This is a genomic window from Colwellia sp. E2M01 (genome assembly GCF_018860585.1).
In the GTDB taxonomy this organism is placed as follows: Bacteria; Pseudomonadota; Gammaproteobacteria; order Enterobacterales; family Alteromonadaceae; genus Colwellia.
The window spans coordinates 228,352-277,668 of record NZ_JAHKPR010000029.1 but is presented as its reverse complement, the minus strand read 5'-3'; the positions used below and the strand labels follow the sequence as shown (position 1 = coordinate 277,668).

At 37.2% G+C, this 49,317-nt stretch carries 42 protein-coding genes, 1 tRNA gene and 1 riboswitch; of the genes, 6 read left to right on the top strand and 37 right to left on the bottom strand.

What is annotated here, in order from left to right; translation table 11 throughout:
- Positions 1–28: 28 nt before the first annotated feature.
- From KO502_RS06795 to KO502_RS06780, 4 genes are all read right to left on the bottom strand, one after another.
- A complete protein-coding gene (locus KO502_RS06795) occupies positions 29–1,840 on the bottom strand; it encodes a hypothetical protein (RefSeq protein ID WP_216021802.1) in 1,812 nt (603 codons plus the stop codon).
- A gap of 134 nt (positions 1,841–1,974) precedes the next feature.
- On the bottom strand, positions 1,975–2,682 hold the full coding sequence (locus tag KO502_RS06790; protein WP_216021801.1) for a hypothetical protein: 708 nt from the start codon (positions 2,680–2,682) through the stop codon (positions 1,975–1,977).
- Between the two features lie 60 nt (positions 2,683–2,742).
- Positions 2,743–4,377, bottom strand: a complete 1,635-nt coding sequence (locus KO502_RS06785) for a hypothetical protein (protein ID WP_252730581.1) — start codon at positions 4,375–4,377, stop codon at positions 2,743–2,745.
- A 212-nt stretch (positions 4,378–4,589) separates the two neighbouring features.
- Entirely contained in the window at positions 4,590–6,485 is a 1,896-nt protein-coding gene (locus KO502_RS06780; protein WP_216021799.1) for an alkaline phosphatase PhoX, read from the bottom strand.
- Positions 6,486–6,809: 324 nt separating this feature from the next.
- On the opposite strand from KO502_RS06780, the gene KO502_RS06775 reads away from it, so the two are divergent.
- Positions 6,810–7,709, top strand: a complete 900-nt coding sequence (locus KO502_RS06775; RefSeq protein ID WP_216021798.1) for a TIGR01777 family oxidoreductase — start codon at positions 6,810–6,812, stop codon at positions 7,707–7,709.
- 267 nt (positions 7,710–7,976) lie between these two features.
- Here KO502_RS06775 and KO502_RS06770 read toward each other — a convergent pair whose 3' ends face one another.
- From KO502_RS06770 to KO502_RS06750, 5 genes are all read right to left on the bottom strand, one after another.
- Positions 7,977–8,192, bottom strand: coding sequence for a TIGR02450 family Trp-rich protein (locus KO502_RS06770; RefSeq protein ID WP_216021797.1), 216 nt, complete (start codon positions 8,190–8,192; stop codon positions 7,977–7,979).
- Between the two features lie 73 nt (positions 8,193–8,265).
- The gene (locus KO502_RS06765) at positions 8,266–8,775 is read right to left on the bottom strand and encodes a CIA30 family protein (RefSeq protein WP_216021796.1); all 510 of its coding nucleotides are present in this window, start codon (positions 8,773–8,775) and stop codon (positions 8,266–8,268) included.
- A gap of 227 nt (positions 8,776–9,002) precedes the next feature.
- Entirely contained in the window at positions 9,003–9,860 is an 858-nt protein-coding gene (locus KO502_RS06760) for an RNA polymerase factor sigma-32 (RefSeq protein WP_216021795.1), read from the bottom strand.
- Positions 9,861–9,862: 2 nt separating this feature from the next.
- Entirely contained in the window at positions 9,863–10,126 is a 264-nt protein-coding gene (locus tag KO502_RS06755) for a hypothetical protein (RefSeq protein WP_216021794.1), read from the bottom strand.
- A gap of 256 nt (positions 10,127–10,382) precedes the next feature.
- On the bottom strand, positions 10,383–10,868 hold the full coding sequence (locus tag KO502_RS06750; protein ID WP_216021793.1) for an Hsp20 family protein: 486 nt from the start codon (positions 10,866–10,868) through the stop codon (positions 10,383–10,385).
- Positions 10,869–11,324: 456 nt separating this feature from the next.
- Between KO502_RS06750 and KO502_RS06745 the strand changes: the two genes are divergently transcribed.
- Positions 11,325–13,043: a SulP family inorganic anion transporter gene (locus tag KO502_RS06745; protein WP_216021792.1), complete on the top strand. Its 1,719-nt coding sequence runs from the start codon at positions 11,325–11,327 to the stop codon at positions 13,041–13,043.
- 150 nt (positions 13,044–13,193) lie between these two features.
- On the opposite strand, the gene KO502_RS06740 is transcribed toward KO502_RS06745, so the two are convergent.
- A complete protein-coding gene (locus KO502_RS06740; RefSeq protein WP_216021791.1) occupies positions 13,194–14,093 on the bottom strand; it encodes a LysR family transcriptional regulator in 900 nt (299 codons plus the stop codon).
- 124 nt (positions 14,094–14,217) lie between these two features.
- Here KO502_RS06740 and KO502_RS06735 point away from each other — a divergent pair, with 124 nt between their 5' ends.
- Together KO502_RS06735 and KO502_RS06730 are read left to right on the top strand one after the other, a co-directional pair.
- Positions 14,218–14,682, top strand: coding sequence for a DoxX family protein (locus KO502_RS06735; RefSeq protein ID WP_216021790.1), 465 nt, complete (start codon positions 14,218–14,220; stop codon positions 14,680–14,682).
- Positions 14,683–14,806: 124 nt separating this feature from the next.
- Entirely contained in the window at positions 14,807–15,583 is a 777-nt protein-coding gene (locus tag KO502_RS06730; RefSeq protein WP_216021789.1) for a class III extradiol ring-cleavage dioxygenase, read from the top strand.
- A gap of 43 nt (positions 15,584–15,626) precedes the next feature.
- Here the strand turns inward: KO502_RS06730 and KO502_RS06725 are convergent, their stop codons facing one another.
- From KO502_RS06725 to moaA, 21 genes are all read right to left on the bottom strand, one after another.
- Positions 15,627–17,687, bottom strand: coding sequence for a TonB-dependent receptor (locus KO502_RS06725; RefSeq protein ID WP_252730564.1), 2,061 nt, complete (start codon positions 17,685–17,687; stop codon positions 15,627–15,629).
- 255 nt (positions 17,688–17,942) lie between these two features.
- Positions 17,943–18,215, bottom strand: a complete 273-nt coding sequence (locus KO502_RS06720; protein ID WP_216021788.1) for a type II toxin-antitoxin system Phd/YefM family antitoxin — start codon at positions 18,213–18,215, stop codon at positions 17,943–17,945.
- A gap of 173 nt (positions 18,216–18,388) precedes the next feature.
- The gene (locus KO502_RS06715) at positions 18,389–20,506 is read right to left on the bottom strand and encodes an AAA family ATPase (RefSeq protein WP_216021787.1); all 2,118 of its coding nucleotides are present in this window, start codon (positions 20,504–20,506) and stop codon (positions 18,389–18,391) included.
- A 387-nt stretch (positions 20,507–20,893) separates the two neighbouring features.
- A tRNA-His gene (locus KO502_RS06710) sits at positions 20,894–20,969 on the bottom strand.
- Positions 20,970–21,525: 556 nt separating this feature from the next.
- Positions 21,526–23,865, bottom strand: a complete 2,340-nt coding sequence (locus tag KO502_RS06705; protein WP_216021786.1) for a chondroitinase-B domain-containing protein — start codon at positions 23,863–23,865, stop codon at positions 21,526–21,528.
- Positions 23,866–24,075: 210 nt separating this feature from the next.
- Entirely contained in the window at positions 24,076–27,195 is a 3,120-nt protein-coding gene (locus tag KO502_RS06700; protein WP_216021785.1) for an efflux RND transporter permease subunit, read from the bottom strand.
- Complete coding sequence (locus KO502_RS06695; RefSeq protein WP_216021784.1) at positions 27,195–28,538, bottom strand: efflux RND transporter periplasmic adaptor subunit; 1,344 nt, start codon at positions 28,536–28,538, stop codon at positions 27,195–27,197. Before KO502_RS06695 ends, KO502_RS06700 begins: the two co-directional genes overlap by 1 nt.
- A gap of 1 nt (position 28,539) precedes the next feature.
- Positions 28,540–29,934: a TolC family protein gene (locus tag KO502_RS06690; protein WP_216021783.1), complete on the bottom strand. Its 1,395-nt coding sequence runs from the start codon at positions 29,932–29,934 to the stop codon at positions 28,540–28,542.
- Between the two features lie 114 nt (positions 29,935–30,048).
- Complete coding sequence (locus KO502_RS06685; RefSeq protein ID WP_216021782.1) at positions 30,049–30,387, bottom strand: zinc ribbon domain-containing protein YjdM; 339 nt, start codon at positions 30,385–30,387, stop codon at positions 30,049–30,051.
- A 3-nt stretch (positions 30,388–30,390) separates the two neighbouring features.
- On the bottom strand, positions 30,391–32,586 hold the full coding sequence (locus tag KO502_RS06680; protein ID WP_252730562.1) for a S9 family peptidase: 2,196 nt from the start codon (positions 32,584–32,586) through the stop codon (positions 30,391–30,393).
- Positions 32,586–33,038 carry a GNAT family N-acetyltransferase gene (locus KO502_RS06675; protein WP_216021781.1) on the bottom strand — a complete coding sequence of 151 codons (453 nt, stop codon included), beginning with the start codon at positions 33,036–33,038 and terminating at the stop codon, positions 32,586–32,588. The genes KO502_RS06680 and KO502_RS06675 overlap by 1 nt, the downstream gene beginning before the upstream one ends.
- A 28-nt stretch (positions 33,039–33,066) precedes the next feature.
- Positions 33,067–33,831, bottom strand: a complete 765-nt coding sequence (locus KO502_RS06670) for a HesA/MoeB/ThiF family protein (protein ID WP_216021780.1) — start codon at positions 33,829–33,831, stop codon at positions 33,067–33,069.
- Positions 33,832–33,881: 50 nt separating this feature from the next.
- On the bottom strand, positions 33,882–35,000 hold the full coding sequence (gene modC / locus KO502_RS06665) for a molybdenum ABC transporter ATP-binding protein (RefSeq protein WP_216021779.1): 1,119 nt from the start codon (positions 34,998–35,000) through the stop codon (positions 33,882–33,884).
- Positions 35,000–35,689: a molybdate ABC transporter permease subunit gene (gene modB, locus KO502_RS06660; RefSeq protein WP_216021778.1), complete on the bottom strand. Its 690-nt coding sequence runs from the start codon at positions 35,687–35,689 to the stop codon at positions 35,000–35,002. The genes modC and modB overlap by 1 nt, the downstream gene beginning before the upstream one ends.
- Positions 35,686–36,633: a molybdate ABC transporter substrate-binding protein gene (gene modA / locus KO502_RS06655; RefSeq protein ID WP_252730560.1), complete on the bottom strand. Its 948-nt coding sequence runs from the start codon at positions 36,631–36,633 to the stop codon at positions 35,686–35,688. The genes modB and modA overlap by 4 nt, the downstream gene beginning before the upstream one ends.
- On the bottom strand, positions 36,590–37,072 hold the full coding sequence (gene moaE / locus KO502_RS06650; protein WP_216021777.1) for a molybdopterin synthase catalytic subunit MoaE: 483 nt from the start codon (positions 37,070–37,072) through the stop codon (positions 36,590–36,592). Before moaE ends, modA begins: the two co-directional genes overlap by 44 nt.
- A gap of 47 nt (positions 37,073–37,119) precedes the next feature.
- Entirely contained in the window at positions 37,120–37,368 is a 249-nt protein-coding gene (gene moaD / locus KO502_RS06645) for a molybdopterin converting factor subunit 1 (RefSeq protein WP_216021776.1), read from the bottom strand.
- A gap of 98 nt (positions 37,369–37,466) precedes the next feature.
- Positions 37,467–37,976 carry a cyclic pyranopterin monophosphate synthase MoaC gene (gene moaC, locus KO502_RS06640; protein WP_216021775.1) on the bottom strand — a complete coding sequence of 170 codons (510 nt, stop codon included), beginning with the start codon at positions 37,974–37,976 and terminating at the stop codon, positions 37,467–37,469.
- The gene (gene moaB / locus KO502_RS06635; protein ID WP_216021774.1) at positions 37,976–38,518 is read right to left on the bottom strand and encodes a molybdenum cofactor biosynthesis protein B; all 543 of its coding nucleotides are present in this window, start codon (positions 38,516–38,518) and stop codon (positions 37,976–37,978) included. Before moaB ends, moaC begins: the two co-directional genes overlap by 1 nt.
- Before the next feature lie 53 nt (positions 38,519–38,571).
- On the bottom strand, positions 38,572–39,237 hold the full coding sequence (locus KO502_RS06630) for a molybdenum cofactor guanylyltransferase (RefSeq protein ID WP_216021773.1): 666 nt from the start codon (positions 39,235–39,237) through the stop codon (positions 38,572–38,574).
- A gap of 4 nt (positions 39,238–39,241) precedes the next feature.
- The gene (gene moaA, locus KO502_RS06625; protein ID WP_216021772.1) at positions 39,242–40,213 is read right to left on the bottom strand and encodes a GTP 3',8-cyclase MoaA; all 972 of its coding nucleotides are present in this window, start codon (positions 40,211–40,213) and stop codon (positions 39,242–39,244) included.
- A riboswitch (molybdenum cofactor riboswitch) is annotated at positions 40,199–40,385 on the bottom strand. (Overlaps the previous gene by 15 nt.)
- Positions 40,386–40,580: 195 nt before the next feature.
- Between moaA and moeA the strand changes: the two genes are divergently transcribed.
- Positions 40,581–41,813 carry a molybdopterin molybdotransferase MoeA gene (gene moeA / locus KO502_RS06620; protein ID WP_216021771.1) on the top strand — a complete coding sequence of 411 codons (1,233 nt, stop codon included), beginning with the start codon at positions 40,581–40,583 and terminating at the stop codon, positions 41,811–41,813.
- A gap of 136 nt (positions 41,814–41,949) precedes the next feature.
- The gene (locus KO502_RS06615; RefSeq protein WP_216021770.1) at positions 41,950–42,384 is read left to right on the top strand and encodes a hypothetical protein; all 435 of its coding nucleotides are present in this window, start codon (positions 41,950–41,952) and stop codon (positions 42,382–42,384) included.
- Between the two features lie 413 nt (positions 42,385–42,797).
- Here KO502_RS06615 and KO502_RS06610 read toward each other — a convergent pair whose 3' ends face one another.
- The 6 genes from KO502_RS06610 to KO502_RS06585 form a co-directional block, all read right to left on the bottom strand.
- Positions 42,798–43,145: a hypothetical protein gene (locus tag KO502_RS06610; RefSeq protein ID WP_216021769.1), complete on the bottom strand. Its 348-nt coding sequence runs from the start codon at positions 43,143–43,145 to the stop codon at positions 42,798–42,800.
- A gap of 8 nt (positions 43,146–43,153) precedes the next feature.
- The gene (locus KO502_RS06605; protein ID WP_216021768.1) at positions 43,154–44,194 is read right to left on the bottom strand and encodes a hypothetical protein; all 1,041 of its coding nucleotides are present in this window, start codon (positions 44,192–44,194) and stop codon (positions 43,154–43,156) included.
- Between the two features lie 310 nt (positions 44,195–44,504).
- On the bottom strand, positions 44,505–46,145 hold the full coding sequence (gene drt4, locus KO502_RS06600; protein WP_216021767.1) for an antiviral reverse transcriptase Drt4: 1,641 nt from the start codon (positions 46,143–46,145) through the stop codon (positions 44,505–44,507).
- A 140-nt stretch (positions 46,146–46,285) separates the two neighbouring features.
- Positions 46,286–46,492, bottom strand: coding sequence for a hypothetical protein (locus KO502_RS06595; protein ID WP_216021766.1), 207 nt, complete (start codon positions 46,490–46,492; stop codon positions 46,286–46,288).
- A gap of 10 nt (positions 46,493–46,502) precedes the next feature.
- Positions 46,503–46,880: a hypothetical protein gene (locus tag KO502_RS06590; protein WP_216021765.1), complete on the bottom strand. Its 378-nt coding sequence runs from the start codon at positions 46,878–46,880 to the stop codon at positions 46,503–46,505.
- 355 nt (positions 46,881–47,235) lie between these two features.
- Complete coding sequence (locus KO502_RS06585; protein WP_216021764.1) at positions 47,236–49,134, bottom strand: sulfatase-like hydrolase/transferase; 1,899 nt, start codon at positions 49,132–49,134, stop codon at positions 47,236–47,238.
- Between the last annotated feature and the right edge of the window lie 183 nt (positions 49,135–49,317).

The window sequence follows — 49,317 nt, the reverse complement described above, 5'->3', positions numbered from 1 at the left end:
ATAATGAGCCTTTTAGTTTAACTGTTTTTTATCTTTGTTCTACAGAAAAAACTGTACAATGTTTATCAGCAGGAACCGTAATATTATCAGAGTAGTATGTAGTATATGTACCTGAAATTACATTATTCGACATTGAAAAAGTCGTTGAATATTGACAACTAACGGGCTCGAATTTGTCTGTTATCCCTGAAGTAGGAGGGTTAAAGTTTCTTGACCAACCCTCACCGTTTGCAACACCGTCTTTATAAGTTAAAAAATAGGAGGTGCCAATATCAATATTGTTATATTGATAAATGGTTTCAAAAGTACCGTTTAGCACTACTCTATTGGTTCCTAATTCATCGCTAACAACACTAAAGCCGGTATATTTATTATAGGTGGCAGAGAAAACTCCATCTTCATCTCGCTCTTTAAATGAAACAGATATAGGAGAAAAGTTTACCTCTATCGACTTTTCAACGCTTTGGCCTGAAGTAAGCGTTGCTTGATAAGTTACAAGAATATTTTTGCGATAGAAGTCCGCCATTTTATTAGCATGCGAGCCCATTGTGAAAACGATATGCTGTCCATTGTTGCTAATCGAGGCAAGAGCTAGAGCAACAAAGTCGATTTCTTGCGCGGCATCGCTTACCGATACAATATTGTCAAAACTGCTTATATTACTTTCATCTGCTAAAGAAAGAATATTTACCGAGTATTGATAATAGTGTGAGTAGCTGTCTGTTAAAGGAAACTGTTTAATAAAATCAATATTACCGACAACTATAAATTCGCCATCTTTTTGCTCAGGTATTGTTACGGTTGTATCACTATCTTCAGGTGACGGCGTGTTGAATACAAGGTCGACAGACTGTTGAAGGTCTCCATCAACATAAATTGTATTAGTATCAATTGGGCTAAAAGGGTTACCAATATCGTCACGATCATTAAGTAAATTTGTGTATATATCATCAACTTGTGATAGTTTACTTCCTAATTCATCAAAAACATTCGTGATGCTATCAGTTAGTAATTCTACTTCTGCATCAATAACTAACACTGCTTCTGATACAAAACCTGAACTCGCTTCAATATCGTCATTTACTGAAGTTAATTCTTCCTCATTGAACGTTTCTAAATCAGTTTCTTCAATACCTGTTTCGAAGAGGTTGGATAAAGGCAAATACCAAGGTGTTACTAAAACATTGAGAACTTTTTGTCTTAGCTGCAAAATGCGGCTGCTAATACAATTATCAAATTCATCTGTGTTACCCGTTAAACAACCTTCATCTTCTTCTAAAGCCCTGGTGATAGATGCACTTGGCTTGGTTAAATAATTAAGCTGTGTTGGTTGTATTGCTAGTGTTGAGAAAGGAATTTCTATTTTCTTGGCTGCGCTATCACCAAAAATAAGTGAATAGGTATCATGTAGGGTAATTAAATAGTGATCGGATTGTTGTGTAACGGTTGCTTGCTGCCCGAAAGAATAAATACCTATTAATTGTCCGTTATTATCAAAACGGTATTCTGTCTCTTTATCATTGCTATAAATAAATAAACTGTTAGATAGTGCTGATTTAGTGCTAACAAGCTGAGTGTCACTTTCAAATATCGATAATATAGATTGAACAGCTGAACTTTCATGAGTTGAAAATGCAAATATTCTATTAGCAACTTTTTCTGGCTCAGTAACTTCAGGTACAGTAATCTCTGGTTCTGTAATTTCAGGAACTGTTATTTCTGGCTCAGAAGTTTCAGGTGTAGATGTATCTTCAACATTAGTGTTTGCTGGACTATCAGAAGACCCGCCTCCACAACCATAAATCATAATACTTAAAAAAATGATAACTGTTAATTTCATACTAAAGTTCCTTTGAAGTCGAGTAGGGTCGCTAGAAGGCAAGCAATAGTATATTAACCTATTTACATTTAAGACAAAAGTACAATGAATTCACATGGTAAGACCGAGGTACTCCGGCTAACTACTAATGTTTATTAAGCATTAATAGTTTTAAAAGGCCAGTTTTGAACTGTTTTGCTCATTAATATCGCCATAATCGCCGCAGAACATAACAAGGTTTGCCACCAGAAAAACTGTAAACCTAAGGTGTAATTAAATAAGGCTAACAAGCCAAAATAACCTACCACTGTGTACTGTAACCAGTAAATTACCCAGCGCATGTTTTGCTTATGGCTAACTCTGTCTTTAAAGCGTAAGGCAAAATGTAAACTAGTAATTGCTAGCGTTGACACCAGTAAACCAACAACAATAAACGACAACCAAACAAAGAACTCTGGCCAGCCGATAACCTGTGCTGATTTTGCAGGTCCTGACCATAACGCGTCCCAGCTTACCGCTAAAATAAGCCCTAATGTTACTAAAATTTGTCTGTCAGATGAGCTTTCTTCGGGCTTACCGAAGTCAGATAATTCGCCTTTTAAGTAAAAAAAGATAAAAGCAAAAGCGATTAAACCAACTATTGGCTCTATGTTAGGTTGTAGTTGCAAACTAAAATAAGTTAGCAAATATCCCAACATAGGAAATACCGTATGAGTAACCGACACCCCAACAATCCAAATAACTGCAGTACGTATACTTGTTAGCTGATTTGCTCTAGCAAAAGTGGCAATAGCAACATCTGACCCTATGCCGAAACTCATTAGTAAACTAGCCATAATGAAATCAAATAATGCAAATTCCATAATTTTTAATCCTACTTGGTATAATTTAGTTTGGTTTAATAGCGGTTAACTGTATTAATCTTATTGTATTTGCTCTACAACCTTGGCTTGATTTGAACTTAAGCTTTTCGACCAATCTAAGCGTAAGTCCCACTGGTACCTATGCTCAGGTTTTAAAGGGGCTTGGCTTTCATCAACTTGTTCTAATACATTAGTGGCAGAAGTGAAATTAGCATCTCGTCCAAAAATAAAGCTTTGTTCACGCATAATAGTTAAATAAGCTTTGTTCAGCTGTAATGCGCGCTCTGCAGACGGGGTAATAAGTTCATACACACTTTGTGTTTTAGCTACTTTTTGTGTATTGACCGTACCGTTTGCATTAAACCAACGCTTTAGCATTTCTTTGTTTTGGCGAAATTCATCACCACCACCAACGCGCTGGAAATAGGTAAGTATTTCCCCTTGGTCTTCGCCTCTGTTGGGTACATCTTGTTGCGTAGCTAAGTTGATATATCCCCAACCAGCTGCACCTTCAACTTTGCGCGGAAACGAGAAAGTTTGATCTAATGTTGAGCCAATAGTTTTGTGACAACCAGCACAAAATGCTAACTCTTGTGAGTTTTGATGACGTAATTCACCTTGCTCATCTTCAATGTAAGCATTAAGTGTCCAACCCATATTACTGTTTACGCCTTTGTCACCTAATAAATACACTTGCGGTAAATTTTCAAAGTGCTTTTCTTTGGCTTCTAAATAATATTCAGAGGCGAGTTCTGCTTTATTTTTAAAGCTGTGTTTTTTCATGTAACGTACTTCTTTCATACGTTGAGCATTATATATTGAGCCATCGTCATTAATGCCAATGTAGCGCACGGTATGTAAAAACTCAGTGTTTTCTGGGTAGAGTAAATGGTTAACGGCAATATTGTTTGCATCCCCTAAATAATATGCGCGTAAGTTAACTTGGCTAACGTTGGTTATTTGACCATCACCATTAATATCTTCGCCAATAATCTTCTCTGATACTGGGATAACTGACATTTTTTTGCTTTCTTTCATGGTCATTTCTACTAGGGCTAAGTTAGCAAAATAAACATCGGCAGAATATTGACCATTTATTTCTCTAAAAGCTTTAGGTAAGCGGATCATGGCATCGCCAGTTGAACCGTTGGTTGGCCAAAAAGTACTAGGAAAAGGTTTGTAATTAAAAGCAACCCAATGACTACCGTCTTTTGCTAAGCCATTCTCGTCAAAGGCTATGCTTGGTGTTGCTAAATTGGCTATTGGGGTAATTTCACCTTGCCAATTAGGATCATTACTAAATTGTTCTACAAAATCAGTGTAGTTATCTTGTGCTATCCACTGCTTAATTTCTTCATCAGAAATTTTTTCAATCATTTTTGTTCTATCAACAAATAAGTTCTTCCAGTGATTGGTGGTGCCTAAATCTGAAAATTGGTACTCGCCTTGTAAGTCAGCATCATTCATTGTATTTGGGCGATCAGGGTTGTCTTTATAGGTTTGATGACATGCATAACAAGGGTTGTTGTCGCCCTCTGTTTTGGTGTAACACTGCGGTGGAATAACAGACTCGGCATTATATATTTCATCATATGCTATATAAGCGGTTGCAGGTATTGCATCACCCTCAGCATAAGGTGTATTTGCTGGTGTTGTTTGTTCGCTTAAAGCTGCTGCCTTGTTATTTTCATTCATTCCTAAGGTATCAGATACTTGCTCTGAGAAGGCCGACGCGATGAAAAGTGCAGAGAATAATAGTGTTATTTTAGTTAAATATTGCATGTTTTATCATTTATAAAAGGTAAATAATTGTTATGGATTAAAGCGGAACTGTGTCCCGCTTTAGCACTAAATCGTTTAAATTAACACGTTGAAGCTAATAGTTAGCTTCAACGTATCAGTCAAAATTAAAGTGATTTAGGGTCGTACATCCATAATGTGTTGTTTTCTTGGAAACCATCTTCACCAATAATGATACGACCATCGCGCATTACGATAACGTTATCTGGTTGAGATAGTTGGTCAACATCACAACGTAATGCACCTGTTAAGCTAGAGCGGTATGTGCCACCCATTACCACAGGCTCAATGCGGGCTAGGTCATAATTTTCTTCTAGCTTAGCGCGGTAAACACCACCACAGTCTTTAACACGAGACGATAATTGAATATCACCTTCATCATCAATCATGGTGTTGTCTAAATCAGCAATACCCATGTATAAGTAAGCTGCTTTAACATCTTCTTCAGCAATAGACTCAACACCACCAACTGCTTCTAAAGCACGGTCGTGGTTAATGCTAATACCTTCAAGCTTTCTCCACTCAGCAGTAGCACCTTTCATATTCGCTGCTTGACGAGATTCTAAGAACGCCGCTCTGTCATCCATTGGTTGACCAGCTGTTACTGCACTACCGCCATTTTCTACGGTAGGGTAGGTTGCATCGCCGTCAGCCCATGCTTGTACGTCAGCCATTGTCATGTAGCTTGATTTGCCGTCAACGTAATCAGAAGTATCAATACCATCGTATTCTGAAATCCAAGCTGCAATAGTTGCGTTGTTACCTGAAGCTAATTCAACCCAAGTTACATCAAAACCAGTTGTGGCAGGCTCGTTGCTGCCAGCATCTTGTACTAATTTAGCACCGTAAAGTGTACCTGAGCTTAAATCTTCAGGAGCGTCAGCAACAAATTTAAATAATACACCGCCGGTATCATCTTGTGATGAGTAAACTGTTTTACGATCAGGCATTACCGTAGAGTTTTCATGCTCGTAACGACCAATAGTGTAATGTCTAACAGGTACTGGTGCAGCAGATGTTGGGTCAGTAATTTCAATGGTGTAACCGTAACGATATGGGTTAGGGAAGTCTGGCGCAGTTAACGCTTCAATACCGTCGGTATTTGTATTTGCAGGATCATTCCAGCTTGCATGTGTTGTTGAGTTTACCGTTGAGTTAACAATCCATTCTTCTGAAGAAAGTGGTGTACCCCAAGGAGAAACAGAACCAAAACAGTTTGCTGCAGTACCGCCAACACTGTCAAAGTTAACCATCATTGCTTCAGCAACTGACCAATCGCCTTGCTCGCCTTTTTCAATTTTCATACGACTTACGCCGCCTGGGTATGATTCCCAGTTAGTGAATAAGTAACCTTCACCTGCACCTGTTGACACGTAACCGTTGAAATCAGGCGCGTTGTTTTCAATAATTTTATCACCAGAAATAATACCGTAATGTACCCCTAAACCACCCGCTAAACCTTTATCACCAAGCTCTGCAAAAGTATCGTTAGTTTGACCAATAATTTGATACTCACCTAACGCTGAAACAACCACTTGGCGCTCTTCTGCTGTTTCAGGAACAGGAGAGTTAACAATTGTTTTAGGTAAGTTATTAAAGTTAACGCCACGTAAAACACCAATAGTACCTTTGTTGTAAGGTTTATTGTTTACTGAGTCTGTTAGCGTGTTTGCATCTGATGGATGTTGAACATTGAAGAACAAATCACCTTCGTCAGTTAAATAAGCACCAGTAACTTCAGCGCCTGTAGGTACAGTTGCTAAACGGGTTAGTACCGGTGCAGATTGACCGTTCATGCCGTCAGCACCGTCTATACCGTTGGCACCATCAGTACCATCAGCACCGTTAATACCGTCAGTGCCATTTAAACCATCAGTACCTGCAGGACCTTCAATTGAAACACCATCTGCGCCTGCTGCACCATCTGAACCGTTATCGCCATCGCAAGCCGATAACCCGATAATTAAAGATACAGCTATTGCTGATAATTTGAATTTATTCATTGCTCTCATAGACATAATATTTCCAATTTTAAAGTAGTGTGGGTGTTATACATGAACAGACTTCTAATACTTCAGGTAAAAGATGTGCTGAAATTGGAAAGTATTTTGGAGGTGTTCTTTTACAGTTTAGTGATTGAAAGATGAAACTAATAAGTCATCAAAATGACAGTTATATGACTGCTAAGCTTTCTTGCGTATTTGAAAGGTTCACCGATAAACATTGATCTGAATGTGATCTTGTTGCTAATAATTACGTATTTATTTTTAACTAACGAATTAATTAAAAATAAAACATACTACCCTAATAACTTTAATGAGATGTTTATGAATGTTCTTATAACCGGCGGCACAGGGCTAATTGGTAAAAAATTAATTAGCGTCTTAAAGCAACATAAAGCAAATATTACGGTGCTTACTAGAAACATTAAAAAGGCTTCGACTTTAGTAGGAACGGATATTGTTTTTATTGAAAAGCTGTCTGTTGCTAGTATTGAAAATCAAGAGGTTGTCATTAACCTTGCTGGTGAGCCAATAGCAAATAAACCTTGGTCTAATACCCAGAAAAAGAAGATATGTAATAGTCGTTGGAGTACCACAAAACAGTTAACTGAACTCATTAATGCGTCTGCCAACCCTCCTTTTTTATTTATTTCTGGTAGTGCTATTGGTATTTACGGCAGACAGGATAACAGATCAATTGATGAATCTTTTACTCAATACCATCAAGAGTTTACCTGGGAGGTGTGTAAAAAATGGGAAGATATTGCTTTAGAGGTAAACTCTGCACACACCCGTGTTGCCATTTTACGTACCGGTATCGTTCTTGATAGCGAAGCCGGCGCGCTAGCGAAGATGCTGTTACCGTTTAAGCTCGGCTTAGGTGGCAGGGTAGGTACAGGGCAACAGGTTATGTCTTGGATACATATTGACGATATGATTTCTGCCGTTTTGCACATACAAAATACAGCCGAATTAAGCGGCGTTATTAATCTTACCGCTGAATATCCCGTCACTAATACTATTTTTTCTCAGCAACTTGCTGCAACATTAAAGCGACCTTGCTTGTTGCCTATACCAGCCATAGCGTTGAAAATCATCTTGGGTGAAATGGCTGATTTATTATTGTTCGGCCAGAAGGTTTTGCCTAGTAAACTTATCAATAGTGGCTTTCGATTTTCATATCCAACGATTGATAAAGCCCTGAAAAACTTATTCGGTAAATAAATGTTAATTGAACTATCATTTAAAAAATAATTAAGGGGTAGCTGAAGTAACCGAAAGATAATTAAAAGTTATTTTAAAGATAATTAACAGCAATGAATGCTGCATTGATCTCTAATTGACCTTGTTGCCAAACAACTCATTTTAATTGTAGATAATAGCGATATAGACAATCAGTTAAGCTTTGTTGATTGGCAAGGTAAAAGCATCGACTGGTAATTGAGACCGTTTCTTTATACCGTGCCTATTTCTCGATACTCTTTGCAGGTATTATTTCCAGCCGAGAACCCATAAGTCCGTTGACTTAAGATCGCGCCAATTAATACTGTATTCATTTTTAGTCATCACAGCTTCAATGACACAATCAGTAACTTGCTGCTCATCATTGAAGATCACTTTGGTAACAATAAAGTGCTTTTCTTTATTAGTGACTTCAACTTTACTCCATTTACTATTGAGTAACGCTTTAGGGTTAATTTTATTCATAAATTGAGCCTTTATACTTATATTGAGGGGTTAATCAGGCTTTATATTAAGTACTTATACTGAAGGTAGCAGCTTAACTGTTGTTGGTTGACGAGCCTACGTTGAGCTTAAATAACGTTAATGAAAAGGGGGCTGCGGTATTATTTTTTACTAATAGCCCTAATTGCTGTACATCTTCAGGTCTTAATCTAGGAGCATTATCGATTACTCGCCCTCTAAATGAAGGAATGAAATTCTTTAATAACAACTCAAAGTGTTCAGGCTTATCTTTAGATTTCGCCCTTGATGTGGTGAAATGGTGTTTATAGGCGACTCGATAGCCATCAATATAGGTTATTAATCTTAATTGGTAAGTCATGCCATCACCTAATACATGGATAGTAATTTTATCTACTGTTTTAGCAAGCGGTTCAACACTTTTAATAACAGAACTAAAACCACCATTATTTTCTAACGATATCTCACCTGAAAATACACATGAGTTGTCATTAAATTGCATCCGCCCTTGCGAGTTACCACCCATGACACCATCATTGATGGCATGCCATAACTGCGCTTCATTTTTTTGGGTAAAATCTATCATGTATCACTCGTTAAAATATATTAATTTATATTACAGATACGTCCTGCTAGATAATCAAGATCACATACAGCAACGTTTTAGAAGCAGCTGTAAGACAACATAAGAAAGAAAAGATAAAGAAAAGAAAATAAGACGTTATAGTCGTTACACCTCAAAGCATTTAAAAGTCTGCATCTTGAAGTGTAACGCAAGAGTATAGAAGCGAGTTACAGGCTCAGAAAAACTTTCTACTGATTGAGTACCCCTAACTCTTTTCGAAACATCAGTAAGGCCTTTTCTTCAATTTGTCGAATACGCTCATTTGATACCCCATATTTATCGGCAAAAAACTGGTGTGTTTTTTTATCGGAAGATAGCCATCTATTGAGCATAATATCTTTACTGCGCTCATCTAATGTTTCAATAAGCTCTCTAACTTTATACAATGCTTTTCCTTGGAAATCACTTTCAATTACTTGAACTTCAAGTGACTCTGATTTATCGGCTAATAAGCTATCTATTTGGTAGCTTGGGCTTTCTTCGTCGTTATCTACAGAAGAATTAATGAATATGTCTGGTTGAGAAAGCTGTACTTCCATATCATTTAAATCTCCCTCGCTAACACCAAGCTGCTTAACAATGTTGGTTCTTTGCGTATCGGTAAGCCAATCGGTATTAGATTTTAAACGTCTTAAATTAAAAAAGAGTTTGCGCTTGGCTTTTGTTGTGGCTGCTTTAACTAAACGCCAATTGCGAATAATGAACTCTTGAATTTCAGACTTTATATAATGAACCGCAAAGCTAGACAGCCTAACACTATGTTCAAGACTAAATTTTTTAACGGCTTTCATTAAACCAACAGTGCCTTCTTGTACTAAATCGGCAATAGGTAAGCCGTAACCTCGATAGCTTCTTGCTATGTAAGCGACAAAGCGTAAGTGCGATAAAATTATTTTTTGCACCGCATCTAGGTTGTTATCTTCTTGGTATGTTAGAAATAATGCTTTTTCTTCTTGTTCACTAAGCCGTGGTTGACTATTTACATAAGTTAAATAAGATTCAAAGCTACCGATATTTTGTATGCTTGTAGGGAGTTGAATAGTCATTATTACCGTCCCTCCGAGGTTGTATTGTTTATTAATAAGTGGTTTAAAAAGCGTAAATTAAATTGCTTATTTCCAGGTATCAACATACTTAATTCTCTTTCGGTGTTCTTTTCTACTGCAGGTTTAGCAGTTATATTTTGTTGTGTTTTTATGTTTTCGTTCGCTTGGCTTAACGTAATAGCGGAGAATGCTGATAAACCAATACCTATTGAAAGGAACAGTGATACGAGTAACATTTTGTTTAGTGATTTGTTAGTTGAAGTCATGATATATCCTCGTTGTGGCAACATAAAATAATTTCAAGTAAGACGTTTTTACCTATAAATTTATAATAGTAGCGGGGTAAGTTATTCAGTTAAACATAGAAATACTCCTAAAACTCTTGTTATAAAGTTATGGTTTTTTGCTGTTAATCATACTGTATTTGTTAGTCGTTAAATCATAACTAATCAGTAACTAATCAGAAAGTAATTAACAAGTTAAAGAGGGGCAAATTTTGCCCCTCTTTCCGTTAAGCAACGGTTAAGCTGCCTTAGATTTTTTCTCGTCTTTGGGTTCGCTATCGCGCTTATGTTCAATAGTATTAACTTGTTGGTTAATACTGATCGATTTTGGCTTCATCGCCTCGGGTATTTCTTTTTTAAGGTCGATGGTTAACAAGCCATTAGTGAGATCAGCATTAGTCACTTCTACATAATCTGCTAAGTTAAATTTCCGTTCAAAAGTGCGATTGGAAATGCCGTGGTATAAATACTCACGTTCTTTTGAGTTTTTCTTTTCGCCGCGAACAGTTAACACACCGTTTTCTACTTGAATATCGAGATTATCTTGCGCAAAACCTGCAACTGCCAATGTAATGGCATAACGGTTTTCGTCAAGTACTTCAATGTCATAAGGTGGGTAGCTGCTACTTTTAGTATCAGACGTTAAAGCGTTATCAAGTAATGACGCTAAACGATCAAAACCAATACTGCTACGGTAAAGTGGGGTAAAATCAACTGAGTGCATAGTATATCCTCCGATTGAAGCAACATAAAATAAAAACAATTAAGTGCAACTAAACTTCTTTGTAAGACAATTTAATTACAATGTTATAACTAGGGATTTGTATAAAAAATCCAAGTGTTTTTTATATAAAAATTCGTAATACATAAATAACAAAACGGAATAATAAATACACAGATAAAGTTAAGCCGACGCTCAGGTAATACTCTGGTTAAAGACATCATGTTGTGTGACCCATTAAATCAATGCGGCTCGTAAGTTATTTAATAATCTTGCATTTTCTAGGTTTGAAATGACAACTTTTTACTCTATGTTTTACGCTATATTGGAAATAGTCTGGTATTACAATTGTGAAAACAATTATAATTATCATCAGCAGTATAAAAGTAATCATCGTAAGCTCATTTCAGCTGGGCTATTTGCTTTTATTAAAATTGGTATAAGTATGAGGAAGTAAAAATGTTGGGTAATCGTTTCGCTGAAATGAACATTAAAGGTGACTTATTTGGTGGTGTAACAACGGCCATTATCTCATTACCATTAGCGTTAGCTTTTGGTGTTGCTTCAGGTGCTGGTGCCGAAGCGGGTCTTTGGGGCGCAATTATGGTCGGCTTTTTTGCGGCTATTTTGGGTGGTTCAACGAGTTTAATTTCAGAGCCTACTGGGCCGATGACAGTGATCATGACAGCGGTTTTAACCACTATGATGGCTAAATATCCAGAGTCTGGTTTGGCTATCTCATTTACTATTGTAATGATGGCAGGGGCTTTTCAGGTTTTACTTGGCACCTTAAAGCTAGGTAAATACGTTACCTTAATGCCCTACAGTGTTATCTCTGGCTTCATGTCAGGTATTGGTGTAATCCTCATAATATTGCAATTATCACCGCTTTTAGGTCATTCAGCCCCGGCAGGGGGTGTGATGGGCACTTTAAATCAATTACCAGATACCATAGCTAATCTTAAATTTAATGAGTTATTCTTAGGTGCGCTGACTTTAGGTATATTGTTTTATTATCCAGCAAAATACAGAAAAATTGTACCTGCACAGTTAATCGCCCTGGTTGTGGTTACCTTGTTATCTATTATCTTTTTTGATACTGACAGTATCCGTAGAATAGGCGAAATACCTGCGGGCTTACCTTCTTTAGTGCTTCCTCATTTTAATGCCGAAATATTTACTACTATGGTTGTTAATGCCTTAGTGTTAGGCACTTTGGGCTGTATTGATACCTTACTCACCGCAGTTATTGGCGACTCTTTAACCCGTAAAGAACATGATTCTGATAAAGAATTACAAGGCCAAGGTATTGCTAATATGATTGCCGGGTTATTTGGTGCATTACCTGGTGCTGGCGCAACTATGGGTACTGTTACTAATATTCAAGTAGGTGCTCGTTCGCCGTTGTCGGGTATTATACGCGCAGGTGTTCTTGCCTTAGTCGTGCTAGTTGCTGGCGGGTTAACTGAGCCAATCCCTATGGCGGTATTAGCCGGCATCGCTGTGTATGTAGGTTTTAATATTCTTGATTGGAGTTTTATACAGCGCGCTCATAAAGTCAGTATTCAAGGTATGAGTGTCATGTACGCGGTAATGTTACTAACCGTTTTTGTTGATTTAATTGTCGCTGTTGGTTTAGGTGTTTTTATCTCAAATATAATCATCATTGAAAAGCTAAGCAGAGAACAAGTTCGTCAAGTGAAAGCGATAAGTGATGCTGGCGGTGATGATGTTCCTCTCACCGATACGGAGCGTGATTTACTTGATAAAGCTAATGGCAAGTTGTTATTCTTTTATCTCTCTGGCCCTATGATTTTTAGCGTATCAAAAGCAATAGCAAGACAACATACAACGGTTGCCGATTATGATGTTATGGTTTTAGATTTAACCGACGTACCTATGATTGATGTAACTGTTGGCCTAGCGCTAGAGAATGCCATTAAAGATGCGTTAGATGCCAAATGTGAGGTGTTTTTATTGTGTCCGAATATACAAACTCGACAACAGTTAGAAAAACTCAATGTATTGAGTTTGCTCCCAAATAACAATTTATACTCTCACCGTGGCGAAGCATTGCAAGCAGCCTTAAATGTTATTGGTGATAAAAGCCTAGAAACCAATGATTCATTAATCTTGGATGCAAAGACAGATGAGTCAAAAGGTTTGAATGCGAGTTAATTCAAAGGCAGTACTTGTTTGAAATTCATACGATGTTATCGCATGTTACATGTAGCCAGCTACATGTAACATGCTCTATCTTCTTTACTCTTAATCGGTGTTAATTGGTGTTAGTAAATATGCTGATGTTAGAATAAGTTTTAGCGAAAGTTACTTATCCCAATAAGGCACATCACCATAAAACTGGCTGGCAAAATCAATAAAGCTACGTACTTTACCGGCAAGAAACTTCTTATTTGCATAAACCGCATAAAGTGCCAAAGGTGGTGGTTCATAACCTACTAATATTTGCTTTAATTTACCTTCAGCAAAAGCTTCACCAGCAATAAAAGTGGGTTGAATGGTGATGCCTCCACCATAAACGGCGGCATTAACCAGAAAGTCACCGTTGTTGGTAACTATTTTCTCACTTAAACCAAGCTTTTTATGATCGATATTAAAGCGAGAAAACAGCATGTTACTTTCTGAGTTATTGTATTTTAAATAACTATGCCCTTTTAATTGTGCTGGGTTATTGGGAGTACCGTGCTTTTTCAAGTAATCTGGAGAGGCGTATATTGCAAGATTTATGGGGGTGATTTTTTTGGCAATCAATGACGAGCTTTCCAATTTACCCGCTCTCAATGCTACATCAATTCCTTCTTCAACAATATTGACCTTTCTATCTGTTAATTTTAACTCTACCTTAAGTTGTGGGTGGGCCTGTTGAAATTCAGCCAACAGTTTAGGAAGATGTTTTGTGCCAAACGACATTGGTGCACTTATTGTTAATAAGCCAGAAATATTCTTGTGTAAATCGGTCAAGGAGCCTTCCATCTCCTCTATGTCAGTTAACACTTGTTGGCAACGTTGGTAATATTCTATTCCTGCTTCTGTAAGGCTGACTTTACGTGTGGTTCTATTTAATAAGCGTATTTGCAGTTTATCTTCCAACTGAGATACATATTTGCTCACTAACTGCGGTGAAAGGTTAAGTTTGTCTGCAGCCCTAGAAAAAGCACTTTCCTGTGCCACCGTAACAAAAGCTTTCATTGTTTCTAATTTATCCATACTCACCAATTAACAACAAAATGTTTATAATATAACAATAAATAGCATATTTATCTTTAATTAACTATCTAATATTCTCTCTATCAATAAGAACAAACAACCTATTATGAATTGGAGAATAATCATGAATACACAGCTTATACAAAAAATATTTACCTCAAACGCCGGCCTTGGAGCACTTATTTTGCGCGTTCCACTTGGCATTATATTAATGGCGCACGGTGCGCAAAAATTGTTTGGCCTTTTCGGTGGCTATGGTTTGGAAGGTACAGGGCAGTTTATGGAAAGCATTGGTTTTGCACCTGGTTACCTTATGGCTTTGTTGGCAGGCAGTGGCGAGTTCTTTGGTGGGTTAGCGCTTGTACTGGGTCTACTTACTCGCCCAGCTGCGGTGGTTACTGCATTTACCATGTTTATGGCAATGACAGTACATATAGGTAATGGCCTTTTTGTAACTAATAATGGCTATGAATATGCGTTATTGCTTGCTGTTACTTCAGTTGCATTAATTGCTCAAGGAGCAGGTGCTTTTTCATTAGATAATAAAATTGCGCAACGCTTTCAAAATAATTCAAAGAAGACAGCATAGCTATGCATAGTCATAGACAGTAATAGTTATATAGTGAGTAGTAGTCATTTAAATACTGATATTACTCACTAGTCGTATTAAAGCCATATGGCACTGCGTCTGTTGGTTCAATGGAGATAGTCTTATGAAAAAACAACCTGCATTATTTATCTCTCATGGTTCACCGATGATGGCGATAGTAGAGAGTAAAACCTCTCGTTTTTTACAGAAATTAGGAAAATCATTAACAATACCCAAAGCTATTGTGGTGTTCTCGGCGCATTTTGAACGAGATAATGACATTGTGATTACAGCAGGGGAAACCCCAAAAACCATTCATGATTTTTATGGTTTTCCTGCACCATTATACAATATTCAATATAATGCTCCTGGCTCACCAGAGCTAGCTAAAAAAATTGCTGAACGTTTTGAGCAATTTGGGCTACACCCAATGTTAGATGAGCAGCAAGGTTGGGATCATGGTCTTTGGATCCCATTGCAGTTGATGTTCCCTGCTGCGGACATCCCTATTGTACAAATTTCAATTAACAGCAGTTTAGGCGCTAGGGTCAACTATGAATATGGTAAGTTAATAGCGTCACTTAGAGATGAAAATATTCTTATTATTGGTTCTGGCAACGTAACCCATAACTTAGCTGAATTTGCTAAACCAACTGTGGGAAGTGAAAAGCGAGTTAAATCATTTACAGAGTGGGTGAATGAAATGGTTTCAGGTGCACAGACCGAGTCACTCTTAAATTATATGAATACAGCCCCCAATGCCTTATTCAACCATCCTACACAAGAACATTTTTTGCCGATTATTGCTGTAATGGGGGCTAGTGAAACAGGAAAAGGCGAGCTAATACATCAAGATATCGAGCATGGCATATTAGCGATGAACGCATATCGTTTTGAATAGCCAAACGGGAAAGTAGGGTATTTCACTGTCTAGCGTACTATGCCTAGTTAAACATATAACGCATTGATATGAAAAGAGAACGTGGTTCACCAACAAAGTAACGGTAATTACCAAAACTATAGTCTGCTCTTTCAGCGTAATCTGCATTAGTAACATTCAATAAGCGCGCACTAACCGATAGTTGGTTATTTACATTGAACCTTGCTCGTAAATTTAGCAAGTTATGGCCACTGTATTTTGCGGTATTTTCAGGATCAACAAAATATTCGCCTAGGTGAACCCATTCTACTTCGAGTTGATTGTTCTGCTCATCACGCCAGCCTAATTGCATACTGCCCATCGTTTCTGGTGCGGTATCAATGTAATTGCCTTTAATGTCGGTATTACTTAGCGATACAGATGATTGATATTTATGCTCAGCAAAAGTACCGTTTACATTAGCGTAAAAGTTTTTAGGTAACTGATAATTCAGACTAAATTCTATACCTTGATGTGATGTTTCGCCGTCACTAATATTTTGTCTATTAGTGTCTTGAAAAATGAAGTTGTCTTTATCCATTGAAAACACATTCATATCATAAAATAAATTTAGCGTATTACCTCGAATACCAAGCTCTATTGACTCGATATTTTCGGTGTCTAAATCAGCAATAACTTGTCCGTCTTGTAAACGGAAAAGCTCTGTTGCTTGCGGCGCTCTATAACCGTTAGAGAATTGTCCGTATACAGTATTTTGTGTTGTTATACGGTAATTAAAACCCACCTGATTTGAAACTTCTTGATAGTTAACTTTTTGACTAGCAGGGCGGCTAAAACGACAGTTTTCAATATGGGCAGCACAGGCACTGCCGTCACTTAACTTGTTGTGATAATCATAGGTAGTATCTTCAAATCGTAAGCCGGCATTTATGTGTAATTTCTCGGTGGCAAACCAAGTCGCTTCGACAAAGGGGGCATAAATAGTGGCATCGACAGTATAATTATAATGTTCACCTTGTGGTATTGAGGGAGAAAAAGGTTCGTCTTGTGTTTCCTGTAAACCACCTCGTGTTAAATCAGTGTCAAAGCCAAGTAATACATTGATATTATTAAATGATTTTTCTAGTTGAGATTGAAAACCGACGCTCATTTGGTCGTTTTCTTCAAGAGACTTCCACGGCAGGTAATGTTGTAAAAACTCTGTATCAGCCCAACGAAAGTAAGGAGTAATACTAGCAAAGGTGTCATCATCTATTGCATATTGAATACGACTATATGCTCTGAAAGATTGGTTATTTCTAAAGGCTTCTGGGTTAGGGTTACTGCGCTTTAAATCTTCATCTTTGTAAGCCTCTTCACCTTCAATATAACCCGCTGTTTCCTGTGCTAAATTGGTATATGCCATAACACTTTTTATCGTAGTTTTATCGGCTTGGTATTGATGAATAAAGTTCAGCTTTTGTTGTTCAAAGCCGCTATCGTCTTTATAACCACCATCGCTAGCTATATTACCGTACAACATAAAGCCATGATTTTCATACTGACTGGTGAAGCTGCCATCGGCACGATAATATTGATGAGGACCAACAACCAAACCAAGATCAGAATAATTTTCAGTTAAAGGATCTGGCGTTAATACATTAATAACACCGTGCACGGCATTAGTACCATACAATGTACTTGCAGGGCCACTAAGTACCTCAATACGCTCCGCTTGCTCTGTATTAGCATCCATTAATTGATTAGCATTACAAAAGCCGGGAGCCCTTAACGAAATACCGTCTTGCGCTATAAAAAATGCGCCACATCCTCCAGCCCCTGTTAATACAGGTGAGCGAATAGCGGTTAAATGCTCCTGGCCATTACCTCTGCTAATCCAGCCGCCCGGAACACGAACCATTATCTGGTTTATATGTTCATGTTCAACAAGTTTTATTGCATCATGATCAATCGTAGACAGGTTACTAGTTACCGCTAATAAATCTGTGTTAGAGCGTGTTGCGGTGACGGTTATTCTTTCAATACCTGTATCACCAACGGTATTCGCTTCATTTGGTTGAGCTACTTGTGCGCTTGATGACGCATGATAAAAAAAAGCAGGTATAATTAGCGTGTATAATTTCAAGGATTGCCTCTGGGTAGTGGTTTTGCTACGTGTTCTCTAAGGATTTACTGAATGGTTTATCGTTTATAATAGCGGATATAGCCAGTAGATAAAACAGTAGTTAACGCTGACGTTTAATTTAACCTTTTTAATGTTTTGGGTAAGTACTACTATTTGTTGACTTGAACCTTTCGCTAACAAGCGGTACCTGTTGCTCAGTGTAATATATTCTGATGTCCTCTAAATCACATATAGCAGATTGTGAAAACTCAATTTTCACAATACTAAACTAAGCCTTGCTTTAACATCATCGATGCTAGATTTATTACCTTCTTTAATATCTAGCATACCTTTAGCTATCGCTTTAGTAAAAGCGAGCTCTTCAGCTACTTTTTCATAATCATCTAAACCTTGAACAACCGCAATGCCTCGTCCACGACTGGTAACTAAAATAGGCCTATGTGAATCTTTAGCGTGATTAACCACTTTGCCGGGATTTATTTTAAAATCAGATAAAGGGATCACATCTTCTGAAAATTTCGATTGCATAAACACCTCTAAAAACAAATATTAACAACACCAATTTGTATTTATATAGAAATGAAATGATTAAAATTTCCACATAAAAATTACGAGCATTAAAATTTATAAGTGAGTGTCCTAGTTAATTTCAACTGGTTTGTGTCAAGACCTTTAAAAATACAACTATATTAAAGTCGCTATCAGGCAGGAGTAACCTCATTTAAAATATTGTCACACTCATTCACAACATACTCTGGTATTAAATCGAACTGAGTAGGGTTTAATTGAAAAATAAATTCATTCTCGATGTGGTAAGTCTCATTGATAAATTTTCGAATAACAGAATTACCAATGGTCTCAATATCTAACAAAATTCTAATCAGCTGTAGCTTTTCGTAACCGTTAACGCTTGTATTATACAATTCTCTAATACGCGTATCATCTCTAAACATAGCGACTATGGTTGGATAATCACTAGGAAGGCAAGGGATATGTTCACATATCTCTGTTAAGCCACTATTAAGATCATCAGGTTGCATTAATACAGTACCGCCGTCTGATTGTACCCTGTGGTCTTCAGCAGCAATTCGTTTTTTAAATATATTAGAAAGAACTTGATATGCATCAGCAAGTTCCCCCAAAACTTCATATCTCCGACGTAAGTAAATTAATTTTATGATCGGATCCAATTCAGACTGAAAGATTTGTTCACAAATTTGCACAAAGGTCTTGATGTCATCACTTGTGATTATTTGCTCCGTTATAACCCCACCTATTAACTTCAAGTAAGCGACTGATACTTGATTATTAAATTGGCCTCGAACCGACCTTAAGGTATCAATAATCGGCTCAACGTCATGAGTTAACATTAAAACAGTCTTTCCCTTAAGACACTCCGCAGCATTGCGTCGGAATAACATCTGTAAAATTGCATATTTCTTGTTTTTATCAAAGGATGAAATAGGGTCATCTAAAATTATTATTGTTGGGTTTTTAGCTATACACTCATACATGAAAAGTACTATTGAAAAAGCGTTACGCTCACCAAAGCTTAAATGTTGACTACCTCCGCTTAAATGATCTGAATGTTCTATGTGGCGGAGCTTCAGTTGAGATTGTTCTCCCTCACCAACTAGCTGAACCTGATAACGATAACCAGCAAAGGTCAGGAAGTCATTTATATCTTTTTGGTGTTTTTCAATAAGTCTACGCATCTCTACACGTTGCTGATTAATCTTACCCTGTAAAGGGCCAGCTTGTTGCTTAAGAACATCAACCGACAGATTAATGGCGTCGATAGCTTCATTTGTTTTAGTAGAATTTAGTTTATCGAAAAATTGGAGATCAATTTTGTAGGTATTTAACTTATCACGTACGTTCTCGCCTTCTTCAAAATCAAAAGCGGTAAGAGTTTTGAGCTTTTCAAGTTTTGATACTAAACCATCAATCTGTGACTTCACAGTCACGAGAAAAGTTTCATGTTCTGGTTCAATTCCATTTTCCAGAGACTTTATAATGGTCAGTTTCTCAAGCGAATCCTCAGAGAAGTAATCCCCCAGCTCATTGATTACATTTATTATTTTTACAAGGTTTTTGATAAGGTTTTTATCGTACTCTTCTCCGACCTTGGCTATTTGTTCTTTCTGGTTAGTTGAATCGTTAGTGCAAAATGGGCATGAATCTGATAAGTGGGAAAAATCATTATGTCCTTTCGCCTGCCAATCAACCCAAGTAACACTCTTGTCACTTTGAATAAATGGTTTGTAAGACTCCAACCCCTCTGGAATATGATCAATTTTGTTAGCACCAGCTAGTGCTTTCGCACCTGTGGATGTTTTAGCTAAAGCGCCAGCAGCGGTAACTTTAAATCCGCCAGATAACTCTTTCAAATGTGTTAATAGCGCTTCTAATTCTGGGGAATTTTCAAACTGTTCACGAACAGCTTTAATGAAATTTTGAATTTCAATTTCTTTTTCTTTATAAGCCGCTGTGCGAATAAAAATGTCAAAACTATTATTTACTAGCTCATCAGGCTGGAATGTAAATTTATTTACGTACTCTTCATTAAAACATAGTGTCTCAACGTCCTCTGCCATACCAGTAACTTGAGGTTCGATATTATCAGGGTTTTCGTCACGAAACTTAAAAGGGAGTAAACTCGAAAGTGCAGCTTCATCACTGGTTGCGGCGAACTGTATAGCCCTAGAAATAGTACTCTTACCCGTTCCGTTTGGTGCAAACCTGATATTAAGTTTGTTTTGCGCAATCGTTACGTCAGCCAAAGTAATGTTATTACAGTTTTGTATTTGGATATCCATATCAGAGTCCCTCATTCAGTCCTAATTTTAATAGGTATATCATAAGCATATTATGATGTTGAAGTCAGCGATTATATTTGAAATAAAAGTGAATAATTTGAACAACAGGTCGCAAATACTAGTACTTATTCCTACTAGAACTTTATTTCAGAGAGTTTAAAAGGGTATCTATTTATAACTTCACTTAGGAAGACAAGAAACAAACTAAAGAGACAATGCTAATCGACCATTACTTATGTTCATGCTATAGCCTTAGCGATTAGTAATGCTGAATATTATTAACCACCGTTCACTTTTCTTGAGCACAGGAAATGTACAGGAACAATTATAAGGAAGTGCTAATTATACTTAGAAAACGTCCATGAGTATTGATTTTAAAGGGAAGAATGGGGTGGCTAAAGGGACTTGAACCCTCGACAACCGGAATCACAATCCGGGGCTCTACCAACTGAGCTATAGCCACCACTGAGGTGTACTTTTACTAGAGTCATATTCCAGCTATATCGTTAGATAATTGGGAAATATGGGTGCTGCTCTTTAACAGCGCGGCGATTGTATTGTATTTTACTTGCTTTTGACAAGTAAAATTTACATTTTTAGTCTGATTAATTAGTAGAGAGAGAAAACTGGATACCCGACAAGAGACTTCGGGTATGACGTTGGTGTGACTAAACACTTAATAAAATAACTCAGGTAGGATTTTATTAAGTGTTAAAAATAGACTGGCCGGCATTTACATTCAGAGTGCAGGAGCGAGGCTTTTTTCGCAGAATGAGGAAATGAGAATTGCTAGATAAAATACTCGTTATCCAATTGATTTAGATATGTAAAGCCTGTTAAGTAAGGCCTGGTAAGTAAAGGTAGATAAACAATAACCAATAAAAAACCCACTATAAAAAGTGGGTTTTTTGTTTATAACTTATTAAGTTTATGCCCAGTAAGTTATGGCTTAATCAGTTATTATTTAAAATTAATGTTTAGTACTTTTAATTTAACTTATTAAATTTAGAACTTAAGTTTTAGTACATTAATTTCATTTCTAAGTTTTGCACAACTTCAATTTTACCTGAGTTAGTTGTTGTGTTATCAACAGGCTTCTGGCCTTTTTCACCCCAAAGTATAGCAATTGCTTTAACGGGGTTGTTTTTAAAGGTGTTGTTAGCAAATGATACGTTAACAATACCGCGGTTTTTCATTAATAAACCACCTTTTTCACCAGAGTTGGTTACAGTGTTGTTTTCAAAAACTAAGTTACCACCAATAGTTGATTCATCATAACCACCACGATGGTAATCTAAAATGAAGCCAGCGTTGTTGTTAAAGGTAGTATTAGTAACTGTTAAGTACTCAACGTTGTAATCACCTTTGTTATCATCTTCTTTGTTTAAGATAAAGCCGTTGTTATTATCGCTGATAACTGAATCTTTAACAGTAATGTAGTCGGCAAAAGATGCTTTAGATACTTCTAATACGCTATCGAATTTACTAATTTCAGAATTAACAATTGATAAGTTGTATGCTTTAGACATGTACTTATCTAAGGTAGTGAATGCATTTTGCTTCTTGTTACCTTTAATGATTACGCTGTCTAAACGTAAGTAACCTTTTGGTTGCATAGAAAATGCAGTAGCTTCTGATGTGAAGTTAATTGTTGATTTATTCACTTTATCAGCTGATACAAAAGTGATGTCTTTAGTGATATTAAGTGCTGTATCAACGGTATATTGTGCAGCCGTTAATTCAATAATGTCACCAGAAGCGGCACCTGTTAATGCTGTCGCTAATTCTTCAGCAGTTGCTGCTTTGAAAGTAACTGCTTCTTTAGTTGGTTTTTCTGCAACAAACCAGTTTGTACCGTATTTGCTCTTATCAAACAAGGCAGTACCTTTTGCTACAGGGTTTATAATTGCGCCAACTGCGTTGTGATCTGCTCTTGGGGTACCATAGATATCGGTTTTGATTTTATCGAAGTTAAAGCCATTATATATGTCAGTATTATTAGCTGTAGGTGCTAGTACATACGTTGATATTTGTTCCATGGTCATCGCTTGAGTAATAATGCCCTCTTTTGCGAAGTCAGTGTTATTTTCGTTATTAGAGAAGTTATTTTTGAAGGTAACATCTTCATTAATATTATCGTAATTGAAAATAGGCTGATCGGCTTTAGCAGAGTTATAAATCGTGTTGTTAGCAAAGGTTGTTCTAATTGGTCTTGCATTACGAATTTCAGATTTTGGTAATACTGCACTTTGAGCAACATTAGAGCCAACACTGAAGTACCAAGGTGTTGGTGTTTCTATAAATGAGTTATAGGCAACAACAACATCAGTCACTTGGTTATATCTGTTTTGTGGTGATTTAGGAATACCATTCATTACTGCGATTGGAGCTCTAAATTTTTCACCTGTTAATTTGTAGAAGTAGTTGTTAATGATCCAGTGACCCGTATTAACTACACGAATACCACCGTATTCGGGTGACTCACCATTACCAATAAACATGTTACCGTCAATGGTTGCAAAGTTACCGTGACGTACCACTAATGAACCTTCACTTTCGAAGAATACGTTGTTTTTAAATTGATTGAAGTTAGATTTACTTGAGATGATTTCTACTTCACCATCACAACGGTCAAAAAAGTTATTTTCAACATTGGTGTATGAAGGTGTCATTGAGGTGTAGCTATTACCAATTTGTAATGTTTCACCGTGTGGACCACCTTTTCTTGGGCGAGGACCAAAATGGTTATTAATAATTTGATGGTGGTTATTAAAGTGTTGTTGACCTTTTAAGTTCACCATAATGGTTGGGCCAAAGTTAGACTTACCAGCAATGTAGTTATTGCTTAATTCGTTATGCTGCCCCCAGAACTCAACCCAGTGATCTGATGTATGTCTGTCTCTTTGAGTAAACTCATCAATAACACTGTTAGTTACTTTAGAGTGAAAAGCGACTCTATCATCATCAATTTTGAAACGAATTACGCTATTATGAGGTGTGTAACCATTTCTAAAATATAGGCCGTTTACAATAAGGTAGGTACCACCTAATTTAAGGCTAGATTGACCTTCGATGAAAACTTTACCTGCAGTTTCAGCACTTAATGTAATTGGTTTTTCTTTAGTGCCTTCCCCGAAGAACTTAATTTCTAAATCGGTATAAGTGCCATTTTTAAGGACGATGTTATCACCAGCTTTGGCATTTTTTATGGCTTCTTTTAACTGGGCGTCATCACTAACTAATAATTTATTAGCTTCTTTTATTTGAGTTTGTGTGGCGCCAGCAGAGGTGTTTTGTGGTGTTTGGTTACAACCAGCTAGTAATAAAGCTGCACATACGGGTAATAATAATGTTTTCATAAGACCTTTCTATTATATTTATTTTGGCTCGTTAATATGTAGAGGCTAGGGTATACACCTTTATGGGCTGAATCAAGTACTTGTTCATAGGGGGGATTTTGTCATTTTTTGAACCTGATATATATCAATCGTTTATAGAGAAATTGCTGTCTGTAGCGTTATAGTGCACTTCATTAAAATGTGCACTATAACGCTAAACATTTGCATGAGTTATATTGACTTTTCTATTGTTAGGTCAAGTTTTTGGTCAGAAAAGTAGGCTTTTATTTGTTCTACAATCAAGTAGTTTACAGGTACTAACACTAAGGTAATAAAGGTTGCGAATAAAATACCAAAGCCTAAAGAAACCGCCATAGGAATTAAAAATTGTGCTTGTGTTGATTGTTCAAACAATAGCGGCATTAAACCAATAAAGGTGGTTAAACTGGTTAACATTACCGGTCTAAATCTTGCCGCACCAGCAGTGAGAACAGCGTCCATTAATCTGCCACCTTCACTACGTTTTTTATTGATAAAGTCGACTAATACTAGCGAGTCGTTCACTACAACACCAATAAGTGCCAACATACCAAGTAAGCTCATTATGGTTAAAGACATACCCATAATCCAATGACCTACTACAGCACCAATCATGCCAAACGGTATAATGCTCATTACAATAATAGGCTGTAAGTATGACTTAAATGGAATAGCTAATAGTGAGTAGATAATAAAGAATACAAACAATAGTGCCCACCCTAAAGAACTAAATGATTCACGTTGCTCTTCTGCTTCCCCTTCAAGAGAGTGCGTTACTCCTGGGTATTGAAGAACAAGATCATCTAAATATTCTTTTAAATCAGCTTGTAATATTGTCATGTTGGTGTTGGTCTTATCAACATCAGCAGTAACATTTGCGGTACGGTATCTGTCTATTCTGGATATGGTTGAAGGACTTATACCGGGTATAAACGTTGCTACATGCGATAACGGAACAGAGCCACCTGCCGGCGTTTTTACGAGAATATTTTCTAAGTTAGCGGTGGTACGTCGTTCATCAAGCGGCGACCTTACCATAACTTTTACATCGTCTCTGCCACGTTGAATACGCTGTGCTTGCGAACCATAAAAAGCTTGTCTAACTTGACTGGCAATATTTACACGCGTTAATCCTAAGGCTTTACCTTGTTCAGTTAACTCAATTTGTAATTCTTCTTTACCGTTAGATAAACTATCAGAAATTTCGAATACTGTTGGGTAAGACGTTAAATGTACCTTTACTTTGTCGGTTATTTCTCTAAGTGTGCTGAGAGAGCTACCATGAAATTGTACATGAATTGGATCAGATGAACGGCCAACTTCTGCTCTAAAAGTAACACTTTCAGCACCAGGAATAGGGCCTATTAAAGTACGCCATTCGCGCACAAGTTCATTTGAGGTAATAGCTAACTCACGTGATTCTGGCGGAGTAATTTCAAACCGAACACTACCTGTGTTTGTTGTGCCACCTCGACCACCAGCACTAGCTAATATATTAATAATAACGCTTTTTTCGGTTGAAGGTTCAATATACTTATCGCGTAAAAATTCCGCCTGTTCAGCCATTTTAACGATATATTTGTTGGTTACTTCAAATGGGGTACCTGCAGGTAATGTTAGTGTTGCTCTTACCGTTTCACTTGGAATGCGCGGGAAGAAAACAAACTTACTCCAGCCACTCATAATAAGTGCAACTATGACTAAAAATATACCTACAAAGCCAGCTAAGGTTGATGCTTTATTGCTAATAGCGCGTTTTAATACAGGTTGATAAAAACGAATGATGGCACGTTCAAAACCATCAGCAAAAGATTGTTGGATAACACTTAACTTTGATTGTTTTTTTGTTTCTGAACGTAGCTTTAAGGTTTTTAAATGCGATGGTAAAACAAATTTAGACTCTATTAATGAAAATATTAATACCGGTATTACAATCACTGGTATTTGTGCGAATAACGCCCCTCGGTTACCTTCTATAAAGGCAAGTGGTAAGAAGGCGGCTACAGTGGTTAAAACACCAAAAGTAACAGGGGTTGCTACTTCTTGGGTGCCTTTAATCGCGGCTTCTTCACCAGACTTGGAAGTTTTTAAATGGGTGTAAATGTTCTCACCGGTAACAATGGCGTCATCAACTACAATCCCGAGTACCAATATAAAGGCAAATAAACTCATGATGTTTAACGTAACGCCAAAAACAGGCATCATGATGAAAGCACCCATGAATGAGATAGGAATACCTATAAACACCCAAAAAGCAATTGACGGTCGAAGAAAAAGTGTTAGTAAAGCGAGTACTAATATACCGCCTTGTACCGCACTTGTTGTTAAGGTTGCAATACGGTTTTTAACTATTTGAGAGTCGTCATCCCAAAAGCTCAATTCAATACCTTCAGGTAATGAGCTTTGTTGTTCTTCAATGTATTCTCTTACTGCCTCAGCTACTTCAATAGCGCTTTGTGGACCAATACGATAAACATCAAGAAAAGCCGCTTTTTTACCGTTAAATCTTGCGCGTACAGGCATTTCTTCAAAGCCATCTTCAACCGTTGCAATATCGCTTAATTGAATAATTGAGCCATCTGTATTGGTACGAATTGCTATTTTTTCAAATTCATCTTTTCGATAAGCTTGTCCTTTAGAGCTAAGTAAAACATCGCCACCTAAGGTTTTTAAATTACCTGCTGATATATCGGTACTTGAACTTGAAATAGCCGACGAAATATCCGCGATAGTGAGACCATATTGACGTAATCTGTCTTGTGATACCTCTATAGATATTTCGTAATTACGAACACCTTTTAATTCTACTTGTGTAATCTTAGGGTTTTTAAGTAAATCGGCTAATACTTTCTCTGCAAACTCTCGAGTTTCTTTTTCACTGTAAACACTAGCAACTGTAACAGCGATAACATCTCTGGTTCGCGTATCTAAAGCAATTACAGGCTTTTCAGCATCAGCAGGAAAAGTGTTAATTGCATCTACTCGACTTTTAATGTCAGATAAAATATCACGAGGCTCGTAACCCGTATCAATTTCTACACTTACTGAAGATGAGCCTTCAGACGAGCTACTTGATATTTCTTTAATACCTTCTAAATCTTGTATCGCTTCTTCTATGCGTATTGATAAGCTTTTTTCTACGTCTTCTGGTGTCGCGCCAGGTAGCGAGACTCTAATGCTGATTCTATCGCTTTCAAATGAAGGGAATACTTCAAGAGGTATACGGCTCGATAGACTAAATAAACCAGCCATCAAAATGGTGATTAATAATAAATTAGCCGCTACATGATTTCGTGCAAACCAAGCAATCATTAGTTTTTCACCTTGTTAGCTTTTCTTTCTGCCATTAATTCTTCAACAGTAATACCTTTTTCCGCTGCCATCTGTTCTAGTCTTTCGCGACGTTTTTTAGGATCTTTTCCTGGGCCAGGTTTATCTTGTTGAGCATTTTCTTGACTTGGTGCTTGTCCTTCAATAGCAACTCGAGTACCTGAACTTACTTGGCCTAGTGAAGTAAGTACTAATTCATCGCCCGCTTTTAAGCCTTCAGTTACAATTGACTCGGTACCATTTTGCCAACCTAATTTAATGTCTTTTCGCATTAATAAGTTATTTTCTACTATGTAAACATAGCTGCCTTGGTAAATAGCACTGCTAGGTATAACTAATGTGTTTTCAACGGTACGCCCTTTAATTTTAGCGGTAACGTATTGACCTATTTTTATTTGCGCACCTGTATTTGTGTTTTGCTTTTTATCAAATGGACGAATAATTTGAGCCACAACATATAGCTGTTGAGAAAGCTCATCTATAGCACTTTCGGTTCTAACAATATGTCCTTCCCATGCTTGATTACCCATTAAGTTCGAGGTTAACACTACGTTACTTGGCATTGAGTCATACTCTTTTACTGAGTCTTCTTGCGTGTTTCTATATTCTTCAGGTAGCACCATTAAAGGTAAGTCTTTGTTTTTTATTGGTAGGCGCACTTCTAAATAGTCGACAGAAAATATATCAGCAAGCTGAGTACTACTTGAAATTACTTGGCCAATATCTACATATTTTTGTAAAATTCTACCTGCGTATGGTGCAATAATTTTAGTACGCTCAAGTGCAAGCTCTGCTTTATCAAGTAATGCTTGTGCTGATAAAACTTGCGCTTTAGCTGCTTCGTATTGTGGCTCTCGTAATACTAAAGAGCTAGGAGCTTCACCTTTACCTAATCGTTGCCAATCCGTTTTCGCTTGTTTTACGCGTGCGTCTTCTTCTTGTAATGCTTGGTTAGCAGACATTAAACTCGCTTTCGCAATGTTTACTTCTGCGCGTAAGTCTCTGTCATCAAGCTGAACGAGTACATCACCTTTTTCAAAAAAGCCACCGGCTCTAAATTGCTTACTTACTTTAATTATTTGTCCTGAAACTTGTGGATATAACACACTTTGAGTTCTTGGCTCTACGGTACCAAAACTTTCTACAACGATCGGGTAAGGTTTTGGGTTTAATTTCATGGTTTCTACTGTCATTTGTGCTGCTTTTGACGGTTTACCACGTTGGCTTTCTGGTGGGTTTTTAAAAATCACCAGCATTAAAACAACGGTAATAGCAATAATAGCGACCGGTACTAAAAGTTTTTTGGCATTAAAAGATGTAGACATGTTATTCGGCCTCATTTTCAAGTGACGGTGTGCTGAAGTCGCCACCCAAGGAAAGATGTAAATTAATTCGGTTAGTAATTAGTTGGTTTTTGATTTTAATTAAGTTTGATTGCGCATCAAAAGAACGTTGTTGTGCTTCAAGTACTGTAGTGTATGTAACTAACCCACTTTGGTATTGCTCAAATGATAAGGTTTCGGCAATTTTTGCATTCTCTTGTGCTGCTAGCATAGTGTTGTAGCTGTTTTTTAAATTACTTTCGGTGGTAATGGCGTTTTCAACATCACTGAATGCACTGTATAGGGTATCAAGATATAACTGTTCGCCTTGTTTTAACTCAAGGCGGGCCTGTTCTTCATTGGCTTTTAAACGCCCAGCATTAAAAATAGGTGCGGACACGCTACCTAATAATGACCATGCTAATGATGAACCTGATAATAATTCCCCAATATCGGTATTTGAGTCACCAATAGAGCCCGTTAATACAAGGCTAGGAAAGCGTTGTTTATGTGCATAAGCTAAACCGGCATCTTGCGATAAAAGTTGATACCAACTGGCCTTTAATTCAGGTTTTCTACTGATTAATTCGGAAGGTAAGCCCGTTGGAATTTCGGTCGTTAACAAGGGTAATTCGGCATCAACTAGTAAGTCGCCTTTTGGGTACTCGCCAATAAGGCGCTCTAATTGTCTAATTAACGTTGCTTTTAGTGTTCGTTGCTCAGAAACTCTTGTTAATTCGGTATTTAAGTCATTTCGAGATAAGTAAACATCAAGAGCGCTAGAAATACCTGATTGATAACCATATTCAATGATATCTAGATTTTGTTGAGAGTTTTTTACTCGCTCTTCATAAAGTGTTAATAACTTTTGAGCTTCGATTACATTGAACCAAGTTGTTAATACATCAGCAACAAGTTGTTGTTTATATTGCTCATAGGTAGATTTTTGCGCTAAGTAATTATAATTAGCTTCGCGATCTGCTGCAGATAACTTACCCCAAATATCAACTTCGTAACTTAAGTTTAAGTTAATTGAGTTACTGTTTGCATAAGAAGTTGGCTGGTTGTCTTTATTGCGACCACTTTTAAAAGATAAATCAAGCTCTGGCCAAAGTTCGCTACCGGCAACTATCATTTTTTGCTCGGTTATATCAAGGGCATAGGCTTGTATAGCAAATTGGTGATTTGCTGTTAATGCTTTTTCTACTAACAAATGTGCTTGCGGGTTTTTAAGTTCAGCTAACCAGTTATCTTTAACCTTTACGGGTTGGGTTGTATTCTGCCAATTTTCAGGAAGTGGCAGATCTTTGATGTTTTCATCAATTTCAGAAGTGTTACTACAAGCCAATAAAAAAAGACTTACACATACTGGTAATAGCTGTCGAGGACGACGTATCATAAAACAGTTAACTCAGGTAAAAAAATAGCTATTTGTAGTGTAAACAAAGAAATAGCTATATTGTAGGTTTTTTACATAAGTTTACAGAAAGTTATTTTAATAATGAGTACTTAGCTATGCTTTCTTAACAAACTTGGCGGTTATCATCATGTCGCTAGCACCATCAACCTTACAGTCAAGTTGATGGTCCTTTCCTGCAACTATGCGACGAATAACCGCTTTAGTCCCAATTTTTAATACTTGTGAGCTGGCTTTTATTTTTAAGTCCTTAATAAAGGTAACTTTGTCACCTTCAGCTAATTCAGTGCCATTCGAGTCTTTCACCTTGTTTAGCTCAGCTTCTAAAGCTTCTTCAACGGGACTCCATTCATATCCACATTCTGGACATATCAACAAACTTTGATCTTGGTATACATAATCTGAATTACAACTAGGGCAAGCAGGGAGTGACATAAATTATTCCTGGTTAAGTAAGTCTAAGAAAAAACTGTATTCTAATGCGGTTTCATGAATTTGTTTAAATCGACCTGATGCTCCGCCATGACCTGCTTCCATATCAGTTTTAAATAACAAAATATTATCATCGGTTTTATAGTCGCGTAATTTAGCTACCCACTTCATTGGTTCAAAGTATTGTACTTGTGAATCATGCAAGCCGGTTGTTACCAATATATTTGGGTAGTCTTGTGCTTTAATCTGGTCGTAAGGTGAGTAAGACAACATGTAATCGTAATATACTTTTTCTTTAGGGTTACCCCATTCATCAAATTCGTTGGTGGTTAACGGAATACTTTCATCAAGCATGGTAGTAACTACATCAACAAAGGGTACGGCAGCACTAATACCTTTGTATAGCTCTGGTGCCATGTTAATAACCGCGCCCATTAATAAACCACCGGCACTGCCACCTGCTGCGAAAACCTTATTTTTATCGCCGTAACCTTGTGTTGTTAAGCTTTTAGTTACATCAATAAAGTCGGTAAAAGTATTCATTTTGTTAAGTTTTTTACCATCGTCATACCAAGGTCTGCCAAGCATTTCTGAGCCACGAATATGAGCAATAGCGTAAACAAAACCACGGTCCAGTAAACTTAAACGGCTTAATGAGAAGTAAGGGTCTATTGTGTGACCGTACGAGCCATAAGCATATTGATATAAAGGGTTAGTGCCGTCTTTTTTGAATAAGTCCTTACGGTAAACTAAAGAAACGGGTACTTGCTTACCATCACGTGCGGTAACAAAAATACGCTCTGACAAATAGTTTTTACTGTTAAAATCACCTAGTACTTTAGTCTGTTTTAATTGTGTTTTTTCAAAGGTAATTAAATCAATATCAAAATCGGTGCCGGGCGTGGTAAAGCTATCGTAATGTAAGCGCAGCGCTGTATTGTCTAATTCGTTATTGCCATATAACTCGACAGAGTAGGCGCTGTCATTAAAGCTAAGTTGCTGTTTTTTTCCAGTCGAAAGTTGTTCAATGGTGATGTAGGTAATACCATTTTCACGTTGTTGATATACTAAGTGATCGTTAAATAATTCAAAATCTTCGAGTTTTACGTCATCGTTTGCCGGTATAACATCTTGCCAATGGGCTTTATCACCAAGCTTTGATTGATGCACTTTCATTAAACGAAAGTTAGTTGCTTGCCAGTTAGTGAGAATGTAATACCAGTCGTTTAATTTAGCGATTGAATATTCATGCGCTTCTTCACGCGGAATAAACATTACTGGTTTAGCTTTAATATCGCCAGTATTGTTATTAGTATAAATAATGGAAACACCACTGGCTTCGGTACTTGAATGCCAAATAAAGATATTTTCACCATCTTTAGATTTACTTAAATAGGTGTAATAAGCATTGTCGGTTTCTTCATATACTAATTCGTCATCAGCTTGCGCTTGGCCTAAGATATGACGAAATACTTGATAACCTAATAAAGTCTGTGGATCTTTTTTGATGTAATAAATCGTTTTGTTGTCGTTACCCCAAACAAAATTACCGCTAGTGCCAACAAGCTGTTCATCAAGTAAGGTGTTGTTGGCTATATTTTTAAAGTAAATGGTGTAAATACGGCGACTTATAGTATCTTCGCCGTAAGCTAATAATTCGCCATTTGGACTCGGGCTAATTCCACTTACTTGATAATATTCATGGGCTTTAGCTAATTTATTTACATCAAGTAATACTGCTAAGTTACTACCCTTAAAGTCGGTTGCACGCACATAAATAGGATATTCATTTTCACCTTGCATCTGGCTTGAATAGTAAAAGTTACCTTTGCGAGTGGGTACTGAGTTGTCGTCTTTATTGATACGCGCTTTAATTTCTTGAAATATCTGCTCTTGCATCGCTTCTGTATGTTTTAATTTCGCACTTGTATAGGCATTTTCAGCCGCTAAATGCGCCAATATTTCAGCATCTTTACGTTCGTCATCACGCATCCAGTAATAATCGTCAATGCGAGTATGATCATGAGTAATGATTTTATGAGGAACTTTTTTAGCAATAGGTGCTGTTAGAATAGGCATACTGGAGTCTTCTATATTTATTTGATTATTACAGGCGGTAATTATTAGCGTGATAATTGCGGTTAAGGTTAACTTTTTTATCATTGGGTTAGTTGTTCTTATGGTGCGGTTTATTGATAACATTAAACTATAGACTCACCATTATAAGTGTAAAAATTCCAGGTGCTTTTTTTGGTGTTCATTGCGTCATATAATTTTTGCGCTGCTTGATTGTCAGGTGCTGTTACCCATTGTAGTCTGGCTGCATTATTTGCTGCAGCATATTTTTGACAGTGCTCAATAAGTTTTTTGCCAACACCTTTACCACGGGCTTTCGGTAAAGTGTATAAATCATTAAGTATCGCCACTTTGGCAATAATACTTGAAGCATAAGAAAAGTAAACGGTGGCGAATCCGACAACCTCTCCTTGTTCTTTATACATAAACTGGCAACCTAACTGACTTGATTGGTTAAATTGACTAAAGAACTCAGCATTTTTATTATCACAAATATCAGCTACTTGATAAAATTCTTGATAGGCGCGAATTAAGGGTAATACGGCTTTAATATTTTCTTTCGACACGGCTTCAATCATGTTATTTCCTTACTAAGTCCTTATATGTTTACTTTTTCAATGCTGCTTTACTACCACAAACTGTACAGTTCTGTTGTTTTTTCATATTAAATTGTTGCCATTTATTAGCTAAACCGTCGAGTAAATTTAATTGATTAATTTGTACTTCATTGCCCGTTAATAACTTAATTGCTTGTAAGCTTTGCATGCCTGCAATCATAGCTAATACAGGGCCGATAATACCAACGGTTTGACAGTTATTTGCTGGCGCTTTTTCTGCCGCGGGAAATAAACAATGATAACAGGCGCTGTTTTTATCACGAGGATCAATGGTGATTTGTTGGCCGTCAAACCCTGTAGCAGCACCGACAATTAATGGCGTTTTGTGCTGTATACACGCTTGGTTAATAAGGTATCGTGTTTGAATGTTATCAGAGCAATCGAGAACTAAATCAACTTGGGGTAGGTAATAGTCACATAACTCAACATCTAGCATTTCATCAATTGCTTCAATGGTGGTATCAGGAAATTGCTGTTGTAGTTTCTCGGCTGCGGTATCAGCTTTATTTTCATTAATATCATCTTCACTAAATAATACTTGTCGTGGTAAGTTGCTGATTTCAATATTATCACCATCGGCAATATACAGCGTACCAACACCTGCTGCGGCTAAATATAAACTGGCAGGATTACCTAAACCGCCAACCCCTAAAATCAGTACCTTGGCATTGCGTAATGCTAGCTGACCTTTGTCGCCTATTTTATCGAGCATGATTTGGCGAGAATATTTGAGTTGTTCTTGATTACTTAACACTAATTTTCCTGATTATTTAAGTGGTTAAACGGGATGATGTAGTTATAACGTTAATGAATAAAAGTACGCACGGCACTGGCTTTAAACTGTAAATATACCTGCTGTTGTATTTTAAGTGATAGTTTTTGTTGAGAAAAGGAACTGATAGTAACAAAGAAGTCTTGCTTACCACATTCTACCGTTAACAATACTTTATTTTTATTTTGCTGAATGCATACAATCGTGCCCAACAGATGATTAACAATAGAGCTGTTAACTGGCTCAGTTAAAGTAATACTAATATCGCTTGCTAAAATAAAACAGCGTAGTTGCTCTGTTTTTTTATTGTAGCTGTCATCACAATCAAGATAAATTGCTTGTCCGTCTTTTAACGACAAGCTTGTTAAACCGTATTCATTACAAACATTTTTGATTGGTAAAGATAAACTGGTTTGCTGAGCTGTTAGTTCAGTCACTTCATCTCTATCATCTTTTTTTAAATCATTAAGGCTATGAATCACTTGATGAATGTTACCAAAGTTGACGATCTTTCCTTGCGACATTATTAGCAAGTTATCACAAACCTGTTGCAGTTCATCAAGGGAGTGACTGACATAAAGCATAGGTAAGTTAAGTTGCTTTTGTATGGTTAGCATCATACTTAATAATGCTTTTTTACTGTGTTGATCAAGGGCACTTAACGGCTCATCAAGTAACAATAATTTAGGCTCAGCAAGTATTGCTCTGGCTAATGCAACGCGTTGTTGTTGTCCGCCCGAGAGTTGATTAACGTGATTATTAAGTAAAGGTTTTAGTTTAGTTAATTCGATAATATCATTAATATCAAGCTGACTATTTTTACAACGTTTAGCGGCATACTCTAAGTTACCAAGCACGCTTAAATGTTCGAACAAGCGACTGTTTTGAAAAACTAGCCCTACGTGGCGAGCTTCAGGTTTAAGGTAGGTACCTTGCTCTGTGTCTACTAGCTGGGAGTCGCTTAACTTAATAGCACCTGATAAATTTTTTTCTAAGCCGGCAATGGCACGCAATAGGGTTGATTTACCTGAGGCGGAATGACCAAAAATACCGGTGATACCGTTTAAGGGCATGATTTGGTTAATGTCTAAGTTAAAGTTGGAGTAACTGACGCTGATATTGATATCAAGCTGTGCCTCTTTATTCTTCATTAGTTAACCCTGCTTTTGCGTTTAGCTTTTTTGGGTAAATTTAACCAATAAATAGCCGCCAATAACAACATAGAGCCGATTAACAAACCGATAGAGAGTATATGAGCTCGGGCATAATCAAAGGCTTCAACATGGTCAAATAAAGCGATAGACAATACACGGGTTTCACCAGGAATATTGCCACCTATCATTAATATAACGCCAAATTCACCAACGGTATGAGCAAAGCCTAATGTTGCAGCGGTAATAAAACTGGCTTTGGTTAGTGGAAATACAATAGTGAAAAAACGGTCAATAGGGCCTGCACCCAGTAAAGAGCCCGCTTCTAATAAAGAGTCGCCTAACTGCTCAAAAGCTTTTTGTAATGGCTGAACAACAAAGGGCAGGGAATATAAAACGGAGCCGATAACAATGGCCGAAAAACTAAAAGCGAGTTGTTGTCCTGTGGCTTGTTGCCATAATTGTCCGGGTAAATGCTCGGGTGAGAATGCAATCAATAAATAAAAACCAAGTACGGTCGGTGGTAACACTAAAGGTAGGGCGACAATGGCTTCAAGCAGCACTTTAAATTGGCTGGTCATTTTAGCTAAATACCAAGCTAATGGTGTTCCTATAATCAATAGGATAACAGTAGTTAATCCCGCCATTTGCAGTGTGGTAATAAGTGCTTGTAAGTCAGGATTCATCATTGGGAAATTAACTCACTTTGTATATCGCGAGAAATTTTTTCAGGTGCGGCATAACCATAACTAACAATGTTTTCTTGAGTGGCGGTTGATAATAAAAAGTCTTTTAATTTTTGCGCCTTCGCTTGTTGTTTGCTGGCGCGAATGATCACTAATTGTTGCTCAATGGGTTGATGTAAATCACTGCTAATAATAAACCCTGATAAATCATTTAATATTAACTGACTATTAGCGACCAAACCTTGACTCACGGCTTTAGTACGAATTTGGCTAAAGGTCTGCCCGATATTAACCCCTGTTATTAACTGTGGCTGATAAGCTTGCCATAACCCTAAAGAGATTAACGTTTCTTTGGCAGCTTTGCCGTAGGGAGCAATATCAGGATTAGCGATAGCAAAACGCGAAGCTGCTGCCGCAGTGAGTACGTCTTGTAATTGTTGTTTACTTAAAACTGTGTTGTTGGCTATAGAGCTTTTAGCTGAGCTCTCGGTAGGGTTAGAAGTGCTAATACTTGTATTTTTAGTGCTTGAAGAATAATAAGCTAACTGGCCAATGGCGTAAGTTTCTCGACTATTTTTTACAGTAAGCTTTGCTTGCTCTAATGCTTGTGGACGGCGACTATCAGCACTAAGAAAAACATCAAACGGCGCACCGTGTTTTATTTGTAAAAAAAGTGCGCCACTAGCGCCGCTGATAACTTGCGTGGTTATACCGGTTTGCTTGTTAAAGTCTTCGAGTAAAGCGTTAAGTACCAGGGTGAAATTAGCGGCTACAGCAACTCGTAGTGGCGTATTATTATTTATGTTAGCTACGTTATTTTCATTAGCCTGTGCACTTTGGTTGTTAATTAGAATTACAGAAAATAAGCTGAAACTATAAATAACTGATAATAAACGTAACACGCTAGCCCCAAAGATCCGCTTTATCGGTATCTGTGCTTTTTGCATCTAACCAACTTTCGGTGGTTTTACCGTCATTATTTATACGTTCTTTTTTCCAGAACGGGGCGCTGACTTTTAAGTAATCCATAATAAACTCATTGGCGGCAAAAGCGTCTTGACGATGTTTACTGGTAACGCCAACAAAGACGATTTGATCGCCAATGCTCAACTCGCCAATTCGATGAATTACTTTGACTCGACCTATATTCCAACGCTCTTTGGCTTGCGCAATGATCTTGGCGAGCGATTTTTCAGTCATCCCAGGATAATGCTCTAGCGTTAAGGTGGTAACTGAATTGCCATTATTGTTATTACGTACTCTTCCTGTAAAAGTAACGACAGCACCATCGGTTGGGTTGTTTTGTTCGAGCAAAGCCACTTCGTCAGCCAAGCTAAAATCTTGCTGTTGAATGGATATTTCTTGGCGTTCGTTTCTATTAGTCATAATTATTTCGCTATTATCTGGCATCAGTCGCTATTAATTAACGGGTATTAACCGCCTGTCACGGGAGGGAAAAAAGCTACTTCGTCACCTGATTTTACCAAGTGTTCGCTATTTACCATGTCGTGATTGACGGCAGATAGTAACGAGCTATTACTAAAGGTTTTTAACCATTGCTCATTTTTATCGCTTAATAGCTGTTTGATATCTGCAACCGTTTTTACCTTATCCGCTGAAATTGACAGTTGCTCACAATCAAGTTGTTCTCTAAGGGCGGCAAAAAATACAATGTTAATCATAATAATCTCAAAATTTAATTAAAACCTAGAAACTAGGAATTAGGAGCTAGGCTCTAGTACCTAAAACCTAGTACCTAAAACCTAATACCTAAATTGCCTTAAGCTGATGGTGTTTGCCAGTGACCTGATTTACCGCCTTCTTTAGTTAATACTTCAATACCGTGAATGACCATCGCAGGATCAGCGGCTTTACACATATCAAATAAGGTTAAACAAGCAATAGATACCGCGGTTAATGCTTCCATTTCAACCCCTGTTTGGCCAGTTAAACGGCATAAGCTGTTAACTTGTACTTGGCTGTTTTCATCATCAAGGGTGAAATCTACTTGTACTTTACTTAGCATTAACGGGTGACATAAAGGTATTAAGTCACTGCATTTTTTAGCAGCTTGAATGCCCGCAATACGCGCAACGGCAAACACATCACCTTTTTTATGCTTACCTGTGGTAATTAACTCAAAAGTAGCACGGTTCATTTTAATCAACCCTTGTGCGGTTGCCGTGCGTGAGGTCATGGCTTTTTCAGTTACATCAACCATATTAGCTTCACCTTGTTGGTTAAGGTGGCTTAGCTCTGGTGTGGTATTTTCTATTGTTGGATTACTCATTAGCCGCGAGTCTCACATTGCGTTTCATTCAAGTTAAGGTGAGGAACAAAATTACATGGACGATGGCTGTTATCTAACTGTTCTTTAATCACTTTGTCCCATGCTGTTTTGCAAGCATTGGTTGAACCCGGAACGCAAAGTACTACGGTTTTATTAGCAATGCCGCCAAAAGCACGCGACTGAATAGTTGAGGTGCCTATTTCACCTAATGATATGTAGCGAAATACTTCGCCAAAGCCTTCAATATCTTTATCAAATAAAGGTGTTAAAGCCTCAGGTGTATTATCACGAGCAGTAAAGCCTGTACCGCCTGTAGAGATAATTACTTGAATGTTATCGTCAGCTATCCACTTAGATACTTGCGCGCGTAATTGATATACATCATCAATAACAATCGCTTTGTCAGCTAAGTTATGCCCCGTTTCGGTTAAACGCTCAACGAGGGCTTGACCTGAAGTATCGTTTTCTTCGGTACGTGTATCTGACACTGTTAAAACAGCGATATTTAAAGGTATGAATTGTTTGCCGCCATGTCCTGACATAGGTTTATCCTTTACTAAATCGAGATTAAAATTATAAATTTTATGTAAAAATGTTATTTGATTTTCTGCTGTGCTTGCTGCCATTGCTCAGGTGTATTGGTATTAAAAAGTGTATGGTGAGCACTTTTATTAACAATGTTTTGATGAGGTACTTGCGCTAACATTGACCTTACTGAAGGTGCACTTTTTTTACTGTTATTAATGCCGTTGCTGTTAGTAAGTAAACTTTCTTGCTTAAAAGCTTGGCTTAAAAAGTTATGTAAAAATGCGTTATTAGGTAAAAAGAGTGGAATATGATGCGCTTGTTGTTGCGTGTCACTAAAAAAAGTCGCTTTTTGACTTAGCTCTCCTTTTAGACGTAACTCAGCAATGGCCGATGCGGTCATTAATGGTAAATCTACCGGTAATATGAGCAATGACTTGGGCTGTAAATGTTCAGGATATTGCTTGAGGTAATGGTTTAATACACTATAAATGCCGCCAACAGGACCCGATTGTGGTAATAAATCAGGGATCTGATGTTGGTCTCCACTGATCACAACAGTTGAAATACCTGCATCAAGTAGTAACTGTTTAGAAAAATCCAGCATACTTTGAGCTGAGTTACCATTAACTGAATCGCGTGTTAATTGCGCTTTATCTTGTCCCATGCGAGAAGATAAACCACCTGCGAGAATGACTCCTAAACAATCTATTGGGCTATTCGCTGAAGTATTCATCTAGTTAACCTCCAAGCATGGCAAGGTGTTTAGTCGCCCCTGTTAACTTTTCATGTAAAAAGTGTGTGGCTTTTTTATCGTCAAGTAAGGAGACAATTTTCTGCTGTAAAGGTACAAGATCATCACTTTGCAATTCTTCTCGTAACGATAAACCTTGTTCACCAAACAGGCATAAATGTAACTTGCCACTGGAGCTTACGCGTAAGCGATTACAAGTATTACAAAAATCTTTAGAGTAAGGCATGATCAAGCCAACTTTACCTTGGTAATCAGGGTGGTAAAATTCTTGCGCAGGGCCTGCAGATTTATTTTGAATAACAGGCAGCCAACCATCCAAAATTAAATTTTGTTTAATGCGTGCGCCTTGCACATGTTGTGCATCAAAAAACGCTTTATTATCGCCAGTTTGCATTAATTCGATAAAGCGTAAGGTAATAGGGGTATCTTTAAGCCAATCGAGGAAGCTTTGAATATCTTTACCACTGTACTCACGCATTAATACCGTATTTACTTTCACTGAAGCTCTACCATCAGCGACAGCCATATCAATACCTTCAAGAATCGTGTTGAGCTTGTCGTGACCTGTGATAGCGTGAAATTGCCGCGGATCTAAGCTATCTATACTGATATTAATCGCGTCAATCCCGGCATCTAGCCATTGTGGTAAATGCTCAGGCAGTTTGAAACCATTGCTAGTAATCGCGACTTTTTTAATGCCGTGAGTTTCTTTACAAATACGAATAATTTCAGGTAAGTCTTTACGTAGGGCCGGTTCACCACCAGTTATACGTATTTTTTCGGTACCTAATTCCGCAAAGCCTTTAGCAATACGCTTTATTTCAGGAATGGATAAAAAATCACGCGGTTGATCACACTGATAACCATCGGGCAAACAGTAAGTGCAACTGAAATTGCAAACGTCAGTAATTGAAAGGCGCAGGTATGAGAACCTACGGCCAAAGTTGTCTGTTAACATGTCACCTTTCCAAATGTCGGGAGGCTAACGCGTTTCCTTGTTAACCCTGGCAACTAAACCTTAGATATTAACTATTTAAGGATTTAGCTACGGCATATCACAACATGATGAATTGAATGCTAAATGGCATTCAATTCATGTTAGCTGTGATAGCTCGGTGTTATTTATGAAGCTCTGTATGAACTTTGCTCTAATATTAAGTATATATCACTCTGATGAAGAGATGGTAATTCTTTTTCATGACCTCAACAATGATCAAAATCAATAAAACAGTGGTTTTAGGGCTATTAAATTAACAGCGATATAGAGATACTAAGGCTATAGATTTATATCACTTTTATTCATACCAATATTTAAGCGAGTTTTTATGTCAGATTGTTGCTCAGCACCCGGACTTTTACCTTTTACAGATGCGTTAAGCAATATGTTAGCGCAAGTACCGGTAATTACCGACACCTTAACCTTACCTATTGAGCAAGCGTTAAATTACGTGTTAGCGCAAGACATTATTAGTCCGCTGAATGTACCGCCACATGATAATTCAGCAATGGATGGGTATGCGTTTTCAGTTGACAGTTTAAATGCTAATAATATCTTAACTTTAGTAGGACGTTCTATGGCTGGCGCGCCTTTTGAGGGTAAATGTAAAAAAGGCGAATGTATTCGTATTATGACAGGGGCAAAAATGCCAGACTGTTGTGACACCGTTGAAATGCAAGAAAATGTTGAAGTGAATGGTGAGCAGATAACGTTTTTACAGGAAAAAAAGTTAGGTGCTAATGTTAGAAACGCAGGAGAAGATATTCTACTAGGGCAACAGGTTTTAGTATCAGGTCGAAAATTATCGGCAGTAGATATTGGTGTACTTGCCTCGTTAGGTGTTGCAGAAGTGGTTGTTTATCGTAAATTAAAAGTTGCGTTAATTGCTACGGGTGATGAACTTAAAAAGCCAGGACAAGCATTACGCTCTGGTGATATTTATGAAACGAATAGTTTTGTTTTGTCAGCAATGCTTGAAAAATTACATGTTGAAGTGATTAATTTTGGTATTGTTGAAGATGACTTTGAGGCAATAAAATCGGCTTTTGTGAGTGCTGATGAACAAGCCGATGCGGTTATTTCTTCGGGCGGGGTTTCGGTTGGCGATGCTGATTATACTAAAGCGGTATTAGATGATTTAGGTGAAATTGGTTTTTGGAAAATAGCCATGAAACCAGGAAAACCTTTTGCCTTTGGTAAATTAAACAATAGCGTATTTTTTGGTTTACCGGGTAATCCTGTTTCAGCTTTAGTAACTTTTCATCAATTAGCTTTAGTGGCTTTAAATAAAATGCAAAACGGCGAAGCATTAAAACGTACCCAGTTAACGGCAAAATGTACTTCTGATTTACGTAAAGCACCAGGGCGTATGGATTTTCAGCGTGGGTTTTTATCGGTGAATGATGCTGGCGAAAATGTGGTAACGTCAACGGGTGCGCAAGGCTCTGGTATTTTATCGAGTCTAGCTAAAGCTAATTGCTTTATTATCTTGCCAAGCGCTCAAGGAAAAGTGACTAAGGGGGAGCAAGTTACTATTCAATTATTTGATGAGTTTTTATAAAGTTAAATATTAAAATATATTTATTAATTACACGGCGTTATTCATTATAAATGATGTTTGTACTTTAAGGACTAGCATAAAACGTTAAATGTATTATTATTGTGTGAATGTACAGCATAATAATAAGTATGATGTTATGAATGAACATAATAACACCCCAGATAAAGATGCGACCAAAAGCTACCGCCTTAGTTTTGCTAAAGTTAATTATTTAACAGAGCAGATTATTGAGATTGTTATTGATGAAGGCATTGAAATTACAATAGAAATGCACGAAGAGTATGAAGTGTTTTTAGCACAGCATATGAGAAGTAATTTTGCAGTATTAATAAATAGAGTGAATAGTTATCAATATACATTTGAAGCAAAACTCATTGTGGCATCACAAAGCACGCTCTGTGCGTTAGCGATAGTCGTATATAACGATAACGATAAAAAATTAGTCGATGAATTAATGGAGATGAGAGCCATTGATGAATTGAATGCAAAGGTTTTTTCAGGCTTAGATCTTGGCTGGCAAGAAGGTTTTAGCTGGCTTCAAAATGAAATGAAGACGTTTGCTATTAAATAGCAGTAAATCAAAAATAGAAATACGTAACCTGATCAGTATTAGGCTCTAGGTTTAGTAACAAATCTATTTGATAATAAAAACGTTGGTTGTCGTATTTCTAGCAGTGCTTTTTGTTATCAGTTATCTGGTATCAGTTGTGTATTATCAATTTGGATTATGAGGTAAGTATAACTTCTACGGCATCAATTACTTAACTTTTACTTAAACTAACGATACCTTTGATACGAAAGTGGGTATTAACTTTCGTTTATCGAAGAACTATAGATTCGGCATTGAGGACATATGAATAACGATAAGGAGGTCATATGTCAGGTTATATGTAATTGACACCTTAATTTCTTGTTAACTGCTATTGCACATAAATTTTAAACAAGTTATTTAATAATCCTTAGTATTGATTATGCAACGCCCGCCTATGGTGCATATAAAAAATATCCAACCATAATTGGAATCATTGCTAACCACAAAGAGTGAAAAGATAAAAACGCCAACCACCAATCCTTTTTACGGGCAATACGTATTACTGCCTCACCGTCAACATATGGATGTTTTTTAATTTTAAATAAAATTAATTGGTTGTACATTACCCCTCTAGCACCAATTCCTTTGTCCAACTCAAGCGGTTTAAAAAATTCGTCTTCCTTTAATAGCTCTCGTTCAATGTACAAAACGGATATACGATAAAATAATATATTTAAAAATGCAGAGAGAAAAAAGAGAATTCCCCCAGAAAAAAGAAGGCTACCTTCAAGTGTGCTCATAATCAGTCCTAAAAAGGTATCCAGCTAGCGTCTCTGTCATAGATTTTACCCGCAATACCTTTACCAACCCAATCAGCTCCTTTAGCGGAAAAATACCCTGCAGTAAGGCCTGCCCCTATCACTAACACCCAACCTACAGGCGTTGCCATTAAAGCCACACCCAACGTAGAAGTTATGATACCACCACCAACAAATGTCCCTGCCGCTGTACCTAACCCAAAGCCAGTAGTTTCCGTAATAGCTCTACGTTGCCAGTCTTGTCCTGCGGCCTTATCGGCTATTACACCATCTACTCTAAATCCAGCGTCCACTATTAAAGCGCCTTTGCCTACATAATTGGCTGCCTTAGCAAAAGTAAGGACTTTGCCAAATTGCACTCCATTAGCGATATTTAATGGTTGATAGGTTTTAGCCCCTTTAGCCATGCCAATAGCACGGTCTGCATTTGTCATGATGGTGCCGCGTCTACCTGCTGAGTGTGGAAAATACTTAGTTAATTCTGCTTGAAAGCTCTGATTAAGCGCTTTAACTGTGCTTTTTACTGTATTTTCTAATCGCATTATTTCTGCTCGAGGTAACTTTGCTTTAAAACCTTCATGTAATTTGTTTAAAGCCATATGATGATTCATGACTGCTTTGCCAAAACTATCTAAACGGCTTTGCATTGCTGTAGCTGCGGCACCACCCAGCCCTGCTGATTCTTTTTGAGCATAATGATTTAATGTGGCTAACAACGGTTTTATTTTATCTTGATGTAAGCTTGCCATAGCTACTAACATATCACTACCAAAGGAAGCATTGATATCAGCAATAGTACATTGTTCACGTGGAGCTATTGTTTGTAAACGGTTCATTATGTTTGGTGTAGCATCTAGTGCTATCTTCCATGCGGGGTCTTCATAATTATTACGTAAAAGAAACGGAGTGCCTTTAGGAATAACCGTTTTAATGTGAGGGTTGTCTTTTAAAAATAAATTGTTTTCTTTGGTATTTCGAGAGGGTAATGTTTTTGTGCAGTTACTTAGACATACTTCGGCTTTCGTGCTCATTTAATTCAGTTCCATTGGTAAAATGATGATTCGAAATGTTAACATATTTGATGTAAATATAAATAAGTAACTTCTTTATTACCATATTAATGTTCATACTCAAAAAAATAGGATAGATTGCTGAGTTCAGGCTTTAGCAGCTAACGCTTTGCTAATAGGCAAATTATAGTTGGCTAAAATTAGCGACGAAAGAAATGTATGGACTCCTCCCCCTCGCAGGAGTTTTGCGGTATAAAGAGAAAAGTATTCACTCAAATCAACTTTTACCAGGAGCAAAAGCCAACTGTTTTTTTTCTTTTAAAACGACTTGTTATGTTGCGGTCTGCTCAAATTTTTCAACTACTTTTGTCGATAGTTTAGCTATTACTTTTTTAATAAAGTTTGGCTTCTTATGCTTTTCTGGGACAAGTTCAACCAAAGAGATAAAGCTTACCCCTTTACCTTTTAGAACATCAAAAGATTTTTGATCATGATTGCAAAGGTTTCTCGCCTGTTCCTCTCTTTTTTGTGTTGTCTTTCCCTTAACTAAGGGTAAGTATTTATCTAAATTTTTATATGGGTTTTCTATCTTTTTATCAAAAAACACCTGATACAATAGCAACCAATATTGGTCGATATCAAAGAGACTCAATTGAAGAATACTTTTACAAAACACGACAACTTTTTGTTGGTGCGGTGTAAATAAATACAAAGTCGTGATAGCAATAACGTCACCAGTCTTTATAATTTTCTCCGCTATTTCTTCGTTTAATGTTGCCGAGTAATATTTAGCAATATAGAAAAGACACCAAACCATACCATCCGAGTTTTTATTAATTATGCACTCAGTTAGGGTAAAGATAAGTGATTTATAATAACTATCGTTGGGTTTTCTTGTGGCAATTGAAAGTAGATCGCCAATCAATGGTAACAAAATCGGATAATGCATTGTTAAGTTTACAGAGTAATCAAGCAAAGCCATTTTGGCTTTTGGCGTAGCTTTGTTTATTAATGATTTCAATGTAAATTTAAGGATGCTACCACCAGTGTTTTTTTCCTGAAGATCGAGGGCATAGTCGAGCATTTTTATACAATAAAATTCATTTACTTTCTTGCGTTGGCTAATCCTTGAACCGAGGTCAGCAACCCAATCAGCTACTGTGGGCTTAGGAAGTTTTTTGATTTCGGTTTTCTTTATGTTTAAAAGCAAACCGTATACAGATAAGAATTCCGAAAGATCTCTTATGAAAGATTCTGATTCTTCGTATGTTGAGCAAAAAGCTGTGTAATCATCAATAAATCTATAAAACTCATAACCTTTGTCTTTAAGGAGTTTGTCCACCTCATATAATATGATTTCACTTATGATATTTGATGTCCCTGGCCCAATAGCTACCCCTGTAGTTTCATTCCTTTTCATCATCCTTTGATGTTGGTCTAGTTCATTCTCAAAACCACTGTTTTGTTTTAGTTTTGCTGCTTTTACGCCCAAAAGTGCCCATGGTATAGAATGAGTGTAGATACTTGGGTAAAAATTTGAAATATCGGAATGTACGATAAACTTTTTACCTTTACAGGAATTATTATATCTATTTGTTTTACGCTTGGATTGCTCGTAAGTCATTACAATAATTCGACCATCTTTATGCTTTAATGGTCTAATTATACTGTTTTCATTGCTTTCAATATGACTGATAGAGTCCCAGTTTTTAGTTATGGTATTTACCAAATGTGCGTAAGGTAAAGGGTGAGGAATGGATATTTTACGATGGATATTATTAAATCTAGTTACGTTAAATGACAAATCATCATATCCACCACTTCGTAGTTTTATTGCTACTAATTTATCAGCAATGTCCGAACTAAAAGCCTCTGAATTGAATATTGATGGTAATTCTTCATTTCTGTTTTTTTGAAGTGGGAAGTAATTTGATTTAAGAAGTCCTTCTTTTACAAACTTTGAGTCTATCATCTGATCCCTCAGTAGCGACATAATAACGCCCCAATATGAGGCTAAATACAGTAGGCTAAAATGGAGCGGAGCGAACAGCCCGCTGTATTTAGTCCTGCTTAATTGGCTTGTTAGTTGTGCTTGGATAAAGACATGTATTATTAATACTTACCAAACTTTTCAGCAAATAATAGTGATAAATTTGATTCAACACCTTTTAAGCTTTCACAGTCATTTAATAAGTCAGCAAGAGTATCTTCATCAATCTCGCTTTCATTAATATTATCAATAAATTTAATGTAATGACGAATTGAATCGAGAACTAATGTCAAATCTGAAGACGGTAAACTAAGATCTAAAGTATTCATTGGGTATTCCTTAATTAATTTTTTGTGCGTATTCTCTAACTTTATCCATTAACGAGTGAAATTCACTTAACTTCATGGTTTGTAAAGGAGCTAACATGTAATGATTTTCATGCCCAGGCCTTTTGTCAATTACAAGTTTGACGCCATGAGGTAATGGTGTCCCTTTTTTTATTTTCCAAGTATTACGTTTACCTGTTGGAACCGATGAAAACGCACTAACACCATTTCCATCTGCAATAATAAATTTAATACCATTTCTATCTTGTATTTGAGCATCTTTCAGTGGACGAATGTGATCGAAGCGAGGACTAGATGAATTGCCAAACCTATACAAATCAAGAAAAAGTTCCGTATAGTCTGTAATGAATATTTCTTCGGATGTTAACATTTATATCTCCCTATTTATTTTCCGTTAAAATCAATATTTAAGATTTCAACTCCATTTAATGCAATATACCAGAGAAGCTTGGTATTGCAAAACTAACGCCCAAATACCGGGCTAAAATTGCGAGGAACGTATATGGACTCCTCTTGTATAGCAAGCCGTTAATCGTAATAAATTTAAATGTATGTAGCAAGTTCACGTATATTCGGTTTCTGATGGGGAGCTACTCCGAACCTTAATGGCTTAATTCACTGACAAGGATCCTTAACGAATACCCTTAGAATAAGAGCCGAGAATAAGGTTTCGGTTTTCATCGGCCCTATGGGAAACTAGAATTTTTTAGGTATAGTTTTTCTGATTAATTGGGAATAATACCCTCGGGAATGTCTATTTTTTTGTCGTCCGCACCTTTAGCAAAGTTACTAATGTGATAACTATTTGCCATACGCCAGTCTGCTTCTACTCTGCCATCGCCTAAAACTATGTTACCGAGTTTGTTTCTAAACCAAGCAGCCAAATGCGAGTATTTTTTGTCGTAAGCAACATTGTTTTGTTCTAAAGGATCTTTATGTAAGTCATACAAGGTCATTTCGGCGTTTTCAGCGGATGTTGTTAGCGCCCAATCAAGCTGTTTACCCAACTGATGCTCTTGCACCCAATCATTAAAAGGTCGAGTTCTCATTGAAAATCGGAAACGGTCAGTATGCAGATAGGCACGTGGACCAGAGATCACATTAATTTCACCAAGAATATAATCTCGTTCTGGACGCTTTTGATGATAAACGTCGAATAGACTATACCCATCTAAATACTCAAACTGCGGTTGGTTTGTGTCTATACCCGCGGCGTTCAATATTGTAGGAGCAAAATCAACAAATTCAACTAAATCCCTATTGACTTTATTCTCAGGCATTAGAGATTTGTCAGATGACACAACAATGGCTGCATTTGCTGTCGATTGCACCCAAGGACCAAATTTAGCTTCTATGCCTTGTTCGCCTAAATGCCACCCATGATCGCCTACTGTGAAAATAATCAGATACTCTCTACCACTTTTTTCACTGTACTCTTTAAATGCCTTAACTGCTTTTCCAATTAAATCATCTCCATGGGCACAGAACGCATAATAGTCCTGAATGGCTTTTTGTTTTTCCTGTTCAGTCATTTCATAAATATCACCCGCCTGCTGTATTTTTTTTAATTGCTCTGGCAACTTTTCGGTTTCTGAACGTTGGTATTCCGGTATTTTGTAATGTTTTGTTTTAAAACGGTCACGGATACTTTTAGGTGGCAAAACTGGTGTATGAGGTAAATGAAAACCGAGTTGCATATATTGAGGCTGACTTGAGTTGGCTCCCTGTGCATCTGCACCCCATGAGGTTTTGAATGGCTTGTCTGCATTGTCGAGAAAATTAACAAACTCTTTTACAATGTTTGCGTCCACGGTTTGGTCTGCTGGTTGAGGGTTTTCGCCGGCTAAAATCAGCGAAGTATTGGTACGGGTGTATGCTCGTAAAATATCAAATTCTTGATTGGTTAACTCTCGTTGCGCTAGGTCTTCTTTCGTCAACGTACCATTTTTTCGCTTCAAATAGTAACTACGAGTGTTGCCATCTTCATACTGCACATTTTCTGCGTACCCTTGCATTACCGTGGAACCATCGATAACACCATATGATGCTTCACCATATAAGTCCCCTTTGCCATTTTTTTGCAAATCATGTTTAAAGTGAACTTTGTAGTCAAATAATCCGGCATCGTTAAAGCCTTGTCCAGGTCCCCACTTAAATATATAGGAATCTTCTTTACCGAATACAGAAGTTTGATAGCCGGTGTCACGCACGGTTTCTGGAACCGTTGGTTTAATAAAATCTGGATTTTGGTGTGTTAACTCAAACGCGTAGTGGCCACTTCTGAAAGGGTAGCGCCCTGACAGCATTGACCCTCTCGAAGGACCACATACTGGTGAATTGGTGAAAGCATTCACAAACAGCACGCCTTCTGCTGCTAGTTTGTCGATATTAGGGGATTCAACATAGCCTAACGGGCTATTTTTAGTTCCATACATGGCTTTATTAAAAGCGCTAACAGAATCAGGTCGCTGGTCGTCAGTAATAATCCACAATATATTTGGTTGTTCTTTGTTTTTTAAAACTTGTTGTGTACGATGATTTTCATCACCTTTTTGTGAGTTACACCCAGATATTAAAAAAAGCAATATCAACGAACAGATACTAATAAAATTTAGTTTTTTCACTTTAGCTCCAAAATAGAACGACCTAATTTAACCGAAGCATTGACTATAAAGTATAAGTGCATTGTTAACAATTAAATATATTTTAGTACAAAGGTATAAGAAAGAGATAAGAAGATAAAAGAGTTGGGTTATATCAAAGATACTTTATACCAAGTTGATTAAGCTCTTTCCCACTCAGCGAAA

What these genes read in the sequence shown, in the direction of transcription:
- KO502_RS06795 (WP_216021802.1), bottom strand. Translation starts at nt 1,840, where the DNA reads ATGAAATTAACAGTTATCATTTTTTTAAGTATTATGATTTATGGTTGT.
- KO502_RS06790 (WP_216021801.1), bottom strand. Translation starts at nt 2,682, where the DNA reads ATGGAATTTGCATTATTTGATTTCATTATGGCTAGTTTACTAATGAGT.
- KO502_RS06785 (WP_252730581.1), bottom strand. Translation starts at nt 4,377, where the DNA reads ATGAATGAAAATAACAAGGCAGCAGCTTTAAGCGAACAAACAACACCA.
- KO502_RS06780 (WP_216021799.1), bottom strand. Translation starts at nt 6,485, where the DNA reads ATGAATAAATTCAAATTATCAGCAATAGCTGTATCTTTAATTATCGGG.
- KO502_RS06775 (WP_216021798.1), top strand. Translation starts at nt 6,810, where the DNA reads ATGAATGTTCTTATAACCGGCGGCACAGGGCTAATTGGTAAAAAATTA.
- KO502_RS06770 (WP_216021797.1), bottom strand. Translation starts at nt 8,192, where the DNA reads ATGAATAAAATTAACCCTAAAGCGTTACTCAATAGTAAATGGAGTAAA.
- KO502_RS06765 (WP_216021796.1), bottom strand. Translation starts at nt 8,775, where the DNA reads ATGATAGATTTTACCCAAAAAAATGAAGCGCAGTTATGGCATGCCATC.
- KO502_RS06760 (WP_216021795.1), bottom strand. Translation starts at nt 9,860, where the DNA reads ATGACTATTCAACTCCCTACAAGCATACAAAATATCGGTAGCTTTGAA.
- KO502_RS06755 (WP_216021794.1), bottom strand. Translation starts at nt 10,126, where the DNA reads ATGACTTCAACTAACAAATCACTAAACAAAATGTTACTCGTATCACTG.
- KO502_RS06750 (WP_216021793.1), bottom strand. Translation starts at nt 10,868, where the DNA reads ATGCACTCAGTTGATTTTACCCCACTTTACCGTAGCAGTATTGGTTTT.
- KO502_RS06745 (WP_216021792.1), top strand. Translation starts at nt 11,325, where the DNA reads ATGTTGGGTAATCGTTTCGCTGAAATGAACATTAAAGGTGACTTATTT.
- KO502_RS06740 (WP_216021791.1), bottom strand. Translation starts at nt 14,093, where the DNA reads ATGGATAAATTAGAAACAATGAAAGCTTTTGTTACGGTGGCACAGGAA.
- KO502_RS06735 (WP_216021790.1), top strand. Translation starts at nt 14,218, where the DNA reads ATGAATACACAGCTTATACAAAAAATATTTACCTCAAACGCCGGCCTT.
- KO502_RS06730 (WP_216021789.1), top strand. Translation starts at nt 14,807, where the DNA reads ATGAAAAAACAACCTGCATTATTTATCTCTCATGGTTCACCGATGATG.
- KO502_RS06720 (WP_216021788.1), bottom strand. Translation starts at nt 18,215, where the DNA reads ATGCAATCGAAATTTTCAGAAGATGTGATCCCTTTATCTGATTTTAAA.
- KO502_RS06715 (WP_216021787.1), bottom strand. Translation starts at nt 20,506, where the DNA reads ATGGATATCCAAATACAAAACTGTAATAACATTACTTTGGCTGACGTA.
- KO502_RS06705 (WP_216021786.1), bottom strand. Translation starts at nt 23,865, where the DNA reads ATGAAAACATTATTATTACCCGTATGTGCAGCTTTATTACTAGCTGGT.
- KO502_RS06700 (WP_216021785.1), bottom strand. Translation starts at nt 27,195, where the DNA reads ATGATTGCTTGGTTTGCACGAAATCATGTAGCGGCTAATTTATTATTA.
- KO502_RS06695 (WP_216021784.1), bottom strand. Translation starts at nt 28,538, where the DNA reads ATGTCTACATCTTTTAATGCCAAAAAACTTTTAGTACCGGTCGCTATT.
- KO502_RS06690 (WP_216021783.1), bottom strand. Translation starts at nt 29,934, where the DNA reads ATGATACGTCGTCCTCGACAGCTATTACCAGTATGTGTAAGTCTTTTT.
- KO502_RS06685 (WP_216021782.1), bottom strand. Translation starts at nt 30,387, where the DNA reads ATGTCACTCCCTGCTTGCCCTAGTTGTAATTCAGATTATGTATACCAA.
- KO502_RS06680 (WP_252730562.1), bottom strand. Translation starts at nt 32,586, where the DNA reads ATGTTATCAATAAACCGCACCATAAGAACAACTAACCCAATGATAAAA.
- KO502_RS06675 (WP_216021781.1), bottom strand. Translation starts at nt 33,038, where the DNA reads ATGATTGAAGCCGTGTCGAAAGAAAATATTAAAGCCGTATTACCCTTA.
- modC (WP_216021779.1), bottom strand. Translation starts at nt 35,000, where the DNA reads ATGAAGAATAAAGAGGCACAGCTTGATATCAATATCAGCGTCAGTTAC.
- modB (WP_216021778.1), bottom strand. Translation starts at nt 35,689, where the DNA reads ATGATGAATCCTGACTTACAAGCACTTATTACCACACTGCAAATGGCG.
- modA (WP_252730560.1), bottom strand. Translation starts at nt 36,633, where the DNA reads ATGCAAAAAGCACAGATACCGATAAAGCGGATCTTTGGGGCTAGCGTG.
- moaE (WP_216021777.1), bottom strand. Translation starts at nt 37,072, where the DNA reads ATGACTAATAGAAACGAACGCCAAGAAATATCCATTCAACAGCAAGAT.
- moaD (WP_216021776.1), bottom strand. Translation starts at nt 37,368, where the DNA reads ATGATTAACATTGTATTTTTTGCCGCCCTTAGAGAACAACTTGATTGT.
- moaC (WP_216021775.1), bottom strand. Translation starts at nt 37,976, where the DNA reads ATGAGTAATCCAACAATAGAAAATACCACACCAGAGCTAAGCCACCTT.
- moaB (WP_216021774.1), bottom strand. Translation starts at nt 38,518, where the DNA reads ATGTCAGGACATGGCGGCAAACAATTCATACCTTTAAATATCGCTGTT.
- KO502_RS06630 (WP_216021773.1), bottom strand. Translation starts at nt 39,237, where the DNA reads ATGAATACTTCAGCGAATAGCCCAATAGATTGTTTAGGAGTCATTCTC.
- moaA (WP_216021772.1), bottom strand. Translation starts at nt 40,213, where the DNA reads ATGTTAACAGACAACTTTGGCCGTAGGTTCTCATACCTGCGCCTTTCA.
- moeA (WP_216021771.1), top strand. Translation starts at nt 40,581, where the DNA reads ATGTCAGATTGTTGCTCAGCACCCGGACTTTTACCTTTTACAGATGCG.
- KO502_RS06615 (WP_216021770.1), top strand. Translation starts at nt 41,950, where the DNA reads ATGAATGAACATAATAACACCCCAGATAAAGATGCGACCAAAAGCTAC.
- KO502_RS06610 (WP_216021769.1), bottom strand. Translation starts at nt 43,145, where the DNA reads ATGAGCACACTTGAAGGTAGCCTTCTTTTTTCTGGGGGAATTCTCTTT.
- KO502_RS06605 (WP_216021768.1), bottom strand. Translation starts at nt 44,194, where the DNA reads ATGAGCACGAAAGCCGAAGTATGTCTAAGTAACTGCACAAAAACATTA.
- drt4 (WP_216021767.1), bottom strand. Translation starts at nt 46,145, where the DNA reads ATGATAGACTCAAAGTTTGTAAAAGAAGGACTTCTTAAATCAAATTAC.
- KO502_RS06595 (WP_216021766.1), bottom strand. Translation starts at nt 46,492, where the DNA reads ATGAATACTTTAGATCTTAGTTTACCGTCTTCAGATTTGACATTAGTT.
- KO502_RS06590 (WP_216021765.1), bottom strand. Translation starts at nt 46,880, where the DNA reads ATGTTAACATCCGAAGAAATATTCATTACAGACTATACGGAACTTTTT.